The 57671-nt window shown below is 53.6% G+C and carries 55 protein-coding genes and 3 pseudogenes (1 of these 58 running past the window's edge); 19 read left to right on the forward strand and 39 right to left on the reverse strand.

The features are described from left to right. The 9 genes and pseudogenes from PTZ19_RS17750 to PTZ19_RS17790 all read right to left on the reverse strand — a co-directional run. Positions 1–204, reverse strand: a 204-nt coding sequence (locus PTZ19_RS17750) for an ATP-binding cassette domain-containing protein (RefSeq protein WP_276356427.1), incomplete at its 3' end; no start/stop codon positions are given. A 13-nt stretch (positions 205–217) separates the two neighbouring features. Beyond that, complete coding sequence (locus PTZ19_RS17755; RefSeq protein WP_276356428.1) at positions 218–895, reverse strand: pentapeptide repeat-containing protein; 678 nt, start codon at positions 893–895, stop codon at positions 218–220. Positions 896–1007: 112 nt separating this feature from the next. Then, entirely contained in the window at positions 1008–1673 is a 666-nt protein-coding gene (locus PTZ19_RS17760) for a TetR/AcrR family transcriptional regulator (protein ID WP_276356429.1), read from the reverse strand. A 109-nt stretch (positions 1674–1782) separates the two neighbouring features. Beyond that, positions 1783–2127 (reverse strand): TetR-like C-terminal domain-containing protein, encoded by a 345-nt coding sequence (locus tag PTZ19_RS17765; protein ID WP_276356430.1) that lies wholly within the window; start codon positions 2125–2127, stop codon positions 1783–1785. Between the two features lie 248 nt (positions 2128–2375). Then, a pseudogene (locus tag PTZ19_RS25455) lies at positions 2376–2531 on the reverse strand (MerR family transcriptional regulator); the annotation flags it as partial. 101 nt (positions 2532–2632) lie between these two features. Next, positions 2633–3364: an SDR family oxidoreductase gene (locus PTZ19_RS17775; RefSeq protein WP_276356431.1), complete on the reverse strand. Its 732-nt coding sequence runs from the start codon at positions 3362–3364 to the stop codon at positions 2633–2635. 77 nt (positions 3365–3441) lie between these two features. Further along, positions 3442–4341 carry an SDR family oxidoreductase gene (locus PTZ19_RS17780; protein ID WP_276356551.1) on the reverse strand — a complete coding sequence of 300 codons (900 nt, stop codon included), beginning with the start codon at positions 4339–4341 and terminating at the stop codon, positions 3442–3444. 225 nt (positions 4342–4566) lie between these two features. Beyond that, on the reverse strand, positions 4567–5505 hold the full coding sequence (locus PTZ19_RS17785; protein ID WP_276356432.1) for an AraC family transcriptional regulator: 939 nt from the start codon (positions 5503–5505) through the stop codon (positions 4567–4569). Between the two features lie 89 nt (positions 5506–5594). Beyond that, positions 5595–6563, reverse strand: coding sequence for a helix-turn-helix transcriptional regulator (locus PTZ19_RS17790; protein ID WP_276356433.1), 969 nt, complete (start codon positions 6561–6563; stop codon positions 5595–5597). Between the two features lie 135 nt (positions 6564–6698). On the opposite strand from PTZ19_RS17790, the gene PTZ19_RS17795 reads away from it, so the two are divergent. Continuing rightward, complete coding sequence (locus PTZ19_RS17795; RefSeq protein ID WP_276356434.1) at positions 6699–7175, forward strand: hypothetical protein; 477 nt, start codon at positions 6699–6701, stop codon at positions 7173–7175. Between the two features lie 23 nt (positions 7176–7198). Beyond that, positions 7199–7675, forward strand: a complete 477-nt coding sequence (locus PTZ19_RS17800) for a GyrI-like domain-containing protein (RefSeq protein WP_276356435.1) — start codon at positions 7199–7201, stop codon at positions 7673–7675. A gap of 62 nt (positions 7676–7737) precedes the next feature. Here the strand turns inward: PTZ19_RS17800 and PTZ19_RS17805 are convergent, their stop codons facing one another. Then, the gene (locus tag PTZ19_RS17805) at positions 7738–8604 is read right to left on the reverse strand and encodes an SDR family oxidoreductase (RefSeq protein WP_276356436.1); all 867 of its coding nucleotides are present in this window, start codon (positions 8602–8604) and stop codon (positions 7738–7740) included. Positions 8605–8787: 183 nt separating this feature from the next. Here PTZ19_RS17805 and PTZ19_RS17810 point away from each other — a divergent pair, with 183 nt between their 5' ends. Beyond that, complete coding sequence (locus PTZ19_RS17810) at positions 8788–9384, forward strand: TetR/AcrR family transcriptional regulator (RefSeq protein ID WP_276356437.1); 597 nt, start codon at positions 8788–8790, stop codon at positions 9382–9384. Positions 9385–9505: 121 nt separating this feature from the next. On the opposite strand, the gene PTZ19_RS17815 is transcribed toward PTZ19_RS17810, so the two are convergent. The 3 genes from PTZ19_RS17815 to PTZ19_RS17825 all read right to left on the reverse strand — a co-directional run bounded on the left by PTZ19_RS17815 (position 9506) and on the right by PTZ19_RS17825 (position 11923). Further along, a complete protein-coding gene (locus tag PTZ19_RS17815; protein WP_276356438.1) occupies positions 9506–10375 on the reverse strand; it encodes an SDR family oxidoreductase in 870 nt (289 codons plus the stop codon). Positions 10376–10406: 31 nt separating this feature from the next. Beyond that, the gene (locus tag PTZ19_RS17820) at positions 10407–11387 is read right to left on the reverse strand and encodes an aldo/keto reductase (RefSeq protein ID WP_276356439.1); all 981 of its coding nucleotides are present in this window, start codon (positions 11385–11387) and stop codon (positions 10407–10409) included. A gap of 77 nt (positions 11388–11464) precedes the next feature. After that, on the reverse strand, positions 11465–11923 hold the full coding sequence (locus PTZ19_RS17825) for a MarR family winged helix-turn-helix transcriptional regulator (RefSeq protein WP_276356440.1): 459 nt from the start codon (positions 11921–11923) through the stop codon (positions 11465–11467). A gap of 300 nt (positions 11924–12223) precedes the next feature. On the opposite strand from PTZ19_RS17825, the gene PTZ19_RS17830 reads away from it, so the two are divergent. Then, a complete protein-coding gene (locus PTZ19_RS17830; RefSeq protein WP_276356441.1) occupies positions 12224–13447 on the forward strand; it encodes a hypothetical protein in 1224 nt (407 codons plus the stop codon). A gap of 135 nt (positions 13448–13582) precedes the next feature. Further along, a pseudogene (locus PTZ19_RS17835) lies at positions 13583–13858 on the forward strand (SDR family oxidoreductase); the annotation flags it as partial. Between the two features lie 35 nt (positions 13859–13893). On the opposite strand, the gene PTZ19_RS17840 reads toward PTZ19_RS17835, so the two are convergent. The 4 genes from PTZ19_RS17840 to PTZ19_RS17855 form a co-directional block, all read right to left on the reverse strand. Beyond that, positions 13894–14298, reverse strand: coding sequence for a VOC family protein (locus tag PTZ19_RS17840; RefSeq protein ID WP_276356442.1), 405 nt, complete (start codon positions 14296–14298; stop codon positions 13894–13896). Between the two features lie 79 nt (positions 14299–14377). Beyond that, positions 14378–15325, reverse strand: a complete 948-nt coding sequence (locus PTZ19_RS17845; protein WP_276356443.1) for a helix-turn-helix transcriptional regulator — start codon at positions 15323–15325, stop codon at positions 14378–14380. A gap of 150 nt (positions 15326–15475) precedes the next feature. Next, positions 15476–16375, reverse strand: a complete 900-nt coding sequence (locus tag PTZ19_RS17850; RefSeq protein WP_276356444.1) for a DMT family transporter — start codon at positions 16373–16375, stop codon at positions 15476–15478. A gap of 86 nt (positions 16376–16461) precedes the next feature. Continuing rightward, a complete protein-coding gene (locus tag PTZ19_RS17855) occupies positions 16462–17253 on the reverse strand; it encodes an AraC family transcriptional regulator (RefSeq protein ID WP_276356445.1) in 792 nt (263 codons plus the stop codon). 191 nt (positions 17254–17444) lie between these two features. Between PTZ19_RS17855 and PTZ19_RS17860 the strand changes: the two genes are divergently transcribed. Further along, on the forward strand, positions 17445–17912 hold the full coding sequence (locus tag PTZ19_RS17860) for a VOC family protein (protein ID WP_276356446.1): 468 nt from the start codon (positions 17445–17447) through the stop codon (positions 17910–17912). A 246-nt stretch (positions 17913–18158) separates the two neighbouring features. Here PTZ19_RS17860 and PTZ19_RS17865 read toward each other — a convergent pair whose 3' ends face one another. Further along, entirely contained in the window at positions 18159–18800 is a 642-nt protein-coding gene (locus PTZ19_RS17865) for a TetR/AcrR family transcriptional regulator (protein WP_276356447.1), read from the reverse strand. 180 nt (positions 18801–18980) lie between these two features. Here PTZ19_RS17865 and PTZ19_RS17870 point away from each other — a divergent pair, with 180 nt between their 5' ends. Next, complete coding sequence (locus PTZ19_RS17870; protein ID WP_276356552.1) at positions 18981–19865, forward strand: SDR family oxidoreductase; 885 nt, start codon at positions 18981–18983, stop codon at positions 19863–19865. Positions 19866–20114: 249 nt separating this feature from the next. Here the strand turns inward: PTZ19_RS17870 and PTZ19_RS17875 are convergent, their stop codons facing one another. Beyond that, entirely contained in the window at positions 20115–23210 is a 3096-nt protein-coding gene (locus tag PTZ19_RS17875) for an S-layer homology domain-containing protein (protein WP_276356448.1), read from the reverse strand. Positions 23211–23342: 132 nt separating this feature from the next. Here PTZ19_RS17875 and PTZ19_RS17880 point away from each other — a divergent pair, with 132 nt between their 5' ends. Next, complete coding sequence (locus PTZ19_RS17880) at positions 23343–25448, forward strand: ArpU family phage packaging/lysis transcriptional regulator (protein ID WP_276356449.1); 2106 nt, start codon at positions 23343–23345, stop codon at positions 25446–25448. Between the two features lie 312 nt (positions 25449–25760). On the opposite strand, the gene PTZ19_RS17885 is transcribed toward PTZ19_RS17880, so the two are convergent. Further along, entirely contained in the window at positions 25761–26561 is an 801-nt protein-coding gene (locus PTZ19_RS17885; protein ID WP_276356450.1) for an SDR family NAD(P)-dependent oxidoreductase, read from the reverse strand. A gap of 248 nt (positions 26562–26809) precedes the next feature. Here PTZ19_RS17885 and PTZ19_RS17890 point away from each other — a divergent pair, with 248 nt between their 5' ends. Together PTZ19_RS17890 and PTZ19_RS17895 are read left to right on the forward strand one after the other, a co-directional pair. Continuing rightward, positions 26810–27664, forward strand: a complete 855-nt coding sequence (locus tag PTZ19_RS17890) for a helix-turn-helix transcriptional regulator (RefSeq protein ID WP_276356451.1) — start codon at positions 26810–26812, stop codon at positions 27662–27664. Positions 27665–27769: 105 nt separating this feature from the next. Beyond that, entirely contained in the window at positions 27770–28642 is an 873-nt protein-coding gene (locus tag PTZ19_RS17895) for an SDR family oxidoreductase (RefSeq protein WP_276356452.1), read from the forward strand. A 189-nt stretch (positions 28643–28831) separates the two neighbouring features. Here PTZ19_RS17895 and PTZ19_RS17900 read toward each other — a convergent pair whose 3' ends face one another. Next, the gene (locus PTZ19_RS17900) at positions 28832–29509 is read right to left on the reverse strand and encodes a hypothetical protein (RefSeq protein ID WP_276356453.1); all 678 of its coding nucleotides are present in this window, start codon (positions 29507–29509) and stop codon (positions 28832–28834) included. Positions 29510–30697: 1188 nt separating this feature from the next. Here PTZ19_RS17900 and PTZ19_RS17905 point away from each other — a divergent pair. The 4 genes and pseudogenes from PTZ19_RS17905 to PTZ19_RS17920 form a co-directional block, all read left to right on the forward strand. Beyond that, a pseudogene (locus tag PTZ19_RS17905) lies at positions 30698–31228 on the forward strand (recombinase family protein); the annotation flags it as partial. Then, positions 31213–32151: a recombinase family protein gene (locus PTZ19_RS17910; protein ID WP_276356555.1), complete on the forward strand. Its 939-nt coding sequence runs from the start codon at positions 31213–31215 to the stop codon at positions 32149–32151. The pseudogene PTZ19_RS17905 and the gene PTZ19_RS17910, both read left to right, overlap by 16 nt. A 16-nt stretch (positions 32152–32167) precedes the next feature. Then, positions 32168–33811: a recombinase family protein gene (locus PTZ19_RS17915; RefSeq protein WP_276356454.1), complete on the forward strand. Its 1644-nt coding sequence runs from the start codon at positions 32168–32170 to the stop codon at positions 33809–33811. 60 nt (positions 33812–33871) lie between these two features. After that, positions 33872–34564: a hypothetical protein gene (locus PTZ19_RS17920; RefSeq protein WP_276356455.1), complete on the forward strand. Its 693-nt coding sequence runs from the start codon at positions 33872–33874 to the stop codon at positions 34562–34564. A 298-nt stretch (positions 34565–34862) separates the two neighbouring features. Here the strand turns inward: PTZ19_RS17920 and PTZ19_RS17925 are convergent, their stop codons facing one another. The 7 genes from PTZ19_RS17925 to PTZ19_RS17955 form a co-directional block, all read right to left on the reverse strand. Beyond that, positions 34863–35804, reverse strand: coding sequence for a hypothetical protein (locus tag PTZ19_RS17925; protein ID WP_276356456.1), 942 nt, complete (start codon positions 35802–35804; stop codon positions 34863–34865). Between the two features lie 3 nt (positions 35805–35807). Then, positions 35808–36572 carry a hypothetical protein gene (locus PTZ19_RS17930; protein WP_276356457.1) on the reverse strand — a complete coding sequence of 255 codons (765 nt, stop codon included), beginning with the start codon at positions 36570–36572 and terminating at the stop codon, positions 35808–35810. Between the two features lie 244 nt (positions 36573–36816). Beyond that, positions 36817–37512 carry a hypothetical protein gene (locus PTZ19_RS17935; RefSeq protein ID WP_276356458.1) on the reverse strand — a complete coding sequence of 232 codons (696 nt, stop codon included), beginning with the start codon at positions 37510–37512 and terminating at the stop codon, positions 36817–36819. Positions 37513–37771: 259 nt separating this feature from the next. Further along, positions 37772–38251 carry a 23S rRNA (pseudouridine(1915)-N(3))-methyltransferase RlmH gene (gene rlmH / locus PTZ19_RS17940; RefSeq protein WP_276356459.1) on the reverse strand — a complete coding sequence of 160 codons (480 nt, stop codon included), beginning with the start codon at positions 38249–38251 and terminating at the stop codon, positions 37772–37774. Positions 38252–38361: 110 nt separating this feature from the next. Then, positions 38362–39357 (reverse strand): amidohydrolase family protein, encoded by a 996-nt coding sequence (locus tag PTZ19_RS17945; RefSeq protein WP_276356460.1) that lies wholly within the window; start codon positions 39355–39357, stop codon positions 38362–38364. A 394-nt stretch (positions 39358–39751) separates the two neighbouring features. Further along, positions 39752–39976, reverse strand: a complete 225-nt coding sequence (locus PTZ19_RS17950) for a YwbE family protein (protein ID WP_276356461.1) — start codon at positions 39974–39976, stop codon at positions 39752–39754. A gap of 116 nt (positions 39977–40092) precedes the next feature. Continuing rightward, positions 40093–41295: a YhgE/Pip domain-containing protein gene (locus tag PTZ19_RS17955; RefSeq protein ID WP_276356462.1), complete on the reverse strand. Its 1203-nt coding sequence runs from the start codon at positions 41293–41295 to the stop codon at positions 40093–40095. A gap of 191 nt (positions 41296–41486) precedes the next feature. On the opposite strand from PTZ19_RS17955, the gene PTZ19_RS17960 reads away from it, so the two are divergent. Beyond that, positions 41487–42107, forward strand: coding sequence for a TetR/AcrR family transcriptional regulator (locus PTZ19_RS17960; RefSeq protein ID WP_276356463.1), 621 nt, complete (start codon positions 41487–41489; stop codon positions 42105–42107). On the opposite strand, the gene PTZ19_RS17965 is transcribed toward PTZ19_RS17960, so the two are convergent. From PTZ19_RS17965 to PTZ19_RS18005, 9 genes are all read right to left on the reverse strand, one after another. Beyond that, entirely contained in the window at positions 42046–42585 is a 540-nt protein-coding gene (locus PTZ19_RS17965) for a hypothetical protein (RefSeq protein WP_276356464.1), read from the reverse strand. The two genes, PTZ19_RS17960 and PTZ19_RS17965, sit on opposite strands and share 62 nt — an antisense overlap. Further along, positions 42569–43063 carry a hypothetical protein gene (locus tag PTZ19_RS17970; protein WP_276356465.1) on the reverse strand — a complete coding sequence of 165 codons (495 nt, stop codon included), beginning with the start codon at positions 43061–43063 and terminating at the stop codon, positions 42569–42571. Before PTZ19_RS17970 ends, PTZ19_RS17965 begins: the two co-directional genes overlap by 17 nt. Before the next feature lie 117 nt (positions 43064–43180). After that, positions 43181–44098 carry an MBL fold metallo-hydrolase gene (locus PTZ19_RS17975; protein WP_276356466.1) on the reverse strand — a complete coding sequence of 306 codons (918 nt, stop codon included), beginning with the start codon at positions 44096–44098 and terminating at the stop codon, positions 43181–43183. A gap of 26 nt (positions 44099–44124) precedes the next feature. Then, complete coding sequence (locus tag PTZ19_RS17980; protein ID WP_276356467.1) at positions 44125–45165, reverse strand: ABC transporter substrate-binding protein; 1041 nt, start codon at positions 45163–45165, stop codon at positions 44125–44127. A 24-nt stretch (positions 45166–45189) separates the two neighbouring features. Then, positions 45190–45954 (reverse strand): ABC transporter permease, encoded by a 765-nt coding sequence (locus PTZ19_RS17985; RefSeq protein WP_276356468.1) that lies wholly within the window; start codon positions 45952–45954, stop codon positions 45190–45192. After that, a complete protein-coding gene (locus PTZ19_RS17990) occupies positions 45887–46726 on the reverse strand; it encodes an ABC transporter ATP-binding protein (RefSeq protein WP_276356469.1) in 840 nt (279 codons plus the stop codon). The genes PTZ19_RS17985 and PTZ19_RS17990 overlap by 68 nt, the downstream gene beginning before the upstream one ends. Positions 46727–46750: 24 nt before the next feature. After that, positions 46751–47431 (reverse strand): Crp/Fnr family transcriptional regulator, encoded by a 681-nt coding sequence (locus PTZ19_RS17995; protein ID WP_276356470.1) that lies wholly within the window; start codon positions 47429–47431, stop codon positions 46751–46753. 220 nt (positions 47432–47651) lie between these two features. Then, on the reverse strand, positions 47652–49016 hold the full coding sequence (locus PTZ19_RS18000; protein WP_276356471.1) for a DEAD/DEAH box helicase: 1365 nt from the start codon (positions 49014–49016) through the stop codon (positions 47652–47654). Positions 49017–49195: 179 nt separating this feature from the next. Beyond that, positions 49196–49867, reverse strand: a complete 672-nt coding sequence (locus PTZ19_RS18005) for a hypothetical protein (protein ID WP_276356472.1) — start codon at positions 49865–49867, stop codon at positions 49196–49198. A gap of 197 nt (positions 49868–50064) precedes the next feature. Here PTZ19_RS18005 and PTZ19_RS18010 point away from each other — a divergent pair, with 197 nt between their 5' ends. The 3 genes from PTZ19_RS18010 (at position 50065) to PTZ19_RS18020 (ending at position 53414) form a co-directional block, all read left to right on the forward strand. After that, the gene (locus PTZ19_RS18010; protein WP_276356556.1) at positions 50065–52224 is read left to right on the forward strand and encodes a sensor histidine kinase; all 2160 of its coding nucleotides are present in this window, start codon (positions 50065–50067) and stop codon (positions 52222–52224) included. Then, complete coding sequence (locus PTZ19_RS18015; protein WP_276356473.1) at positions 52221–52871, forward strand: response regulator; 651 nt, start codon at positions 52221–52223, stop codon at positions 52869–52871. Before PTZ19_RS18010 ends, PTZ19_RS18015 begins: the two co-directional genes overlap by 4 nt. Before the next feature lie 156 nt (positions 52872–53027). Then, positions 53028–53414 (forward strand): DnaJ family domain-containing protein, encoded by a 387-nt coding sequence (locus tag PTZ19_RS18020; protein WP_276356474.1) that lies wholly within the window; start codon positions 53028–53030, stop codon positions 53412–53414. 351 nt (positions 53415–53765) lie between these two features. Here PTZ19_RS18020 and PTZ19_RS18025 read toward each other — a convergent pair whose 3' ends face one another. Both PTZ19_RS18025 and metE read right to left on the reverse strand, forming a co-directional pair. Then, positions 53766–54107: an ArsR/SmtB family transcription factor gene (locus tag PTZ19_RS18025; protein ID WP_276356475.1), complete on the reverse strand. Its 342-nt coding sequence runs from the start codon at positions 54105–54107 to the stop codon at positions 53766–53768. A gap of 232 nt (positions 54108–54339) precedes the next feature. Beyond that, complete coding sequence (metE, locus tag PTZ19_RS18030; protein WP_276356476.1) at positions 54340–56637, reverse strand: 5-methyltetrahydropteroyltriglutamate--homocysteine S-methyltransferase; 2298 nt, start codon at positions 56635–56637, stop codon at positions 54340–54342. A gap of 255 nt (positions 56638–56892) precedes the next feature. On the opposite strand from metE, the gene PTZ19_RS18035 reads away from it, so the two are divergent. Continuing rightward, positions 56893–57671, forward strand: partial view of a sugar-binding transcriptional regulator gene (locus PTZ19_RS18035; protein WP_276356477.1) — the 5' portion only. 193 nt of this gene lie beyond the right edge of the window; only the first 779 of its 972 coding nucleotides appear in the window; the start codon lies at positions 56893–56895; its stop codon lies beyond the right edge, outside the window.

The following is a 57671-nucleotide window of genomic DNA, read 5'->3' on the forward strand; positions in this document are numbered from 1 at the left end:
GTTCACGGCGGCGACTCCGCCGTCATGCTTGAGCAGCGTGGAGAGAATTCGGACAGTCGTTGTCTTGCCCGCGCCGTTGGAGCCGAGGAGGGCGAAAATACTGCCCTTTTCCACCTCGAAATCTACGCCTTTTAGCACCTGAAGCTGCTTGTAGGTTTTTTGCAGTCCTTTTACTTGAATCATCTTGGTTTTCTCGCTCTGCATTTGATTCCCTCCCTTATATAACCGTAACTTTCGATAAATTGACTTCCATGCCTTTGAGTTGAGCGAATGTCAGTTTATCCATCGTTGCGCCGTCAAAACAGACCGTCTTGATCATGCGGTAGTACTTCTTGGTAAAGGTAAATCCCGGATGGAAAGAAACGTTTCTTAACGCAGCGCCCTTGAACGAAGCGTTGATTAATGCCGCTCTGTCAAACTTCACGCCGATAAACGTCTGTCCGTCGAAACGCTGCCCGCTCAGATCGGAGTACTTGAAGTCAACCCCGTCAAATAAACAGTCTTTAAATACCGTTGTTTTAAGATCGGTCGTCGTTAACGTGACGTCGGTCAGCCTTACGCCCGTGAATTGGGCTCCGTTAAGATTCGCGCTGCTGAAATCGGTACGTACAAGAATCGACTTATTGAAGCTTGCATTCGTCAGGTCAAGCGCGGACAGGTTGCAGTCCGTCAGATTCGCGCCGTCAAAATTGGCTTCGCGTACGTCGCTGTTCTTAAACGTACTGCCGGTCATATCCGCGCCCGAAAAGTCGGAACCGGAGAGCGCGCTGCCTTTAAACTGTCCTTTATGGGCCGTAACGCCTGCAAAGTCGCTTTTCACCAGGTTGCTTGCGCTAAAGTTTGTCACTACTTGCCGTTCCGACGAGCGGGTGGTCATGGTCAATTTCTGATTCATAACATTCACGTCTCCTTATCATCATGTTTCTATCACGCGTTCGAACCCTGATCACCTATTCATACCAACCGATGGTATGTATAGGCTTAAAAATAAGCTGCCTTTCGGCAGTTTAGTTTTCTTTGCTGACTTCTCTAGCTGACAATCGAAACAATTCCTCGAATCGTTGAAACATTTGTTCATCGAACAGGTCAAGCCCCAGGCCTTTCAATATTTCATCGAAAAACCTTAACTTGCGCAACATCATCTCGGGCGAAGCTTGGATGACCGCCGGGTTTAGCCATATGTTGGTGAGAATCATCAACACTTCGCTAAGCTCCCTTGGATAGTCGGTTCGGATCGATCCGTCTCGTATACCCTGTTCGACGATGGGCTGGATATAGACGGGCACGGCTTTATCGATGATGCTCTCGATCTGTGCCGCCAGCATCTTCGGATTGCGTAAGAGGTTCGGTGCCACCGATGCCAGTTCGTCTTGGGCAGGATTGTCGAGAGAGACGCGGGAAATCTTGCGAAGCTTTTCCAGTCCGTTCAGCTCATTGTCGTCCCGGACACCGGACAGCATTTCGTCAACGCCTTTGAACAAATGGTCGGTGACGGCCTGCAGGATTTCCTCCTTCGATTTGAAGTGATGGTAAATGGCCCCTTTTGTCAGCCCGCCCAGTTCGTTGATGATATCCTGAATGGAAGTCTGCTCGTATCCTTTTTGAATGAACAGGTTAATCGCCACGGTTAGGATTTGGTTGATCGTTTCTTCAGGATATTTATTCCTTGCCACTCGCCTCCTCCTTTCATACATTCGGTTGGTATGTAACCAATATATTCGATCATCCTTTTAATGTCAACACCCAAAAAACCAAAATCGTTTGGGGCGCCGGGCATATCCGTCAGTTGCGCAAAATACGAGCCGTAATGGCCTGTACGAACGGCTCGTCGAGCGGCGCGTGGCCGTTCAGCAGCCGGTACCAGATCGGCCCGTAGCAGAGGTCGGCGAGCAGTTCCAGGTCGGCGTCCTTCGGCAGCTCGCCTCTTGCGGCGCCGCGCTGCAGCAGAGCGATGAGCGTTTCCCTGCGGGAGGAGATGAACCTCTCGCGGAATATTCGCGCGAAGCCGTCGTCGAACTGGGCTTCCGCCATCAAGCTGCGCATGATCTTCCCGGCGCCCAGCGTCAAGATTGCGGCATCGCGAATACCGTCCGGGCTCTTTTCGCCTACGATGATTTGCGTCGGCACCAACGAATATGCCGGGCATGCCGATTCCCTTTAGAAAGGTCTTCATTGTTTCCGATCAACACGACCCGGCCCCACGTTGCATGATGAAATAACGGGCCACCCTTAGCGAGGTGGCCCATTCTTTGACATCCTTTCGCGCTTTTATGCAGCGATTCTATAGATGTCTTAATTTTTCCGGATTGGCGACATTATAGATCTTATCGATTTTATGATCTCGAAAAGCAAAAGAATAAACATATTGAATCCCTTCACCCAAATGAATGAGGATTCGTGTCTGGAGAGCGATGCTCAAGAATGGCCTGATACAGGGCCGTTTTTTCCTCCAAATGGGCAACGTGCCGTTTGGCTTCTTCCAGCTTAGCGAGCGCAGTTTCTTTATGCTCCATGATGAGTGCGCTGCGTTGCGTTGTTACTGCGGCTGTTAGAAAAACGTCCTGATTTCCGCAATGTACAGATCAGCCCATACAGCATCAGGATGGCTGCTTGTATTTTCGTTAATTAGAACCTACATGACCGGGCGGACGACCAATTCATTCACATCGACGTTGGCCGGCTGCTCAATGGCATAAGCGATTGCGCGGGCGATGGCCGAAGCGGGAAGCGCAATGCGCCGGAATTCTTTCATACGCTCTCTCGCTCCGTTGTCGGTTATGCTATCGGCCAGCTCGGACTCCGTGACGCCTGGCGAGACAAGGGTTACGCGGATGCCTTGTCCGGCAACCTCTTGCCGCAATCCGTCGGTAAGGGCCCGCACGGCGTACTTGGTCGCGCTATATACGGATGCCATCGGGGATACCGAGTAGGCTGCGATGGAGGCCACATTGACGAATTGCCCGAATCCCTGTTCTTTCATGACTGGAAGCCCGGCGGCAATGCCGTGAAGAACGCCGCGGATATTAACGTCGATCATCCGGTTCCATTCTTCGATCTTCAAAGCTGCCAATGGCGATAGCGGCATTACGCCGGCATTATTCACGATAGCGTCCAGACGCCCGAAACGGTTCATCGCCAATTCGACGATCGTCTGCATCTGAGGGAGTTCCGTCACGTCAAGTTGTTGAACGGCAACTGAACCGCCTTCCTTGCGGATGGCCGATGCCAGGGCATCAAGTTTCTCCACGCGCCTGGCCCCGATCACCACATTGGCCCCCCCGCGTGCAAGCTCACGGGCTGTTGCTTCGCCGATTCCGCTGCTTGCTCCTGTAATGATAACCGTTTTTCCATCTAGTGCAGTCATTAGACTTCGCTCCTCATCCCGTTAAAGTAACATTCAATAATGAGATTTACATGTTTCATAAAGCTGATCTGCCGAAATCATTTGGTTGCGAAATACTGTTCCCGGTCAAGGTCAGCAAGGAGAGATGGTTGCATAGGCCGCCATCCGAATCTTTCCCGTGTCAGAGCGCTTGATGCCGGAAGGTCCACCGAAACAAAGTGCTTCAACCAACCGAAGTGACCAGCTGCCTCCTCGGGCGCCATGCTCTTGGTCGGTACGCCCAGGCGGCGGCCGATAACGCCTGCGATATCGCGGAACGGCACGCCCTCGTCGCCGATCGCATGCAGCTTGGTACCCACTGGTGCCGCCTCAAGCGCCAGCCGGTAAAGACGCGCGGCATCAAGTCGGTGCACGGCAGGCCAGCGATTCGAGCCATCGCCCACATAGGCCGAGACACCCGTGCGGCGGGCGAGTTGGATCAAGGCCGGAACGAACCAGCGATCGCCATCACCATGCACCGAGTGCGGGAGCCGCACCACCGACACTCGCACACCATGCCGCGCCAACGAAAGCGCTGCCGCTTCCGAAGCGGCGCGGTGCGTCACTGCGGAGTTAGGATCGGGAGCATCTTCTTCGGTCCCAAGACGGCCTGGCGTGAGGTGTCCGATCACGGAGGTGACGACCAAGGGGCGGCCGGTTTCCGCAAGCTCGGTACCAAGCACCTCGACCGCGAGCTTGTCGGCCACGCCGGAGGGCGCAATGTTCGAGAAATCGTGAATAAAGGCGGTGTGAATGACGCCATCCGAGGCAGCGGCTCCGCGTCTAAGGCTGTCTAGATCATCTAGAGAGCCCCGGTGAACTGCGGCTCCCGCCGCGACTAGCATGGCTGCGGCCTCATCCGAACGTGCAAGGCCAAGTACTTCGTGCCCTGCTTCTTTCAGTTCTCGCACGATGGCGAAGCCGATGAAGCCGGACGCTCCTGTGACAAAAACGCGCAACATGAACTCCTCCTTAAGCCGTTAAATCGTACAACGATTGAACACCTGCGGTGCATGTCAATGATCATCACCACCGACCTCAAGGCTAGACTCATTGTATATTGCGCTCCATTCCAATGTTTGCCTGTTCCGATTCCCTTCTTGCCTGATTCACCGAAAGGTAAAAAAATATAACCCGCTAGCCTTATGGCAGCGGGTTGCAGTATGATCCAAACCTAAGTTTCTTCAACGTAATCTGGCGACGTCCCTCCTTGGCGGGCTTCCGAAAAAACGGCTGTAATCCCGGTTAAATTGAGAGGCGCTAACATACCCCACTAACCGGCATGCAGTAGTCGCATCCACTGAACCGGTGACCATCAGACGTCTCGCTTCATGAAGGCGCAGCGCTTTTTGGTATTGCAACGGGCTCATCGAAGTAACGGACTTGAAATGCTCGCGGAACGAAGACTCGCTCATGTGCACCAGCTCTGCCAATTCCGAGACCTTCATCTGATGGGAGTAGTTCTCGCGGAGCCAAGCAATCGCCTTCGCAACACGTTGCACGCCGGAATCCGTAATACCCATTTCAGCGACGTGAACGCCGATCGGGCTGCGCAGTACTCGTATTAAAATCTCATCCATCACGAGTGGGGCAAGCAATTCACCATCGCCGGGATTGGACAGACAATCCATCAGCCTCTTCGCCGCGTCAACGACGCCTAAGTCGGCGCAAGTAACGTAACCCGCACTCCGTTGGCGAACTGGAGGCAATCCTTTCGGAAACACTTTCAGGACCAACTCGGCAATCTTCTGTGGGCTCAGTTCCAGCCGAAAGCCGAGGAGGGGTTCGGAATCGCTCGCCTGCGTAGCCTTGATTGCGATAGGCAGGGCAACGGGAAACACGAACATTTGCGACCTGCCGAACGGAAAAACCTCCTGCCCCATCGAGATGCTCTTTGCCCCCTGTGCAACGATTGACAAAGAAGGCAAGTAGTAGGATTTCACGCTGTCCATGGTTATTTGCGAGAAGCGACTGAGATACAAACCGGAGATGCGCTGGCTAAAAACGCCGTCATGCGGTGTATGGGCATAGATCAAGCTTGCCAGCCGGGCTGTTGTTGCATCAAGCGATTCCTCAACGTTCTTGGTCGCCGATGAAACCGCATGTTCATTTAGCATTCTCATCGATTTTATGACAACTCCCGTGTATTCGGAATCTTGACAGTCTATTCCGTTCGAATATCGACCAACGGTTAGATACCTCGCTGATTTCGCTATAGCGTGAATTTTTTTAAAGCGTCGGCACTTCCCTTTAACCGCTCTTCCAAAATCAGGCGCAGCTCGTCGGGAATCCGTTCGAACTCGACCCCTTTGCCCAGAAACAAAAGCCAATCCGCATAATACTCCAGCGCCTCGACATCGGCCACGTCCAGTTGAACATTGAAAATCCCGCTCGACTGGAACATGCCTGTAAAGGACAAAACAATCCCTGGCGGGTGTAAGCGCTTAAAGCGCTGAATTCCAGTCGTATCGAGCTTTACGACCAGATTGGACTCACGTGCGACAAGCCGTTTTTTGCTTAAAATCTCTTGCTCGGTCCGCTTCAACTTCCGCTCGGAAATGGCCGAATCCCGCAGCATCTCAACGGGCAAATAACGAAACTGATCCATATCAAGATCATAAACCTCGACCAGCCAACGCGCGTTGGAGTTCAAAATATGAAGCAAATAAACGTCCATCAACTGCGGCCAGCCGGGACTCGGCTCATACGTCAAGCGCAAGTGCTTATCCCGCGCAGCAAGCGAAATCAACTGGTTCAACTCCGCGGGCGCCGCATCATCGAGTTCCAGAAGATTCGGATTCGCGGGATTCGTATTTTCAAAAAGCAAGAGATGATTCAGCTCGATCAGCTCGTCGTGCTGGGTTTGCGACGCGATGCCGATGAGTTTTTCCGTGATGGAGCGGCGATTTTGCAAATAAGGCAGCTGCGAATTTTTCGAGGCGATAAAGCTGATAAATATCGCCTTCAGCTCTTCCGGCGTGAAACGGACGGCGGACAAATACTGATTCTGCAGGACATTGTAGCCGCCCCCGCGCCCAAGCTCGGTCGTCAGCGGAAAACCCATCGCCTGAATCTCGTTAATGTCGCGGATCGCCGTCGCGCGGGAAATCTTGAACTCCCGCTGAATCTCCGCAATCGTAAAATGCGCGCGGTTATTGATGAAGCGCATGATCAGGTTCACTCGTTCCGTCTTCTTCATGATTTTATTGTATCAGAAATGTATCACCCGCACACGATAAAAGGTATCGCTTTTTGATACATTTAGCGAATAGGATCAATCTTGTAAAAACAAATCCTCTAAGGAGAGATGATCAAAATGTCTAACTACTCCATCCAAGCAATCCCGGAAAACTTCAAAATGACGGCTTTCGGTGTTACACTTGAAGACTACAACGACTGGGCAGGCAATGCAGCGAAAACCGCGGCGAAAAAAGCCGAAATCACCGAAAACGGCAAGCTTGCCGAACTTCTCGCGCTCGCAGACGGGCAAGAATATCAAATCAACTACGTGATCGACGGCAAGGCATGGCGCGGCTTCGGCGTAATGGGTGAGTTCGACGTGGAAGGCGCGGTCGTTCTCGACTTCCTCGCTGGGGACTACCTCGTGGTCCCTGGCACGGGCGCTGACAAAGACCGTCTTGCCGACGAAATCACGGGCAAAGTTTTCGGCGGCCTGCTGCAAGAAATCACGGACTACAAATACGTTGGGCCCGGTAACTCAACCTTCGTCAAAGCAACCGAAGACGGAAAATTCTACGGCGAAATGTGGCTTCGCGCAAAAAAAGTAGGCTAATCCCGGTCAAAGGAGCACTCCCCATGGCAAATTACACGGTTGAACATAAAAAATCATTTACATTGACCGCTTATGGTTTTTCGATTCAATCCAATTTCCAAGACGTGCCGGCTTTGCAAAAGGAGAAAGCGGCGTTTTGGGGAGGACTCAAGGCTGACGGGCGTTTCGATAAACTCAAAGCGGCGGCGAAAGACGATCGCGAGTGGTCCGTCAACGAGGTTTATCAAGGCAGACCGTGGAATTATTTCGCGGTAGAAGCCAGCAAATCGGTGGCCGACGCAACGCGCATCATCGAGTTTCCGGAGAGCGAGTACATTGTGGTCGCGGGAACCGGCGACAAGGAAGCATTGTTTGATCTGTTGACTTACCGCGCTTTCGGCGAAGTTTTGTCGCAAGTCACCGACTATGCTTACATCGGCGGTCCCAATGCGACTTATCGCAAAGACAGCGGTGACGGCACTTTCTACGGCGAATTTTGGGTTCCCGTGGTCAAAAAATAAATGGATCCGGAAACCGGCCAGCCGCCTGAACGGCTGGCCTCTTTGGTTGTAAGCCTCATATTTTATTTTGCCCTTAGAATCGAGTCTTTTAAAAAATCTTGGAAGCTGATCGGAGGGCGTCCGATTAGGTTTTGCAAAGCGGGATCGATTTGCGAGAAATCTCCCTGCCGGCTTGCTTGAAAGATACCCGTGAGCAAGTTGATGATCGCTTCCGGCATTCCATGAGCCGCCAAGCGTTTCCGATATTCTTCATCGGACACAACAATATGCCGAATCGGCTGGCCTAAGATTTCGGAAGCAATCGATGCGATCCCTTCCATGTCAATTGCTTCAGAGGCCGTAAGAGGAGGGGTAATCCCGTCGAGTTTCCCTTCAGTTAAGATAACCGCTGTAACTGCAGCCAGGTCCGAGTGAGTCGTCCAGGCAATCGGACCGCTTTCCGGGACGATGAATTTCCCTGTTTTCAAGGCATCGCCGATCATCAATAACGCCGAAGTGGCAAAAAAACCGCATCGCAGCGACGTGAAGGCCATCCCTGAAGATTTCAGAAGCTCTTCCGTAGCTGCATTGGTGAGCATGGGGGGAAAATAAGAGGTCGCAGATGAACCCATATGGCTCGTGTACAGCACTCGGCCCACCCCGGCTTTCTTTGCCATTTGAATGGCGGTTTGATGCTGGCGAACCGCCTCTTCTCCCTCCAAAGCGTTGGAAGAGACCATAAGCACTTGCGACGCTTGTTCAAAGGCGTGAAGGAGACTTTCGGAATCGTCGAAATTTCCTTGCCGAACGCGAACTCCGCGCTCTTGTAGATCCTGTGCCTTGCTCACGTCCCGGACACTCACGCCAATTTCCTCCGCGGGAATACGCCCGAGAAGTTCCTCAACGATCTTCCTTCCTAAATTTCCGTTGGCTCCGGTAACCACTATCATGACTGCATGCATCCTTTCGTTTGGTTTCTTGCCATACGATTGGGTTTGTGAAATCATAATCGTATAGGTAGAAGATAAAAGGATCGCGTTGTGCAAACAACCTGCAAAAAGCTCTTTTTGTTGTGTTACCTACATATAAGTTCTTTTGTCCGTTATTTGATTTCAAGGGAAAGAGGGGGCTCCATGCCAGTCAATCTTGATGACCCGCGGGTAATAAGAACACGTCAACAGCTCGTGCAGGCGTTCAACGAGTTGGTTGGGGAAAAGAGAAACTTTTATTCCATTTCCGTACATGATATCGCAACCCAGGCGGGCGTAAATCGAACAACGTTCTATGCGCATTTCCAGGATAAATATGATTTTCTTGAATATTGGAAGACAGAGAAGTTTAAAATTTTCGTAAATGGCAGACTACCGGAAGATGCAAGCTTCCATGCGGACAATTTGCGAATCCTTATTCATACGGTCTTCGATTTTCTGTTGCAGGCCCGACAGTACAGTACGCCAGGAGACAAGCAGTTCGAAGCCATATTCGAAAACGCCATTCATAAGGAGCTTCATCGCCTCCTGCTTAAATGGTTACAGGAAGCGAATACGCAGGGCTTTTCTCGCGATAAAGTGGAAACTAAGGCACTCGTCGTAAGTTGGGGGGTATTCGGGTCGGCTTTGCAGTGGAGCCGGAACCCTCAAAACCGCTCGGTGGAATGGATGGTGGAAGAAATCATCGAGGTTATTGGGACGGATCTAGACTGGTCAAACTTGCGATACGGTTCAGCTTAACGATCATTACGGCGAAAAATGCGAAAGGAGCTTGCCGCGGCAGCTCCTTTTTTGGTTGCTAATCCTCGCCATTTCCTTTCATTTGCCCGGGGGGAGGAAAAAATCGAAAATTGAAAATACATTAATGAGAAATCGACTCTCTCAGGACCTCCCTAAAACTTTTCGGAGGCCGGCCGATCAAATGAGCAAGGGCAGGATCGACTTGCGCGAAGTCTCCCTGACGGCTCGCCAGAAACATCCCCATCCGCATATTGATGCTCGCTTCCGGCACGCCCCGAGACATCATGCGGTCCCGAAACTCTTCATCCGACACAACGATCCGGCGGATGGTCCGCCCCAAAACCTCGGAAGCGATTGCCGCTATCCCTTCCATGTCAATGGCCTCGGATCCCGTAAGATTGGGGGTCGTGCCATGCAGTTGCCGCTCGCTTATGATCGCCGCCGCAGCCTCGGCCAAATCGATGTGGGCTGTCCAGGCAACCGGACCGTCCTCAGGCGCGATCAATTCCCCTGTTTTTAATGCTTCGCCGATCATCATGAGTGCCGATGCCGTGTAGTAACCATTACGGAGCGACGTGAAGGCCATACCCGAGGCTTCCAGCAGTTTTTCGGTAGCCGCATGGTGAATCATGGGGGCGAAGCGAGAGGTCGGGGAAGCGCCCATATGGCTGGTGTATAACACCTGGCTGACCCCTGCTTTCTTTGCCGTGTCAATCGCGGTTCGATGCCGCTGAATACCATGCGGAATATCAGCCTCGCCCATGATGCCGGACGAAACGATGAGAACCTGCGATGCCCCCTCAAAGGCATGGCGCAAACTCTCGGCATCGTCGAAGTCGCCCCGACGGACACGAACTCCGCGTTCCCGAAGCTCTCGTGCTGGATTCGGATCGCGGACGCTGACGCCGATCTGCTCGGCAGGTACGCGCTTCAGCAGCTGTTCTACCACGGCCCGCCCTAATTTCCCGTTGGCTCCGGTCACGATAATCATGGCAAACAACATCCTTTCATTTGTATCGTGTTTATACGCGAACAACCTTCCCGTTTCTAAATTGCATGTTGGGGAAAGAAGCGCCGGCGATCTCCCGTTCCGGTATCGCGTCTTCGATTTCTCTGACGTCATCTTCAGTCAGTTGAATATCAAGCGACTGTAAAGCTTCTTGAAGATGAGCCGGCGAGATGGTACCGATAAGCGGTATGATGTCTTCGCCTTTGGATAACATCCATGCAAACGCCAATTGGGATAACGTCATTTGTTTATTTGCGGCGATCTCGCCCAGCTTTTGAGACAAGGCAACGTTTTTTTCGATATTTTCTTCAAAAAACAACGGAACGTAGCCGCCTTTGCTCTTTTGGATTCGCTCGTCTGTCCACTGGCCTGCTAGAAGACCATGAGCCAGCGCCCCAAAAGCGACAACGCCGATACCCAATTCCCTCGCAGTCGGCACAATATTTTTCTCGATGCTTCGGTTAAAAAGCGAGTATTCGACTTCCACCCAGCTGATCGGATGCGTGGCATGCGCTCTTCTCAGCGTCTCCGCGTCGACCTGGCTGACTCCGATCTGCCTGACATAGCCGGCCTTAACCAGATCGGCAATGGCGCCGACCGTTTCTTCGACGGGGATACCCAGATCGATTCTTGCGGGCTGATAAAGATCGATGTAGTCAAGATTGAGGCGTTTGAGCGAATAGGCAAGATAGTTCTTAACATGATGGGGAGAGACATCCAGTCCGTATAAGGAGCCGTCCAGCGCATTCAATGCCCCGAACTTCAGCGATATAAAATAGTCATCCCTTTTGCGCCCCTTGAGAGCTTCGGCGATGACCATCTCGCTTCGGCCTGCACCGTAAAAGTCCCCCGTGTTGAGATGATGGATTCCACTCTCCAAAGCGGCATGAATGGTGGCAATGCCAGCACTTTTGACGGCTTCATCGACATTTGACATATGGCCGCAGCCGAGTCCGATTCTGGATAGCTCCAGTCCGTTTTGTTGATCGATCATCATGAAAACCTCCTGATTTTAGAATAAAAATTGTGTAGCCATCTACATATTTGTTTAAAAAAATATGCATGGCAAATTCATGACTTCGGCAGCTGTTTTTCGACGTTTTCGAAAGCACGGGTCAGCAAAGAAGCAAACATGGCTTTTTCGGCATCAGACATCCCTTGCGTGATCAATTCTTCGGATTTCGAGAAGGCATCACTCCTCTCGCTAAGGAATTGTTTGGCTTTGGGCGTTATATCGATACGGAGGTTGCGTCCGTCGTCAGGGTTGCTGCTGCGCGTGATAAATCCGGATTTCTCCAAACCGTTCAATAAGTTCGTCACAGACGGACCGCTTAGAGCCATCGTTTTTTCAAGAAACTTTCGGTTGATTTCTATATGCTCCTCTATGGATTGATGAATATGCGACAGGAGAATCGCTTGCGAGCTGTTCAAGCCATGATCCTTCAGAAGCTGGTCGATGATTTCCCGGACCCGCTGCGCGATAAGCTTAATGTATAGGCTATAGGGGTACTTGTCGAAAACGCTTGGCATAAATTTCTCCTTCTATTCGTGTAGATGTCTACACTATATAGGGGGTTTTTGGTTTTGTCAACATACGCCGTCGGCCGATTCGGCCAGCAGGAGGTCCGTAGAAGACAACAGCCACTTCATTGATGTAACATAACAAAAGAATAATTTAGGAGGGCTTACATGATAAGCAGATTCCATTGGGTTAGATGCATCGTCATTCTTATTGTCCTTACCGTTATCCCGTTTGGTTCTTTCGCAAGCGCTGCCGGTGGCGGAGCTCCGGAAAAAAGCAACTATTACTTCATATACAATAGCGGAAGGGTGGACAGCAAAGACCTCGCCGCGATCAAGCAGTACATCTACAAGTTCAAGAACACCCAGAACGTCATATTCGACTCCATCGCGTATAAGGACGCGACCAAGCTCTACGACGCCCTGAAAGCCGACCAGAAGAAACGCGGCGGAAGGGTCGCCGGGATCCAGATTTTCGGCTTGGCCAGCGATGTGCCTTCCTTCACCTACACCCACAAGATGAAGTTCTTCCCCGGCAAATCCGGCTGGGACGGAGTCGAGGAGAACAAGGAAGAGAAGTTCCTATCCGACTATCCCTATTCCAATTTCAATAACGACAGCAAGTACCTGAAGGACATCTCCGTCTACGGCATCGTTCAACGGAATCTTCCGATCAGCGTCATCCCGGAATGGCCCGTCTCCCGCCTGCCGCTAACGAAGGGCGAGATCGCCAAGTACATCGGCAATTACGACGCCTACCGCAAACAGATCGAGGGAAAATCCGTTCCGACCGTTGCCCTTTCGGCCCCTGTCGAGTTTCAAAAAGGACTGAACACAGCCCAGGACGACATCGCATTCTTCATGAAACGTCTGAAGGAGGATAAAGAATTCGATCTGTTCAAGAACACCGACCAGCGCATCTACTATAAGGATTTCGCCGCGAACTTGGCTAAGGAGAATAAGACCGGAATCGTGGACCTTGTGGTGGGCAGCCGGGGCGACAAGAACGGGGCTTCCCTGAAAAAAGACGATATGAAATATTTCTTCGACCGCAAGAGCGTCGTCGGCCTGAACGCGAACTACTATACGGCCTTCCTCTGGAACTTCGACGCCGCTGCGGGCCTGGCCGTGGATAACATCGTCCATGACGGCTTAGCGAAAGGAAAAATGATCAACCCCATTGCCCATACGATCCCGCAGTTCGGCAGGGGCGACATCAATTACCTGTGGCTTCCTGTCCCCGCGCCGGAAGGAGAGACGGGCGACGACTGGAATGACTTCGTTGCGGTGGACAAGGAGCATTTGAAGTGGGACAATCCGTACTTCTTCGTCTACAAGTACTACGAGGCGATCGGCAGCGGCAAGACCCGCCTGCAGAGCTTCTTCGAGGCGGACGCCGCCTACGCGGCCCTGACCGTGGCCAACAAGAATACTCCTCGGACTTTGTTCGGATTTGAAGGTATGTATTCCGCGAACGGCTTCGAAATCCTGTTTTCGCTGCATTACCTCGGGCTAGCCGACTACGAAAGCTGAGTCATTCCGGGGGCATGGTCGAAGGTCTCTTCCGGGAGTTTTTCCTTTGTTGGATCACTCCTATGAAAATCTTTTGCCGCTGCATCTTCTTCATCGTGCCGTCTTGACCCATTGGTCTCCTTTGACATAGCGGAAACGTACGCTGGCTCGAAGGGAGCCGTCGAACAATTCACGCGTCAATTGGCTAAGGAGCTTGGAAAGAGGAACATCACGATTAACGCCGTAGCGCTAGGCCCTAAGAATACCGAACTTTTCACGGTTGGCAAAACACCCGAACAAATCCAAGGGCTTGCCAACATGAACGCATTCGGACGACTCGGGGAAACCGAAGACATTGCAGGCGTGATCCTCTTTCTTGCGAGCGAAGAATCGCAGTGGGTTACGGGGCAAACCATCCGTGTTAATGGAGGTTTATTTAACCTTTTCTTTCTGCATCAAACAAACCGTCAAGGCCTATCTCTAAACCGTTTAATCGCATCTTCGGTCACCGGCTGGAAGAGGTTCAGAAGGTTGCCGTCGGGATCGCGGAACAGCATAGAACGGTTCCCCCACGGCATCATGGTCGGTTCCATTACCCAATGATCCACAAATGGCTTCAAGCGCACGTATTCGGCTTCGACATCGTCGACCCGGAACTCCATAATGACAGTGCGATTATTGGCGCCCACAACGGAACCGGCGCCGAATAGCTGCGCCGTCTGGGAGTGGCCGATTGCAAGGGTGCATGATGGCATGACGAGTTCGGCAAATACGGGCGCGGGTCGCTCCGCCGAAACCCCCATGACTTTCTCATAGAACTCGACGAGACGATCCACGTCATCCGTAATGATGCGTACGGAAGCGAAATTCACAAGAGATCATCCTTCCTAATAGCTATCTCTTTTTCGTTTACATGTCCGATTATAAAAAAACGCTGCTGACAACGTTATGTCAGTAGCGTTCTAGAATTTTGCGGGCTTCCTCACGAATCCGATTCCGGAACGATTCGGGTTCCAGCACGATCACATCCGCGCCCCAGCCAAGCACCCATTGCAGCAATTCATCCATCTGACGAACGCGCAAGACCGCATCCAATCCATCTTGATGCTCTTTCATATCCTCTACGTAATGATAGTTCGATTCCTTCACCCTATCCGCGATGTCACGGTTAAATCGAAGGCATACTCGCAAGCGGCGATCATCTAAAGGCGTATACTCCCTTAAGTCAAAATGCTCCGGAAGTTCGAATCGTTCGTCCAGTTCGATCAGTTCAGCCATTCGGGACAACCGGAAATGGCGGATTTCCTGACGCAGATCGCACCGGGCTACAAGCATCCAAGACGCTTCAACGAGTACGAGGCCATAGGGAGCGGCGGTGCGTTCGCTATGGCGGCTCCCCGTGGAATCCGTCAATTTTTTCGAATAATGAAAGCTGATCTTTCGCCCATCTGATATCGCTCGGCGGATCTTATCGAAATTTTCCCTTTCGTTTGACAGAGCTGCCGGCTTGCGAGGAGCGAGCAATCGCAGCGACTTGCGTATACGGGAGGTCTCGCTGCGGACGCTGTCTGATAGAGTGACCTCGATTTTCCTCCTGGCAACAATAGCTCTATCACGATAATCATCATCGAATCGTTGCTCGATAAATTCTGTTCCGATAAGCAAGGTCACGGCTTCCTCTATCGTAAAACGGATCGGCGGTAGAAAATATCCCTCCATTAAGGAATACCCTGTGCCTGCAATGCCTGTAATCGGAACGCCCGCTTCGCTGAGCGCCTGAATGTCTCGATAGATGGTCCTCACGCTGGTTTCGAATCGTGCCGCCAAATCTTCGGCACGTACCACTTGCCTGCCTTGCAGCTCCAGCACGATGGCCAACAAACGATCTGTTTTGTTCATGGACTGCCCCCTTGAAGCGTAATGCTGTACATGAGTGTTGCCTGTCTTGCTTTGACCAACTATCCTGCCAGCCTCTCGTCCAGACTAGCCTTTTGACGCAACAGATGTCTAGTATGCATGCCAGCTACCTTAAACCATTCACGCAGCTTATCAAGAAGTCGGCTTGCTCTTGCTTGCGTTAGGATTTACCGAATGCATCCATTCCCCCAAATAGGTAGATCCCAGGATCATCAAACCACCAATCAGCTGCGTCATAGCTAAGGTCTCTCCCAGCAAGAGGACACTGAACGCGATGCCAAACACCGGCTCCAAATAGCCGTAAGAGGCAATCTCGATGGATGACGCACGGTGAAAGGTTGAGAAATACAGGTTATAGGCCAGGCCAGTATGGACCACCCCAAGGATGCATGTCAACAGGATCCCCGTTCCATCCGCGGCCAGAACCTGCCTCCATTCCCCTTCAGCCAGCACGATCGGCAATAGCACCATGCTAGCCGCGCCCATTTGGAGGAATGTAGCGAGAGCATGATCCACTTGATTGGCCGCTCTGCGATTGATGATCACGATGGACGCGTACAACATGCCGGACACGCCGCTGAGAATCATGCCCCACATCCCCTGAGACGAAAATCCGGCAGGGCCGAACCCCCCCGTACCTACAACCAGGCATAATCCGATTAACGAGATTCCAACGATGCCCACCCGCAGTCGGGTCAGTCGTTCTTTAAGGACGAAGGGGGCCGCCAGCATGACATACACCGGGCACATGTTATAGATGATGACCGCTGTAGGGATATTCGTATTTTGAAACCCGTAGAAGAGGGCGGCCCAAGCTAATCCGAGCAGTGCGCCGGAAATCAGATAGGGCTTTGATTGGCGGAACGAGATCCGTTGGCCTGCCGGCCTCATTCTTATAAATATCAACAATACCGGCAGGGCGATCACCGCCCTTAAGAAAGCCAGCACAAAAGGGGACAGCTCAATATGCCGCGTAAAAACCCCAATGCTTCCCCATACGACCATGACAAGCGTCAGTCTCAACCGATCCATTCAAAAACCCCTTACTTCCAGAATACTCCCATCGTATCCGATCCATAAGAGGCCGTATTGTATGAAATTGACGAAACATGCCCTTTCTATAGGCTTTGCAGATAACCCATGGGCGTGACGCCGTTCATCTTCTTGAATTCCCTTATAAAATGGGCCTGGTCATAAAATCCGACCTGCTCCAGGATCTCGAATGGTTCAACTCCTTCAGCAAGCAGCTTTTTGGAGGTTGCGACTTTTAACTGCAGTTGGAACGCCCTTGGCGTGGTATGGAATCTCCGTTTAAACTGGCGGATGATGGTAAACCGGCTGAGACCGAAGGTATCCTCCAGCGTCTCCAGCGTCCAATTCTCTTGAAACCGATTAACCAGCCAATTCCGTATTTCCATGATCCGTTCCGCTTGATGGCCTTCATCGTTTGGATGGGTGTCCCCCGTTATGGGCTCCCCAAGCTCCAACAACAGTTCAATCAATCGACTTTCCAGAATATCTTTATCCTCTTCCGTTTCCAGCAGCCGAATGAAGTCCGTTACTTGCCGAAGGGGATCGCCGTATAGCTTCATGACTTGATCGAATCTCACGCTGCCCTCGTAATATCGGGGTTCAATATAGAGCATCACAAACTGCCACTGCCGAATGTCTGTCGGGGAGCAGCAATGACTCGTAAGCGGCGGGATGACAATCCCGTCGCCTTTCCTAAAAGGAATGGTTTCTCTCTCGAAATCCACATGCGTGGAGCCTTCCTCAATATAGCCGATGGACAATTCGTTGTGCACGTGCGGCTTGTAGCTTTGATAGGTTTGCCGGCACCGTTTGATTTCCACACCATCCAAGATACTTTTATGGTAAGTCAGCATGGAAGAGCTGACGTTCGGATTCATGAACGCATCCCCCTTCAAGGGACATTGTGTTTCGTTATCTGCTCGCTTCATGATAAATAGCATAGCAAAAATTAGCATATATGACTTCGATTATCAAATTCACTATGATAAACTGAATCTATTACTATCATTATTGTAGTAATTACCAATCTAACTAAGGAGGTTCGTATGAGAAAAATAGTCACTTTTCTTTGGTTAACGACCAGGCAAAGGAAGCGGTAGATCTTTATGTTTCGCTGTTTGAAAATGCAAAAATAATAAACACATCGTATCTCACAGAGTCAGTGGCCAAAGCAGCCGGAAAGAAACCCGGAGATGTATCAACAATAGACTTTGAACTGAATGGCCAAAACTTTACCGCGCTAAATGGCGGCCCGATGTATACTTTTAGTGAGGCTATCTCAATAGCGGTAAACTGCAAAACTCAGGAAGAAATTGATCTTCTTTGGGAAGCGCTATCCGAAGGCGGCGAAGTCTTGTCATGCGGCTGGCTCAAGGACAAATATGGATTGACATGGCAGATTATGCCGGAAAGCCTAGACATTATGATGCGGGATCCAGACCCTGTTAAAGCCGATCGGGTTAGCGCTGCTATGCTTAGTATGGAGGGTAAACTGAATATAAGCGAACTCGAAAAAGCTTACAAAGGCGAATCATAATTTAACTAGATCATAAATACGGGTGAAAATGAATTGGAGAAAGAGGGCGGCGGGAACACGACCGACAATGACGAACCATAGTGCCATCGTAAGCCGCCATAGGATGTGGGCGGCTTTTATATGTTCTCACCGGCTTTTAGCCTAGGGGGAGCATCTCACACACGGATGGCCTTTCGGATTATTTTTCTATGCTGGCAAGGTAGTGCAAAATCCAATTGAGGTTTCCCCGATTTTCTCCGCTTGCGGCTACGAAATTGTTAGTAAAATTTCCGCTACCTGACTCTCAAAATTGGAGTCGTCAATCGTATCCAGATGTTCCGGCCTAATCATTTGATATTGTTTCATCCTATAATATTCGATTATTGCTTGTTTCAACGTGAGATCATACCATTGAATACTGAAAGTCGGTTCCATGAAGCGCCGCAGTGTGGCGTCGTCTTGAATCAAGGGCAGCACAGGATTCATTCTGTTGAAAACCTTCCGGTCCATCCCGGTTTCAAAAAAAGCCTGTAAATTCTTATTTCGATTTTGTTGGGCCATGACGAGCTTATCATAAAGCGTCGGATAGAATTCCTTGAGATCTTGCAGGAACAGGTCGGATAAATAAACAACGCACAGCAGCGACTGCAGAAATGTTTTTTGGAAGCGATCTACATAAGAGAGGGAATCGTCATTTACAACGAGATCAGCCTGCTGCAAGTACTGAATTTCATATTCGACAACCTGTTCGATGATATCATCTTTGGATGAAAAATGTTTATATAGCGTCACTTTACTAATATCCATATATTTTGCGATATCGTCTATTCTCAATTGGCTGAACTTCGTTTTTCGAACGATCGGCTTAATTTTGTTCAAGTAGTGATTGGCGCTCATCGGTTTCCTCACGACTTAAGCCTCCTTTGCTGCTTACTCCACAATAGTATAGCAAGACCGATGTTTTCACAATTTTCATTAACGAATTTTATTAACTTTACTATTTCAGTTAAATTAGTTTACTTTGTTGATTGCCTGCTGTATAATCTCTCCTGTACCTAATCATGCCACTGAGGTGAAAGGATGGATACGATGCGTGTATTTGTAACTGGTGCAACGGGTTTCATCGGTTCTGCCGTCGTACGCGAACTTCTCGATGCTGGGCATCGGGTAGTTGGACTCGCACGCTCTGATAAGTCCGCCGCTGCGTTAGCGGAAGCCGGCGCCGACGTACACCACGGCGACCTCGATGACCTTGACAGCCTGCGAGAAGGCGCGGGGTTGGCGGACGGCGTCATTCACTTGGCCTTCAAACATGACTTCTCCAATTTTGAGGCAGCCGCAGCCGCCGACAGCCTGGCAATCGAGGCAATGGGAGCGGCGCTCAAGGGCACCGGGAAACCGTTCGTGGCCACCTCGGGCACGTTAATGCTCATGCCGGGAATCCTCGGGACGGAAGAGCAGGCGTCGACGCAGTCTACGCCTCGACGCTCCGAGGAGGCGGCGCTTGTACTGGCTGGCCACGGTGTGCGGTCATCGATCGTCCGTCTCGCACCGTCCGTCCATGGTGAGGGCGAGCAGGGCTTCGTACCGACCCTCATCGGGATCGCGCGCCAAAAAGGGTTTTCGGCATATGTGGGGGATGGACGCAACCGGTGGCCGGCAGTACATCGGTTGGATGCGGCACGTCTCTTCAGACTGGTGCTCGAGAAGGGCGACACGGGAGCCATCTATCACGGGGTCGCCGACGAAGGAGTGCCCTTCCGGGATATTGCCGGCGTCATCGGCCGTCAACTAAACCTGCCGGTGCGCAGCATAACCCGTGAAGAGGCAGACGCTCACTTCGGGTGGCTCTCCTTCGCCGCTTCCACCGATAATCCTACCTCGAGCGCACTGACTAAGGAACGTTTAGGATGGCAGCCGGTGTACCCTTCTCTGATCGCGGACCTTGAACAGGGCCACTACTTCAACAACTGAAATACCTTGTTATCTCTAGTGGCAATTTTGGGCCGTCCTATGTGGGACGGCCCTTCGCATTCGAACGAATTAATTCCTAATCCGGCCTTCTGTCTTCTTAAAACTTGCCGTTACTTGTGATACGGTTCACCGTGCTGTCTGTAACGGCAAGTTTTGAACACATAAAAAAAGTAGGAGACCTCTTTCTAGGAGACCTCCTGCTTAATCATTCACCTTGAATGTGACCACTCCCGGTACATGCATTTTGCGTCAATCGATGAACTTTACATACGTCAGCATCCGTTTCAATATCACGGCGCTTTGGGCGCGCGTGGAGAACGCCCTAGGGGCGAAATCCGCCGGAGACACGCCTGCAAGGATGTGCGCGGCTACGAGCCGGCTCGCCGAATCCCAGGCCCAGCCGGCCGTCGCGGAGCTGTCGGAAAAGCGCTCCAGCGCGGAAGCGTCCGCTTGCGGCAACGTCCCTCCGGCGAACCCGATCGCCCGGGCGATCATGGCCGCAATCTGCTCGCGCGTGACGGGCGCGTTCGGACGGAACGTACCGTCTTCATACCCGAAGATCAATTCCGCTTCGCGCGCCGCCCCCACCGACCCGGCATACCAATCGTCCGATCGGACATCCGAATATAGCGGTTCGCCGCGTTTGTCGGAAAGTCCGAGCGCGCGAACGAGCATCGCAGCGAATTCGGCGCGAGTGACCCGGCCGTCCGGATCGAAGACCTTCTCAGAGACTCCGCGGACGACGAGCTTGTTCGCGAGGGTCTCGATGTCGTCTCTCGCCCAGTGCCCCTTCAAATCCGCGAATGCGCTGCCGGTTTGAACCGCCGTGTACAGACTATTGTGCGGGGCGTAGAAGACGGCCCAGGCGGCTCCGTTCTCCGTCTTGAAGACTGCGGGAACGAAGTGCAGCCCGTTTTCGGAATCCACCCAAACGACGGTAGAGACGCCGGGACTAGCCGCTTCATCCAAGACGATGGTCCGCTCCGTGTAAAGAGTCCCGAAGTACGTCCACTCCTTACCGTCGACATATAGGGAGAAGTCCATCGGCACAGTCAGCATCCGATAGCCTTGATCCGTCAAATCGCCGTTCAGTTCGCCGATGAAGGCAGGCGACGCTTCCGAGATGGCGACGGTGGCCGTCGTACCGCTCGGAGCCGACTTCCACAAGCTCAGCGGAAGCGCGTAGCCAGCCCGGCTGACCCGTATCCGAACGACCGCGTCGGTCCGCGATTTGAATAATCCCTGCATCGCCGCAAGGGGCAGATCGACTTTGACGATCGGATCCGCCTCCGTATTCGGAATATCGATGACCGCTTCTTCGCTGTCCGAGTCGAAAATGGAACTTAGGATACCGGCGTCCAAGCGGAGCCGGATGACGGAACGGCCGTCGCTTTCCTTCTCTCTTACGATAGGAAACACGACGTCTTTGCCGTTGATGCGCACGGTCATCTTCGAAGACGGATCGGGCGCCGGGCTTGACGATTCATTACGGACAGGGTCGCGATCCGGCTCGGCGGCTTCCAGCCGGATACTGCCTGCGTCGACGCTGCCCCCCGCGATGACGTTAACGGTCGTGCTGAACGTTTTGTACCCTGGCGCCGAAGCCGTGAGGGTCCGAACGCCCGCCGCAATGTCCGTCAGGGTGAACGTCCCTTGGCTGTCGGTCGCGGCGGCGACGCCGTACACCGTCACCGTTACGCCCGGGAGACGGGAATTCCCGACGCCGTATACGGTTCCCGTGACCGTTCCGGCAGTGGGCGGAACCGCGGATCGGATGTGGGACGCCTCAAGCAGCACCGTGCTCCATGCTCGGATGAGGCCGTTCGCATCCGTTTCATATACGGAAAGATATTGACCTGCGTTCACATTCGGAATATCCGTGCCTAACGTATAGGGAACCGCATTGTCCGGAAGCTCGGCGGCCATCTGCGGCCGTAGGACTTCCGTTTCGGTCAGCGTATAGGCAAAGGAATGATCCGGACCGCCGGGTTCCGCCGTCGCTTTCGTGGACCCGAGCACACTGCCCGGGCTAACGCTCAAAACCGCCAAATCGGGCGCCGGTCCGTCCACGGTCAGCATCAGCGTCGTCATGGCGGTCGCCGAACCGGCATCCGCCGCCGTAATCTCCACGCTGAACGTGCCGGACTCGCCAGGCGTGCCCTGAAGCACGCCGGAGCTGCTGAGGCTTAGGCCGGCGGGAAGCCCGGAAGCGCTCCAAGTCAAGCCGCGCTCCGCCCCGTCAAACGCCGTAAGACGCACGGAATAAGGAACATCCTTGTCCGCGCGCGGAAGCTCGGTCGACAAGATTTCCGGACGCAAGTAAGGGTAGCCGCTATTTACGTTCGGATCGATCGTCCAAGTATCGGTGAAGTTCCAGTTCGAATAGGTCGACTGCTGTTTCATAAGATCGGAAGATCGGCCCGTAACTTCGGCCGTACGGTTGAAAGGATTGGAGGCGACGCCCGTTGATTGACCGGTCGTAACGTTGTCGAAGAAGGAAGCAAGAACGGCAGTGTCTGCGGCCATTTCGCCAATGAAACCGCTGCTCATCGAGTATGAGCCGTCTGCAGATAACGTGACTTCCCCGGTCGCATAGCTGTTTTCGATCGTTCCGTATATGATCCATGCCGCGAACGCCCCGGAACGGATATAGGAGCCGCTGGGGGGCGTTAGGTTGGTCACGCTCCCTGTTGCATAGGATTCGATGATCGTCCCCGCGCCTTGCGCTCCGATCAACCCCCCGGCATACACGTTGTAGGCGGAGCCGCCGGTCACGGATGCCGTCGAATAGGAGCGGGAAATCGTGGAATCGACCGCTTGTCCGACCAGTCCGCCAGTGGTGCCGGTGGTCAAGCCGTTGCCTCCCTTTACGCTTCCCGAAGAACGCGAACGCTCGACGTGCCCCCCGTCTAACACGCCGATCAATCCGCCCGTATCGGCGCCGCCTATCAAATCGACTTCCACGCCCAGATTTTCGACTGAACCGGAGACGGCCCCGAAAAAACCGACGTGGTCGGATTCGTTCCTGATCTTGACCCCGGTGACGGTGTAACCTTGTCCGTCGAATATGCCACTGAAGTTCGCATGGCCGTTGCCTCCGAGAGGGATCCATTCGTAATCGGACGGCAAGGCGATATCGTTCATCAGCCGGATCTTGCGGGCAACGTAGTCGTCTTGATGCGTATCCATATAAACCAATTGCTCCACGGTCGAAACTTCGACCCAATCGTTCACGACGGGAGGGGCCGGATCCGGAGCGGCCATGGCGGCGGGCAGCGCGAAGCCCGACGGTACAAGCAGGACTGCAATCAGTATCCGGGATAGAAAGGAAGAAAATCGTCTCATGGCGGAAGTCCTCTCTGCATTTTGGTTCGATAGATAGGGTGCCTCGGGTACGGTAGATATTATAAAATAAGGTTAAACCGTCCTATGTTTCATTTTTGTTTCAACTTCTTCAGCAGAAAGTAGAGTGCTTCCATGGACTCCACATTTGAAGCAGGCAGCAACGTTTTCCCTCGGCGCGTAATCGGCTTCGAGCGCGAGATGCAAGCTTTGGACGAATGGCTCGACGATCCGGACGCGGGAACGCTGCTTTATTCGATATCGGGCATCGGGGGCATCGGAAAAACGACGCTGCTTACCGAGATCGCCGATCGGTGCCGGCAATCCGGCGCGCTTACGCTGTGGTTGGACGGACAGGGGGAAATGGCGACGTCCGGCGCATTCCTGTCGAGTCTGGAAATGAGCTTGGAGAGCGAGTACGGCAGGATCAGAAAGCCGGAAACTCCTCTCCTGCCCTTCATCCTGTCGGAGGTGTCCGGGCAACGCTCGGTTCTCGTAATGGATAATTGCGAACGGCTGGACCGGATCGAAAGCTGGCTGCTGTCCCGTTTTCTGCCCCATCTTCCGGCTGCCGGCGTGCTGATCGCGATCGCCTCCCGAAGCGGGCTTCCCGTCAAATGGCGCACGAATCCTTATTGGAGCGGCCGCATTCTGTCGTTTCCGTTGAACCTTTTCACAAGAGAACAGGTGCATGAGTACTTGCGCGGAAGCGGTCTGGCGCCCGAGGTGCAAAGGGATATCGCCCGGAAAACGGACGGGCACCCTTTGCTGCTCGCCTTGACGGTGGATTTGCTTCGTTCGCGGCAAGACGTAGAGGACGAACGCAGTCTGCTGCACATTCCCGCCATGTTAAGCGCCGAAATTTTGAGAGAAGCGGCGTCTCCGATTTTATATGAAGCGCTGACGATCCTGTCGCTCCTCCCGGCGGCTGACCAATCGGTGCTGAACTTTTTTCTGGACACCCCAATCGACTCGTCAGGTTATCATGAACTCGGAAAATTATCGTTCGTTCGCGCGGTTTCGCAAGGTTTCGAATTGCATCACGTCGTGTCTCGCTTGCTGCGGGAAGATTTTGCCCGCCGGGACCCGGACAAGTTTCAGGCTCTCCGCCACCGCATTTTCCAACTGCTGGCCGAACGGTTTCATGCGGTCGACCGGCGGATGCAAATGCGGATTGCGGCTCACGTGCTGGAGATTTACCGGGAATTTCTGCCCGCCGCCCACGCGTATGCCGACTTCTCCTCCACTCTGAAGTCGGGTGAGCACAAGCCTTATCAGCCGGAGGATCTGCCGAGCCTTCATCGTTTTCTCTCGGTTTCGCTCGCCCAATCCGATTGGCAATCGGAGCTGGTACGGAGAGAGGACGATCATGATCTGCTGGAAGATATCGCCTGGAATTGTCCCGAAGGCATCTTCGTCGTCCGCGATGACGGCGGGACGCCGCTGGCATTCAACGCGGCATTGCCGCTGCACGCTTCGACCGTGCCATTGCTCGAGCGGTATGTGCCCGAATGGTTGGCCGTCTTGGGCGAAGAAGGGACACAGCTGCGCTCGGTGCCGCCAGAGGCGGCGGACACGTTTTTCATGCTGTTGGCCGCGGTGGACGTGAACCAAACTCTTTACCGGGCGGAAGAATTAGGCGCTTTGCTCCTGCAGCAGTGGCTGATCCATATGACGGGCGGACTGCGGGCGATAATGGCTTCGGCGGACCCGCAATTGAACGCTTTGCTGCTCGTGATGGGATTCCGGGAATGCGGGCGGGTCGCATCGGCGGATGCCGGAAAACGCGCCATCACGATTTGGGTATTGGATTTCCGGCAGATGAAGTTCGAAGAATGGGTGCAGAGCTTGATCCGAGAAACCGGACCGGGGGCGCGGGAAGGGAAGTTCGGGTTTGATCCGGGGCCTGCCGGGATTGCGATCGATGAAGAGCAGATGAAGCAAATTCTCCAACACCTGTACGACAACGCGAAATTGGCGCAAATTCCGGCGATTCGGAAGCTCAATATCGGCGGGGCTTCGGTGCGGGAGAAGGTGCGGGAGATGCTGACGGCCGAGGAACCGCCGCATCCTCTGACGCCGCTGGAGCAGAGCATTCTGCGGGACACGTATCTCCGAAAGGAACGGAACAAAAACCAGCTCGCCGACGATTACCACATGAGCAGGACGACGTTCTACCGGCATTCGCGGCTCGCCGTGATCCATCTCGCTCATGCATGGGCGCACTCTTCGTTCCACTAATCTTGAGCGGACCGCTTTCGGGGATTCTGCCACAACGATCCGTTTGCCAACAGTTTCATCAAGGACGGACCGCTTCGGCTATTGGATTGGAAGTTCGCGGGAATGGGCAGTGCGAGGATTATGTGGAATCTTTCTGGAATGCCATGTGGGCTGTAACGTTACGAGACTCTTCGTCACACCCGATCTGCCAACCGGCTGAGAAGCTGTTCCCGGTCTAAGCCACTTTCGCCGTCACTTATGGTACGGTTCACCGCGCTGTCTGTAACGGCAAGTTTTAGGGCCATCCTTTGCGGGATGGCCCTTTTAAACTAACTATAAGTGCCTTTTGGGCTTTGACATGCGTTCCATGATCAAGGCTACCCTGCGCCTGCTAAAAAATCGGATCATTTGAGCCATAAAGTAATTGTTTCGGCCATCGATGATATAGCTGCGTCCCTGGTCAATCCCACGAAATCCGGCCTGTACAACCTTCTCCGGGGTCGAGAGCTTTTGGCCCGCCCCCATTTCATCGCTGCCAACCGCATCGAAAAACCCCGTCTCGGTTGCACCCGGGCACAGTGCGAGCACGCGAACGCCTCGCCCGCGTGTTTCCGCCCATAGCGCCTCAGAGAAGGACAATACAAATGCTTTAGTAGCCCCGTAAACAGTAGAATAAGCACAAGGCATAAACGCGGCCATCGATGCCACGTTAACGATGACTCCGTCCTCTCGCCTTAGCATATCGGGCAGCAACCGATGCGTAAGATCGACTAACGCAGCCGTGTTCAGCATAATCTCTTCCTGCTCGCGCTCCGGGTCTATTTCCTCGAAGCGGCCATAAGTGCCGACGCCTGCATTGTTTATGAGAATATCGACCGACAAGCCCAGTTCGGAAATTTGTTCAGCCAGTTGACGCGGGGCGTTCGCTTTGGACAAATCGCAAGCCAATGCATAAGCCTGCACGCCGTACTGGCGGTTGATTTCCCCAGCTATTGCATCCAGTTTGTCCTTGGAGCGCGCTGCCAGTACCACATGACAACCTCGTGCCGCCAGTTCTTTGGCATACGCTTTCCCGATTCCGGATGAAGCGCCGGTCACTACAGCCAGCTTGTTTCTATATGCGTACTTGTTCAAGATACAAAACCTCCTATCGATAGCACTTCTCTGTCGTAAATTATCTTAATCGTACTGTCGGTAGGAGGGGGTTAACCACAGCATGTCTATTCTATTAACGGGAGTAACAGTATCGGTACTCGTTATAGTTCTCTTTTGTGGCAACGGACGTTTAACAGAGATTATAATGATCGTGTACGAAGCGCTTTTGATTCATTTGGTTAATTACGATATATATTCTTCCATATATGTAATTTGAGGTGAGTTACTTGAGAACAAATCGTTCCTCATCCGCATTGGGTGAATTCATTAAATCGCGCAGGGAACGGTTGCAACCTTCAGAGGCGGGGATCCAGCCGCTGCCCGGACGAAGACGCACTCCAGGGCTTCGAAGAGAAGAAGTCTCTTATCTTGCCCATATAAGCGTGACTTACTATACCTGGCTGGAGCAAGGCAAGGAGGTTAATCCTTCGCCGGAAGTGCTGCTAAGTATCGGCAAAGCGCTTCAGCTTGACGAAGATGAGCAGAAGCATCTGTTCGATCTTGCCAATGTAGACGCGGCGAGCGTCGTCACAGTGTCGAATAGCCGAGGGCCGGATACGGGAGTGTTGCAGAAAATCGTAGATCAACTGCATTATCCATCTTTTATCACGGACGAAGGTACGGATGTTATCGCCTGGAATCGGGCTGCAGAACTGATCGTAGCCGATTTCGGCAGTCTGCCGGACAACGAACGGAATATGATGAACATTATGTTTTTAAAGCCGGATTACCGCAACAGACTGGTGAATTGGGTAGGATTTGCCCGTTACTCCGTAGCGGTTCTGCGGGCAAGTTTCGACCTGTACAAGAACAACCCGTTATATATGGAACGGTTCGAACGCTTGAGACGGGAAAGCGAGGAATTCGTGCATTTCTGGGAGCTATATGAAATCAAGCAAAAGCGCGTAGCCACCGCTTTATTTCGTCTTCCTGACGCACAGGAGGTGGAGTTCGTGCTCCATTCCGCGGCTGTCATTGATAACGACCCTGGACTGCACTGGTGTTTCTTTGTTCCGGTTCCCGGTTCTGGCACGGAGGAGAGATTATTGCGTTTACTGGAGCTGGACAGGCAGGACAGGTAGCTCCCGTAGACTGTTACTCCCGTTAATAGAATAGACGTGCTGAGGCTAACTCCCTCCAGTTGCTTGTATGATTCAGTGGAAGACAACGATTGGAGGGTGTTTGGCATGCAAACATGGTTCATTACAGGAGCATCAGGAGGCTTGGCTTCACGTATAACTCGCCGGTTGCTGGATAGGGGGGACCGTGTAGCCGCAACGGTACGCAAGCCGGGTGTGCTTGATGATCTGCAGGTACAGTATGGCTCCCAACTATGGCAGGCTAATTTAGATCTGACAAACCCTCAGCAAATTGCTGATGTCGTGGAACGTGCATTTTCAGAACTAGGCACGATCGATGTGTTCGTCAATAATGCAGCCTATGGATTGTATGGCGCAGTGGAGGAAGCAAGCGATAGGCAAATTGAGCATCAGTTTATGACCAATGTGCTCGGTTCCCTGCGCGCAGCGCGTGCAGTCCTGCCCTTTTTCCGCAAGCAGGGTGGCGGTCACCTTGTACAGATATCGAGTATGGCAGGTCATTATTCTGTTCCGGGCATGGGGCTGTATTGTTCTTCGAAATGGGCGGTCGAAGGAGCCTTTGAAGCGCTGGCTAAGGAAGTGGCTCCGTTCAATATTAAGACCACTATGGTGGAGCCCGGCGGAATCCGAACGAATTTCATTACGAGCAACGCCGTATTCGGTGAGCGGATGGACGAATACCGGGATACGGAGGCGGGCCAATTCGTTAGCCTGATGAAGGGGGAACTGCCAGGTATAGATATGAGCATGTTCAACCAAATGGTTGTCGGCGATCCGGATAAAATGGCGCAGCAGATTATCCACCGTGTCGATCAGGGAGAGGGTGCTACGCGTATGGCGTTGGGCAGTGACGCCTATGAGCAAATCCGGGCAGCCCTACTGGAAAGACTGGCCGCTCTGGAAGCACAGAAAGAGCTGGCTTACTCCACTGATTCAGATGATGTGGTAAAACCATTTTAAAGGACACGAAAGGACTTCGGCATCCACGGTAACTGATATGCTCTTCTGCAAGTAGCCGGTTTATTTATTAAACCTGTCTACTTAAAGGGGAGCATATTTAAAACTTGCCCTTATTTGTGATACGGTTCACCTTAACGGGTCTATCGGCGAAAAGTGCGCCGCGACTGCATAGGAACACAATTGCAAGAATTATTCTTTGGTTGGTACTTTTGTGCTAGCCTGTTTCCCATACATCAATTGAAAATACCATGTGTTTAGCTCATCCTCAATAATACGGCTTGTACTACTACAAACATAACTCATTTGGGTTACACTGCCATCTTCATTATGGAATTCGCTATCATTTCTCATTACGAGGATTTTGTCGAGTTCCTTAATATAATATTGCATTACAGGAAGATTTGTTGTTTTCCCGGTTAAATACCATTGGAAATGCGCTACCTTGTCCGCTATTTCATTTTTAATTGTGACTATTTCCAAATAAACATTGTTATAAATACGATTCTTCAGCTTCTTCGAATTCCAAATGAAGTCTATATTTGCGTAGGAAGTATTTAAGGCACTATAATCATAATCTGCCATCTTTATAATTGTTCTCATAATTTGCTCTTCGTTTTCATCATGTTCATATAACCCAAGATTCCGTACTGCTTTGCAAGCCTGAGTATAAAATTCCTCTAATGTTCTTCGCCGTTCTACGTTGTATCCAACTACCGAGATTATTAATGCAAGCACTCCACTCGATAGTATTCCAACGGCTATATTGGACCAAAAGTTTACTCCTTTATAATCCAAAAATAAAGCTAATGAAAGTGCAGCGACGCAGACTATTATCATGTAAATAATTGTTAGTCTGTGAATCTTCACATTAATCGTCCTCCTAGTCTTGATTACCCTATGTTTGAGATAAGAATCTTCAAAGTAAAGCGCCCACCGATAGGAGCTTCGCTTATATGTAACTGATGATTTAGTCATGCTTAATGTAACCAATTGACGGGAGAAGCTTCACCTTACTTGGAGATAAATTATGATACAATCCACATCGACTACACCAAAATTTAGTTGATCCGAATGCCATATGCTCGTAATCATCTTCCCCATCCAAGAGAAAACCCATAGCAGGATTTTGTTTATACTCCTTGTATTTCTTTAACCCCTCTTCATAAGGAGTATCGTTTTCTGCAAGGATCAGCCAATTATGTTCACAATGTTCATGTTTTCTGATATTCCTGCTGCACGGATACGGTATTGTCGTTGGTCTTCTATCTCCTACCCTGTAATATTCAAAATGATGCGGTATGCCAATAGTAATGACAACGACATCTCCACAAATACAACTGCGATACAATTTGGTACCTTCGTCATAGTCGCTATTAATATACCATCCGCTGTGAGTTCTGTCGTTGTGCTGAGAAACACATTTGTAACAAGTATGATTATGTTGCGTATTGGCTAGACTCTTTTTGCACAAAACACACGTTTGACCTGCGACTAGGCGAGGATAGTCCAGCTTTGTTTCATGTTCTCTAACCTTTTTGGGATCAATAGAAAAGCACTCTTTGCAGAGTGTATACGTATGGGAGGGAGAGCCTATTTTCTCATGACATCTATCGCATCTTGTTTCATTTTTTAGTCCAAAAAAGCGCTTTATCTTCATTAATCCGCATCCCTTCTTATAGAATGGCTACAGTCCCATCCTTTTCTACACTTATTTCCTCTTCCTGATAACCTTTCAATGGAAGATAAAGGGTTCAATAGAATATCCCCCATTAATAATACCATATTATGGAATTAAGGGGACGCCCCCGCGATAAAGACTGTGCCGAGCGTAAAGCGTCGCCTGCCCAAGCAAAAGATTGATCGGCTGTAATCGCCTAAGAATCAATTGGCGAAAACTCACTCCCTTGGCGTTTGAACGGCTCAGAAACGGGGATTATGCTAGGTTTACCAATTTATTTCCATTTGGGGTGGTTTATACGAACCAAATTGCGATTTACGTCCGAGTATCTTCCGAGGAACAGGTAAAGAGTTATAGCATAACCCGGACAGCTTGAAGAACTGCGCGCCTACGCCGCTGAGCAAAATCTATCCATCTACCGGGAATACGTGGACGATGGTTATTCCGGCAAGTCCATAAATGGTAGACCTGCGATGCTGGAACTGTTGGGGGATGCGAAGCGAGGTCGCTTTCACACCGTCATCACATGGAAGTTGAATCGCTTGGCACGGAACCTGGCGGATCAACTCAAGATGCTTGAATTGTTCAAACAGCACAATATCGGTTACATGAGCCTGACTGAGCAATTCGATTCCAGCACTGCTCAAGGAGCCTTCACCTTGCAGATGCTCGGCGCTATTGCTCAAATGGAGCGGGAGCAGATTGCCCAGAACACACGCTTGGGGATGCAGAAACGAAGCGAGAAAGGTGTCTGGAATAGTGGAAATAACGTCATTGGCTACGAATGGGTAACCGGAGTAGACGTAGAACCACACCTTAAAATTGTTCCGCATGAGGCTAGGCTTGTGCAAAGATTTTCGAACATTATCGGAGCGGGAAAGGGTTTAAAGCCATTACAAGCCATTTAAACGGCGCTGGATACACGACGAAACGGAATAAGCCTTTCAGTATCTCTGCTGTACGCGGCATTCTGACCAACGTGAATTATATTGGTCAGATTCAGTACACCGTTCATGAGAAGTTTACTGGGGCAATTAGCGACCGTTCGAAGCGGATTGTTCAGGGCACACACGAACCCATCATTAGTATGGAGTTATGGAACGAGGTTCAAGAGTTTCTGAATAAACGTACCCGAACACCGACAAAAACCATAGAACGGCCTTATCCGCTAGCTGGCCTGTTAAAATGCCCCGTGTGCGGAAGCAGCATGGTTCCATGGCACACAAAAGCTATTCGGAAGAACGGAAGTATTCGCAAGTACCATTATTACGTATGTGGGAATAACAACAATAAAGGTTCGACCGCATGTAAGGCGAATGCAGTTCCTGCTTCACTTGTTGAAAATGAAACGCTGGCCCGGTTTCAGCACATTCTCACGAACAAACACTTGTTAAGTGAGATCGTCACCCGAATAAACCACAATAACAAGGAAGAAGGACCGCCATTGCGGCAACAGCTAGCTCAGATCGCGATGAGTTTAAAACAACTGGAAAAGCAGCAGCGGCGCTGTTACGAGCTATTCGAGGATGGGTTCATTGGACAAGTGGAGCTTGTTGAGAAACTTGAATCATTGAAACAAGCTATCGCAGCGCTAAACGAGAACAAAAATCAGTTGGAATCGAAGTTCGCTGAACTCGAGCGCAGCGCTGTATCACTGAAAGAAGTCCGCAGCGCATTGAAGAAGCTGTTCAAATCGTTCCATACCATCGAAGCAGGGAAACGAAATGCATTGCTCCGTGGATTTATCCAGAGCGTTCATGTACCACCTAACCGAGACGTGACCGAATTGCACATCCAAGGCACCGCCGCACTCAAACATCTAACCATTTGAAGGGAGATTTTTCTCAATGATCACGAATAAAACGAAAGTCGCCATATATGCGCGTGTGAGCACCGAAGACCAAGCCGAGCAAGGCTATAGCATCGATGCCCAACTCGATACCTTGCGTAAATACTGCGAATTATATGGAAAAGAGGTCTATAAAGAGTATGTGGATGCGGGGGTAAGCGGTAAAAGTATTGAAGGCCGTTACGAGTTGCAGCGGCTCTTGAAAGATGCTGGGAACAGGAAGTTTCACGAGGTTATCGTCTGGAAGTTTAACCGCATGGCTCGCAAAAACGTTGACCTGCTCAACATCGTCGAACAATTAGAAGCCTGCAACATCACCTTCCGTTCTTTCTCAGAAAACTTCGACACCAGCACATCTATGGGGAAGTTCGCTCTTCAAATGATGGGTGCGGTCGGTGAACTTGAACGAAATACGATTGTCGATAACGTGAAAATGGGTATGAAACAGAGAGCAAAGAAGGGCGAACATAACGGCAAGCTACCGCTGGGTTATCGAGCTGTTGCTGACCCCAGCAACCTTTCCAAGCGTTCCAAAGCTGTTGTTATTGTGCCGGAGGAAGCCATTATCGTTCGAAAGATATTCGAGCTTTACGCTTCTGGAAGTGGGTTGAAGAGCATCGCCAATGAGCTCAACCACAGCGGCTATATGACGAAGACCGGCAACACCTTCTCCACGACAGCCATAAAGGAAATCCTAAACAACCCGTTCTATAACGGTAAAGTCCGTTACAACCGCTATGAGAACTGGAGTAACAAACGTAGGCGGGGCAAGTGCGCAGACCCGATCATCGCCGACGGAAAACACGAAGCCATTATTTCCGATACATTATGGGAGAAAGTCCAGTTCCTGAGCCAGAAGAAATCCTTTACCCCGTCTCGTATTTTCGACGGTGAGTTCCTACTATCTGGGTTAATCCGCTGTCCGAAGTGTGGCGCGGCGATGGTTGCTAGCCGTACCCGTAGCAAGACGAAGACTGGAGAAATCGTGAATCGCCTGTATTACTCGTGTGGAGCCTTTCGGAGTAAGGGGAGCAGCGTGTGCTCTGCCAATAGCATTCGGAAGCAAGAAGCCGAAGATGAAGTGATGAATCGGTTAGCACGAATACTGTCCAAAGACCGCATTCTAAAGGCCATCGTGGACAAAATTAACCACAAACTCACGACCCGAACATTACCGCTCCAAGCGGAGCTAGAACACATTAGAAGCCAATTAGAACAGGCTGAGTCCAGAAAGCGGAAGTACCTCGATCTATTCGAGCATGGGAACGTGGACAAATCATTCTTCACCGGAAGAATGCAGGAGATTCAGGCCGATTTTATCAAGCTACAAGCGGAGAAGTCCCGGCTTGAAATGGAGCTATCCGAAGGCAATACATCACCTATCTCCTTCGAACAAGTGCGCGAGTTGATTCATGGGTTTAATCAGGTTCTGACCACCGCACCGTTCGAACAGCGGAAAACGTTGTTGCACCTGTTCATCAAGCGGATAACCATGAATACAAGCAAGAAGATCGAGACGATTGAACTATGCTTTGACGAAAACGTGGATTCCTACTTTTCATCGCCTCCTGTTGCGGTAACAGCGGAATCATTCCAACCGAGACAACCGGTAAAGCGGGAGAAAATCGAAATCGCCATCTAAATTTATAAAAACGTTTGCAAATACGATATTCTAAGTAACGGTTACAAGGAGATGATGAGTATGGCCGTAGTTGGCAAACAGAAACAACTTCTAATTTGGCCTAGACGGCCATTCTTGTTGGATAAGATGCTGGACGAAGGGGAAAGCCCAAATAAATGTGCGGCATGGTGTAAGGAGAATGGATTCGATATCTCTGTGCCGACGATGTTCGAATACGCAAGAAGGCGCAGAGCGGCGATTATCGGAGAGGTTCAGGCGGATAAACTGCGCTGTGGTAAGTCTAAAGGAAAACGTTTCGCCAACAATCCCAAAAGGGAAGAACGCAAAGCCTCACACATGACTGTGGACAAGGTAAAGCACGATTTAGAGCTTCTTGATGAAGTTATTCAAAAAGGCTTCGAGACACTTGCGAATATCGAGGAGATCAACCCTGCTACCGCCATCGCTGCTATCCAGTTGAAGCATAAGATCACAAATGGGACGCATGGTGGCTATACCGTTTACGGGATAGAGGAAATCAGGCTGCGCGAAGCCGCAAGGGAGAACGCCATATTAGCCGTTCTCCTTGAGTTTACCCCAGAGGACCAACATGCGGCAGTGATGGAGCGGATGGAGCAAGCAACTCAGGAATATTATGCGTCGATAGGCTTGGGTGAGGCTTACGCGCAGCAGATAGCAAGGAGTCAAAAGAGGAAAATGCGTGACGAAAGGGAGAACGCCCGTGATGGGCGTTCTCCATTGGGTCCCGCTTGAAACTTGAACTGACCAATGACAAACGCACAACCGGTCTCCATCCAACTCGTACGTAGCCTTATCCAACAATTCGACCAGTTTATGAATGCATCCACCTTTGAGCAACTGAAACATTGATGAATCTTATAATCAGCAAATCACGTCATCCATTGACTAAATCGAAGCCGTTGAGTTAAGTTTCGTCCTTAACCCTTCTGCTGTAGCAAAAATTGTTTTTTGCGCTTCGGAGGGTGTTGGAATCTCTGGGGGCATGGAGCGTGTAGTTGTAGTCTTATGATTAGCTATCTCCAAAAATTTATCATAATATTTGTGCTTTTGAGGTTACCCAACCATGAATGGATTTAATAAGTTGAATTACCAACAAGGCATTTGCAAGTGCGATCTCAGATGTTTTTATCCAAGGGTCACTTGTTAACTTATCTCTATCATGTGCAGAACTATTTCTGATACTTGAAATGGATTTAGCAATATCTCTATGCCTTGGATGTATTATTAATCTTCCTTTACCACTTAAGTAGTCAGCTATCTGTCCAATTCCATCACAACTTGTTAGGTCAACACCTTCCTTTACACCGATATACCGCAAATAATTCTCTAAAGACTGGCCAGAATGTTCACAAGACCTTTCAGGGTCACTCTTATAATGCAAGAAAGCCAGTGTTAATCTGTCTTTTTCAGGATTCTCTAAGGAATGAAATAACTCAGGGCTTAGCCTTTTGGACAAAAACAATCTAACAGCGATTTCTGAGTTTAATTGTACTTCATCGATTTCTAATTCATGAGGAGGATGCGCAATCGACTCACTTATTGAATAATTTGTACCATCAAATGTTATTAAATTAAGATCAACAGCCAACAGAAGTACGTTTTTTACGCTATCTGAATACTTATGATCTATTTTACAAAAGACTAACGTTTTTCTTATAGCGTCTACATGCACAGTTGAGCTTTGCAAAAATCCACATAACACCTGGAATAGTTTTAAGTTCTGAAGATGTTTAGTGATAATTACCTTTTTATCATTTAATGAAAGATTCTTATCGTATTCCTCAACTATTTTATATAAATTTTCTGATTCATTCACCAAATCAAGGGATATAGATATTTTCAAGGCATTATTAACTGTTGTTCTGCTAAACCCTGTAAAAGCTATGATGTCTTTAATGCTACAAGGCATATTCCATGTTATGGCTTCGAGCACTTCTATTAAAGAACTCAAGCTAACACGGCCAAAGTTCAAAAACTATTCCCCCTCAATCTGCAATTCCAGTAATTCAATTTGCTTACGAAGAATTTGTATATCTCTCGTTTTTAGCCCAGTAGGGACTATTACCTGAGCAAACTTCCCCTCGCTCAACGAGAAATTAAATGTCTGTTTCGAGTCCATGGAATAATTATTTATATAAGTTCCCGAGTTTGTCACTGCAATCATATCCACAATGTCCGGTTGTTGATATTTATTAGGAGTAGGGATGTATACTGTTTGATCTATCTCTTCTTCGTTTTGATGAATTTCAATTGTTTCGTTATGTAAAAAGACTCTGGCTTCATCAATTAGATTAGCGAATTGCGCTGACTGAATAAAGAGTTTTGCAGCATCCTGGCTAGCGTTTGCAGTTATTCCGAAATCACGATAAAGAATATTATCTAGTTGGTCGGGAAAGCGACCATCTCCTTGGTATCTCTGCACAAGCTCTGCATATAATTCAGGCTTCAAGAAGGCTTCTAGGATTGCTTCGTTTCGCTCTTCTTTACTTTTAGGATGTGTTATTTTTTCGCTTAGCTTACTTAAAGAATACCCATCATCTTTATCTAATAGACCAAACTGAACCATAGTAGAGATTCTTGTCCCTGCTAGACCATTTATTCTCTGGTATCCTAAAGCAATAGAAATTTGATCTCGATCCAATTTACCACTACCGAGCTTCGATTTAACAAGCTTTGTATCTTCGATTGCCTTCTCGAGACTAGCGCTGGGATAAGACCTACTTCGTTCCTTTTTGGCCATGCTTTACCTCCTCAGCTTTTTCCTAATTATAACACATTACTTTTAACCTAGTATTAGGCATCCCTTGCCAACAACCAAACTTCTCCGTCACTTATGGCACTGTTTACCCGATTAATTTAATTGCACTGTACACCGGCTCCAGAAGAAGCACGCACATCAGCTGTTGAGGGTAGGTCATGTAGTCGAAGGAGAGCTTCTTGTCGGCGTAAGGGAATTTCTCCTTCGCAAATGTGAAATGAATGCTTTAAAAGTTTTCTGGCAATTCTTCTTCACTAATACTTTGAGTAAATTTGTTACCTTTTGAAGTTGTAAATGTAATCTTATAAGTAGGTACTTTATAATCTTCTGCTTCCATCATGTAAGTATTATCCTTAAAAAAAGTTGCTTTTACCTTATTTCCATAAAGATCATATCCATTACTGAGTAAATATCTTTGTAAATCGCTAAATGGAATTTCTGTATTATAATTATATTTTTTCTGAATAAGATCATCAACAACTGGTTTCAATAAGATATTAATACTGAACACAAGTTTTATACTTCCTCCTGCCTCTATTGTTATGGGAAAGCCAACATTCTTGTTATTTATGGTCACCTTGTTTACGATATTGCTGTAGTAAAACATCTTGCCGTTAGTTATCTGAGTTAGTTTGTGATCAATAATTGAAATTGTTCTTTTTGAATTATTTGAAAGTAAAACACTATAATTTAAAGGAATAAGCGCTGATCCTGTGTCTCCGATGTTCAAATCTTTATAAAGTACAGTCTCATCATGAGATGATTCAATGAGTGCGATATCAATAATTTCCTGATTATCCTTTCGATCTCTCTGAATTGTATAATAAGTGGAGAATATGCCTGAGATGATTGAAAATAATAAAGCAATAAAAGATATCCAAAGTGTTAATTTTTCATTTCTCGACAAGTGATTTCTACCCATGTAATGGATAAACTCCTTAATAAGTGTATTGTGCATTCCGCCTAACGTTTATTTTGCGAAGTTCGCAAATAACCCTCATCCGAAAAAGAATTTACGAAATCCGATGTATTCACAATTATACCACGGGTATAGAAAACATTGTCGTATTGGTCATACAAAAGTCCCCCTAGAGCCTATCTCTAGAGGGATGTCTCTATAGCACCTTCCTCCAAGACTCTGCTGTCTTCTTTCCCCTTATTGACATTCGAATTTTTCGCCGTCACTTATGGTAAGGTTCCCCCCGATTGATCCTGAACGCCCGATAAATCTGCTCCAGCAAGATCACCCGCATAAGCTGATGCGGGTACGTCATGCGGCCAAACGATAGCTTCTTATCCGCGCGTGAGAGAACGGTCAACGACAGGCCAAGCGAGCCACCGATGACGAAGGCGACGGAACCGCCGCCGTAGACGGCCTGCTTGTCCATATAAGCGGCGAATTGCTCGCTGGACCAGGTCTCGCCGTCGATGGCGAGCGCGACGACATGCGCGTCCGGCTTCAAGGCGGCCAGGATGCGCTCGCCTTCGCGCGCGCGGACTTGCTCTTCTTCCGCCGGACTCATGGAGTCCGGCGTTTTCTCGTCGGGGAGTTCGCGAATGTCCAAGCGGGCGTAAGCCCCCAACCGTTTGGCATATTCCGCCACTCCGTCCGACCAATACTTCTCTTTCAGTTTGCCTACGCATACGACCTGAATGTGCATGGAATTCCGATCCTCCTGGATGACACCCTTATGCTTCTCAGCTTATCCGAATCCACACCCTTCAGACAACGAGCAAAAAACCGGCCCCGATTCGGAGCCGGCTTCGCCGCTTACCCACTACTCATATCCACGGAATGATCGATCAGAATCTTGCCCGCTTCGAACTTTGTCAGATGGCTCATGTCGGGTGCCTGATCGCCCGTCAAATTCAGCTTGCGGATGGCTTCCAGCTGCGTCTTCGAAGCGGGCTCGGCTTGAATGATCGCGTCGAAATTGTCGTGCGCGATGCGGCGGGCGACAACCGGATCGTCGATCAGGTCGATGACGCGGTACATCGACTCGACCGCCGCTTCTTCGCTCTGCAAGCCGTATCCCGAATCGGTGCTGAGGAGGAAGCGATCGGAGTACTTCTTCATCACCGGAATGAAATCCTTCAGCGTATTGCCGCTATCAGGGCTCAAGTCCGTAAACCCGGCGAAGAAGTCGGCGTATAGGTTCGGATGCGCGCCCATCAGCCTGTCTATGTTCTCAGGCGAATTGTAGGTATTGATGTGTCCGAAAATGAAAATCGTGTTCGGGTAAGCGTCCAGCGCTTGTTCCAGCTTGCTTACGGGTTCACCGTTCGGCGGATCGATATGGAGCAGGATCGGAACCTTGTATTCCGCGCACAGCTCGTAGATTTGAGGAAGATAACCGTCCATCGGGTCGTTGGCTTTCCAGGCCACCTTCGAGACCATCGGGGAATACGACGATGCGCCCGCGATCTCGCCTAATCCGAAATAGCCTCGTTCCAACATGCTCCGTACGTGCTCCAGGCTGGACTTATCGTGCAGATCGATACCGGAGAAGTAGGGTATGAACAAGTCCGGGTGCTGCACGTAAGCATTCCACGCGTTTTCGTCCGTATCCATCGCGCTTGGCTCCGAGACGTCCCCGAATAAGACGACGCGGCGAACGGCGTCCCGTTCCCATGTACCTATCATCCTCCAATAGGCATCGCCGCTCGCGTCGTGGTTGTGCGTGTCCGTCAAGCCGAAGTCGCGGTATTGGGCAACGAGCTCATCGAGCGTTTTCCGTTTGGGAATTTCGCCGCTCGGCGTCGGCACTGGGTGGGTCTCCATAACGGAGTCCGTCGCGGCTGCGGCCGGACTTAGGGTTGCTGACGGATCAGAACTCCCTGTCTTGGAGTCCGCCGCATCCCATTGACATCCGGATAACGCGCCCCATAAGAGCAGTGCCGTTACAATTCCATAGAATAACCGGTTTCTCTTCCCGAATGAGACTGGACGCAAGCGACGGCCTCCTTCACGGATCGGAACGAACCGAGCGACTCGTACCCGTTCGATGCCGTGATGATATGAAATTCCCATGCTAATCCGAATCCTATCATTCATGGAACGTCATGAATAGTTCCCAATCTCACAGTCTAGGGATATTCTCCGCTAATCGTCACGATCACAGACGACCTCCGCAGATATCCTGGAGGCGTACGGAACGGCATCAACCGTTGTCTCCCGCTCCCGTACCGCCTATAATCGCCTGCACCCGCCCGACTTGCCCGTCACACAATCGGACCTTAATGCCATGCGGATGAGTCGGCGAATTCGTCAAAATATCCTTTACGATCCCGCGCGTCAGCGCGCCGGTCCGCTGGTCTTTCTTCAGCACGATGTCGACTTCCAAACCCGGGCGAACGGCGCTCCGGACTTTCCCGCTTCCTGCCATAGCCTGCGCTCTCTCCGTTTCCGTCTCGCAATTTGCCCATATCGTACCATACTGCCCCGGAAAACCAAAAACCCGACCCCTATCAGGAGGTCGGGTATCGGTGGAGTGATGAATGCTTACCCCTGCTTCGCCGGAACCGTCGCTGCCGCCAGCTCGGCTGTCTTCGCGACTCGAGCCTTATCGGGCCGCAGCGCCGATGCCAGCAGCACGACGAGACTCACGCCCGCGATGCCCCACAGCACGCCGTACGGCAGACTCATGCCGGAATCGCCGCCGAAGTACATGAGGCTCCGCAGCCCGGAAGCGACGTAGCGGAACGGCGTCCAGGAATACAGCCAATCCTGCGTGACCTGCGGCAGAAACTCGGGCGCCAAACTCAGAATCGGCAGCGAGAAGAACAGCAGCAGCACCAGCAGCGCGACCGCCGGAATGCCGAGCCAGTTGAACAGCGCCGACTGCATCAGGAAGAACGCGGCGGCCGCCAGCCAGAGGAACAGCCACACCGCTCCGATGTCGGCCATCTCCATCCCGTACCAGGAATGCGCCATCCAGACGAGGAACCCGGAAACGCCCGCTGCCAGCGCCAAGCCGGCGATCGTCTGCCCTGCCGCCGCGCCCCAAGCGCCGCCGGCCCTTCTCGCCCCCTGGCCCGCCAGGAAGAGGAACACGCTCATGATGAGCGAACCCATCCACGCGATCTGGGTCAGCATCACCGGCGCGCTGCCGTTGCCGTTGCCGGATCCGACCGCATGCACCGAAGCCTCTTCCACCTGGAAAGGAGCCAGCAGCGCCTGCACCTTCCCGACCGGGATTTGCTCCGTTTGTTGACCGACCATCTGCAGCGCTTGCTTGCTTAATTCCGTGCCGACGTTCTGCGCGACCTGCTGCAGGATCGTCCTCACCGCCGATACGCCTTGCGCATTCATCCCTTCGTTCATATACAGCTTCACCTTCGCCGTCTTCGGTTCCGGACCGGCGAGGGACATTACGCCCGCGCTGAAGTCAGCCGGAATGACCAGCGCCCCGTACGCCTCCTGCCGATCCAACGCCGCAAGCGCCGCTTCTTCCGAGTCGGCCCGGATCCATTTCACCGGCAGCTGCGCCAGACCCTCGACTTTCTCCTGCACCATCTTCCCGACCGCCAGCTGCCCGCCCCCGGGCAGGTCCGCCGGTTGGTCGAGCACCGCCAGCACGACCGGCAGCGCCTTCGGTTTCGCCCCGAGCACCGATCCCATCATCGCGAGCCCGAAAATCATCAGCACCGCCAACGCCGCGCCAACCGCGATCCTGACGAACTTTTGCCTGAAAAATACCGACATCTCTCTCCCACCCTCTCATTTTATGAACAAGTTGTTGATTAATGATCACACTGTTCATTATAATGATGGGAGAAAAAGCTTCAATCATCAGTATGGCACAGACTGTTCATTAATGGACACCGCTAACCGGCAGTGTTCATAAACCCGCTCATTTTCCGCGCCAAACCGCCAAAGGAGTTGACCCGAGCGCCATGACGGACAAAACCGCCGACCGCCGCACCCAACGCACCAAGAAGCTGCTGCGCCAAGCGCTGCTCGAACTCATCGACGAGAAAGGGCTGGAGAGCATCACGGTCAGCGACTTGACCACCCGGGCGGAGATCAACCGGGGCACGTTCTACTTACATTATAAGGATGTCTACGATCTGCTTGAGCAGATGCAGTCGGAAATTTTGGACGGATTGGCGCGGCTGGCCATGGAAGTCGATTTCCTGGACATTATCGCGCATGCGAAGCGCAATGAACCGTATCCCGGGCTGTTGTCCATTTTCGAGTATTGGGATTTCCATGCGGATTTCTTCAAAGCCATGCTCGGCCCCAAAGGCGACCCCTCGTTCGCGCCGCGGGTGAAGCAGATGATGAAAGACAAAATCTACGGCAAAGTGGTCGGCGTACTCAACGCTTCGCGGGTGTCCGAGGCCGGCGTCCCCCTCGATTACATCCTGGCTTACATGACGTCCGCCAACCTAGGCGTCATCCAGCATTGGTACGACACCGGCAAGACGAAGACGGCCCGCGAAATGGCGACGATCATGACCCGCCTGGCGGGGCTTGGCCCGATCGTCGCATCGGGTATCCTTCCCGGTTCATGACGGTCTCCACCATATGGAACATGGCCATGAATAGAGCGTATATCACCACATAGGCAATCGGTGAATAAGCCAGTTTCCACCCCTTATAGTAGAACACGTGGCATCGATACGCCGCCCACTCCAGCCCCCAGGAGAGCAGGGACCAGGCCAGCACGTACCCGGCCCGGCGCCACCCTTTCGGGCTCCATTTATCGTAGAAATAGAGAAACAAATACGTCGTCGGCGGATACGAGAAATAGTAAATGAAAATATCCGACACATCGTATTTGACGGTGTCATTGACATCGTAGAGATCGTACGGTTTGACGGCGATGAGGGAATCCACGGTCTGGGCCATGAACACCGAGAATACCGTGAATACCGTCAGCGCGATGAGCGTAAAACGTCCCGGAAGCAAAAACGCGATCGTCAGCGGAAGCGCCGCGGAGAACAAGTCGAACCATTCGTTGAGGTCGAACCGCTCAGGCGCGTACAGCATCGGCCTCCCCCCTCTTTTCCAGCAGCTTACGATACCATGCAGCGAATATCATAACGGCCAGGAGCACGACCGTCCAAGTAAACACGGCGTATCCGACATTCCACCCCGTGTCTTCGATCACGCCGATCGCTTGGCTGAGCCCGACCGAGGCCGTCAATCCCGCCATCCAGGCCGTGCCGAGAGCCGCCTTAACCAGAAATCGATCCCGGATCCGGAAGATCGCGTAGAGCAGCCACATCGTAGCCAAGGGGAATAGGATGAGCTGATTCATTTTGAAGTAGGCGAATGCCGTACCCGTCGGCGTGATCCGAATCAGCTTCTGGCTGTCCAGAATCGCCGAGTGCGCTTGCTCGAACGCGGTGACGCAAACCAGGTACAGCACGATTTTCTCGATTCGGCGGAACGGACTTCCCATCCATTTCAGCGTCCACAGCGCGCCCGCGCAAACGAGACTCTGGGCAAGATTGGCGATTAGCATGAGGCAGCCCTCCCCTGCGGCAGGGATTCGTTTCCTCTATTGATACCCCGTTTCCGGAAAAAAGATGTCCTCCCGGCCCCTGAGGGCGGAAGGACATTCCGTTCCTGCGCAACGCGGCTATAGCCTGAATGCCATTAAATCTCGTCCGACCGTGATCGCTCCGGTAAAAATCTTCCTCATCCCCGCAATATACGCTTCCTCTGCCGTTTCATCCGCGGCTGGAGCGGGAATGTGATGCGTCAGCACGAGGTGTTTAACGCCCGCCCGGCGCGCGATTTCCGCCGCTTCCAACGTCGTCGTATGATATTTCGCCGGGTTGGACAACGCCTTCTCATGCTCGGGATATCGGGCGATCAGGGCATCCAGCCAGGGCTTGTTGTACGCTTCGTGAACAAGCAAATCCGCTCCGGCGGCGTGTTTCACCATGTTCTCCACCGGAATCGTATCGCCGGAGATGACGGCCGATTTGCCATTGTATTCGAATTTGTAAGCGACGGCCGGATAAACGGGACGGTGATCCACCTCGAAGGCGGTGATCCGAATGCCGTCCTTGTCGTAGACGACGCCCTCGTTGCATTCCGTGTACTCGATTCTCGATCCCGCCTCATCCGACAAGTTGTAGCTGATCCTAAGCCTCACGTCGAACTCGAAGGACTCTCTCATTTTTCCGATGATCTCTTTTGTCGTCTCAGGTCCGTACACCTGCATAGGCACGGAACGGCCGAGGTACACGCGTTCCGACGTAATATGCGTCCGCCAGCTCGTGATGAACACATCGAAAAATCCGGCGTTATGATCGTAATGGTGGTGGGTGAACAGCACGTCGGAAATCCGTTGGGGCATCACTCCCGCTTTGATCAGTTGGTCCACCGCCCCGCCTCCGCAATCGACGAGAAACGCTTTGTCTCCCGCCAGCACGACCGCGCCGGGCTTCGCCCGCCCATAGAAGGCCCGGGGCGAGCCCGTTCCGAGCAGAATGACCGTAAGATCGGGATGGAAGTCGGATCGCACATTCTCCTGAGGTTGAATAAACATGGGATCTCTCCTTGACGCCTTTTCGGCTATTGGCCTTTTTGAATTTCCTGCAGAAGCGACAAGTCATATAATCCGCTCAGATCCAAACCTTCCGACCCGACTTCTTTCACGTAACCGGCATCCACCGCCACCTGGGCCATCGTCTTCAGGGCGTCCTGGTCGATATCCGTCGTCAAGCTCAGGTGGGAGAGTGCGGCCTTGATCAATGCGGCTTCCAATCCCTTGCCCGTCAATTCCTTCAGCTCGTCGCTGACCAGCGCGTAAGCGTCGTCCGGGTTCTCTTCGATAAAAGCGATCGCATCCTCGTTAGCCAGAAGGACGGCCTTCGCCAAATCCCGATGGTTCTTCATGAAGCCGTCTCCGGCCACGATGATCGTTAACGGATAATTCCCGTCGTTCGGAGGAATCCGGTCCCAGTCGACCGTAATTTCTCCGATGCCTTCGTTCGCGATCTGAGTGCCCCACGGCTCGGGCAGCAGCGCCGCGTCTACTTGGTTTTGCTTCATCGCCGTCAGCGTGTCCGCCGGAGCCATCGCGATCATCTGCACGCCGCTTTTGTCCGTCGCGATCTTCAAACCATGCTCTTGAAGCAGCAGCCGTAACGAGATTTCGTTCGTGCTTCCTTTGGTTGGGACGGCGACCAGTTTGCCCGCCAGGTCCTTCACGGATTTCACGCCGGAGCCCTTCCGCGCCACCAGAACGGCGCCGCCGTTGTTGGCCCCGGACAGTATCTTCAGGTTCTTGCTCCTTACGTATTGGTTGATGACCGGACTCGGCCCTACGTAGCCGATATCGATCTGGCCGGTCGCCATGGCGGTCGAAAATTCCGAGCCGTTGTTAAAGCCCTGAACTTCGATTTTCACGTTGTCGCCGAGGCGCTTCTGAAGGTAGCCCTTCTTGATCGCCGCGAACGCCGGGGCATGCGTCACGTTCTTAAGCAATCCGATTTTGACCGTGACCGGGTCGGCCGTGTTCGATCCCCCTCCGTCGCCTGACGTGCCGCATCCGGACAGCAACATGAAAACGACCGCGAGTGCAGCAACCGGAAAAAACGCTTTTCTGAACATGGATTCCTCTCCTTCAGGCCAAGCTTATGTTTTGGCCGCTTTCAGGCCGTATTGCATCCAGACGCGATCTTCGATGCGCTTAAAGACGAGATGATCGGAGATCGTTCCGAGAATCGCGATTACGAGCACGATGCAGAGCATGAGGGAGGTGTCGCCGAGGCTTCTGCCCTCCTCCAGCATTTGGCCGAGCCCAATGCCGCGGGCGATCAATTCGCCGGATACGAGGGCCCGCCAGGCAAACGCCCATGCCATCCGCATCCCCGTAATCAGTTGAGGGATGGCTGCGGGAAGCATGACCTGGAAAAAGGTGCTGGGCCCGCGCCGCGTCCCGAACATCTGGGCTGACTTCAAATAGATCGGCGGTATGTTCTTGATCCCGCTCCGGCACGCGATCGTCATCGTCCACGTCGCACCGATCGTCGTGATGAAGATGACGGCGAAATCGTTCAACCCGAACCAGATGATCGCAAACGGGAGCCAGGCGATGCTCGGCACGGTCTGCAATGCGACCACGGCGAAGCCGATCGTTTCGTCCAACGTCCGGTGACGGGCGAACAGTACGCCCAAGGTCGTGCCGATCGCACAAGACACCGCAAAGGCGATCAGAATGCGCCGCAGGCTGCTGAACGTCGCTTCCAGCAGCTGCCCGTTCGCGATCCCGTCGTAGAAGGCGCGAACCGTCTGCAGCGCCGACGGAAATCGCCAACCCCAGTCCATCGTCCTATATGCCGTCTCCCAGATGAGCAGCAGCAGGATGAGAAAGAGCGCGGTTCTCCAGACCGTAGTCACTGCCGTATTCCTCCTTCGCCACTTTCTCCAATTCGGCCGCGAGCGACTCCATGATCCGGCTCTCGATATGGCGCAGAACGGAATCGTCCGGTTCTCTCGGCCTTGCGGCCTGTACGCGGTACTCTTTCTTGATTCTGCCCGGCCTTGTGGACATGACGAGCACCCTGTCGGAGAGCATGACGGCCTCCCGGATGTTATGGGTGATGAACAGAATCGTCTTCCGCGTATGCATCCAGATCTGTTCCAGTTCCTTATGCAACAGGAGCCTCGTCTGCTCGTCCAGGGCGGCGAACGGCTCATCCATCAGCAGAATCTCCGGATCCATGACGAGAGCCCTCGCAATAGCCACCCTTTGTTTCATCCCCCCCGACAATTCATGGGGATAGCGGTCCGCGAACTTGCTCAGATGGACGGTCCGAATCTGCTCCATGGCGCGCTCGCGGCGTTCCTTCTTCTTCATCCCCTTCTGTTTCAGACCGAAGGCGACGTTCTCCAGCACCGTGAGCCAGGGAAACAGCGCATGATCCTGGAACACCACGATCCGATCGGGCCCCGGAGCGGAGATTTCCTTGCCTCCGGCGACGACGCGGCCGCGATCCGTCCGCTCAAGCCCCGCTACCAAATTAAGCAGCGTGGACTTCCCGCAGCCGGATGGACCCAGGATGGATACGAACTCCCCCCGGCCGACTTCGAAGGAGATGTCCTCCAGCGCGGTATAGACGACTCCGTCCCGCTGCGCGAATGATTTGCCGACTCCCTCAACCCGGATCATCCAATCCCCTCCTGAAAGTCCAAGCTATAAATGACTCAGAAAATGCCCGGTATCATAAATCACGACCATCTTCTTCTCGTAGCGGATGCTTCCTTCGTCCCGCCAGCCGCCCAACGTTTCCGTAACCGTCTGCCGGCTGCAGCCGATGACGTAGGAGATCTCCTCGTGACTCAAAGGCAGCATGACGACTGTCTCTTTCCCTTTGCGGACGCCCAATTGAATCAAGAGCTGCGCCAATCTCCAGGCGACCGGCTTCGAGATAAGCGTCTCCACGTATCTCTGTGTCTGCAGAAGCCGACGAGCGTTGGACACCGTTAAAGCGTACAAGACATCGGGATGGCTCTTTAACAGACTCGTAAATTGAACGGACGGAATCGAGAGAATGCGGCTGTCCGCCATGCACCGGGCATACCGTTGCCGTTTTTGTCCGGTCAGCACCTCCGCCGCTCCGAACACCTCGCCCTTGTGCCGCAGAAACAAGGTGATGCTATGGCCTTCCTCCGCGAATTGCGAAATCTTGACCAAACCCTCCCGGACGAAATAAATCTCTTGGCTTTCCTCCTCTCCCCGGAAAATATATTCGTTCTTCTTCATCTTCCGGGAAGAGCCGTATTCTTCGAACAACTTGGCCAGCGCAAGCTGCTCCGCTTCATCCTGTTCCCGTGCGTTTTCTTCCGTATCAAGGAACCCTTCCGCTTCACGCATGCGCCGGTGCGCCTCCTCGGGTAAACGAATTAATCATAGTTTTCTTATCGGTATTTAGGATTATAATACAGGATCGAAAGGGAAAACAGTCGGCAAGCCGACAAAACGGAGGGCGAAAAAAAGAAGGCTGCCCCGAAGGCTCGATGAAGCCTTGCGGAACAACCTTTGGGTTGTGCGTTTCTCTGAGATGCCGCCGCACGTTCGCTGGGCTTGCTGCGCATCAGCGGGGCTTGTTGCGTTGAGAGCGGATGGGCGACTTCTTGCCCCGGGTGCCGGGACCGGCGGAATCCCGACCCTGCGGACGCGAGCCTCCTCCTCCGCCGCGGGGAGCGCCGCCCGGCCGGCGTCCTTCGCGGCCCTGCGGCGGCCGGCCGCCCGGCTTCGCCCCGCCTCCTGCGCCGAATCGGCCCCCCGGTTTTCCGCCGGACCGCTTACGCTCGGCTGTTCCTTCGGCCGGCCCGGCGCCGCCGTCTCCGCTATTCATCCGCACCCGCTCCAGCGCCATGCCGATGGCGTTCTCGATGGCGGCCAACTCCGGCCGGTCCCGCGGCGCGACGAACGTGATCGCCAGCCCCGACGCCCCCGCGCGGCCCGTCCGGCCGATCCGGTGGATGTAGCTCTCGACGTCCTGCGGAATATCGTAATTGTACACGTGGGTGACACCTTCCACATCGAGGCCGCGCGCCGCCACGTCCGTCGCCACCAGCAGCTGGAGCTTGGCTTGGCGGAACTTCGCCATCACCTGCTCCCGCTTCGCCTGCGACAAATCCCCGTGCAGCTCGTCCGAGGAGTAGCCGAGCGCCTGCAGCGCTTCGTTCAACGCGCTGGCCCTCCGCTTCGTCCGGCAGAAAATCATCGCCAAATACGGGCGCTGCTCGTCGATCAGCTTGCGCAGGGCCGCCTGCTTGCCGCGGTCCGTCGTCTCGACCGCCCACTGGCGGATGTCCTTTACCGTCACCTGCGGCCCCTTGACCGTTACTTCCTCCGGCTGCTTCAGGAATTGCGCGGCGAGCGCCCGCACGTTGGCCGGCATCGTGGCCGAGAACAGCAGCGTCTGCCGCCGGTAAGGCACGGCCCGCAAAATCTCCTCCACTTCGTTCAAGAAACCCATGTGGAGCATCTGATCCGCTTCGTCGAGCACCAGCATCTTCACCTGCGACAAGTCGATCGACCCGCGCCGCAGATGGTCGAGCAGCCGCCCCGGCGTGCAGACGATGATCTGCATGCTCCGCTGCAGCTTGTGCAGCTGCGCCTCGACGTCCTGCCCGCCGTAGACGGCCAGCACTTGGTAATCCGTGCCGGCGATCAGCTTCTTCACTTCCGCCGTGATTTGGATCGCCAGCTCCCGCGTCGGGCTGACGATCAAGCCTTGCACGTGCGAAGCCGCCGGATTCAGCCGCTCCAGCATCGGCAGCACGAACGCCAGCGTCTTGCCCGTCCCCGTCTGCGCCTGCCCGACCACGTCGCGTCCCGCCAGAATCGGCGGAATCGCCTTCTCCTGCACCGGCGTCGGACGGACGATGCCCATCCTTCGCAGCAACTCCGCCCGTTCCTCTCCGATGCCCAACTCCGTAAAGCTTGCCATATTTGCACCCCATCCGTTTTTTCGCCAATGAAGACACGCCTTTTCCTATCGTACCATATACAGGCAAGCCTCATCCGACTAACCGCCGCAGCCCAGCGCGTGCACGCAACGGCGAAAGCCCGCTCCCCCCTCTCGGGTTGCGGGCTCCGATCAACGCTATGGCCGCTCTGCGATCTGCGTTATGCCGCCGCGGTAACTTGTTCCCGCTCCGCCGCGCCGTTTTTCCCGAACGCCAGCATCGCTCCGAACAACGCGAACAACAGATGCACCGCCGGGAACACGTTAATGGTCTGGACCATGATTCCGGCGATCATGACCGCCAATACGACGACGGCCAATACGCCGAGCCAGCGGGGGTAAACCTTGGCCCGGATCGTCGCGATTCCGAGCAGCAGCAAGCCCAGCAAAATCGCCGGAACAAGCGGGATCAGCACCGCCAGGGACAGCGGGTATCGGTCGACCATCAGATTGTTCACCTGGTCGTTGACCGTCTGCAGCGTTGCCGCGTCCTTTACGTGGTCATAGATAATCGGGTAAGCCAGAATCTGAACGGGTCCGTGGAAAATTTCCAGCAGCATCCCCGCGAACAGCAGCGGAAACCCGATCCATCCCCACGCGCTCAGCCGCTCCGCCATCCGCAAGTAAATCGCCGGCATGCCCATCAGAATCAGGATCGACGCCCAAGCCAGCAGCACGTGCGTATTCACCGCTTTCTGCAGGAAACCCGGGATGTCCTCCAGCGAAGCCGGCGTGTCCCCGATATGCAGCAACTGGCCCAGGATCCCCATCGTCCCTCCGATCAGCAGCGTCCAGCCTCCGAATTTCAAATAACTTTTCGGCAAAACGTTCATTTCGTCCTCTCCTTCTCCTTCCGGCGCATTCCGCGCCGCCGTCCCCATCATAACCCGCACCGGTTTCCCGGCAGGAAGAGCGCGGCGTTCCCGAACGTCGGGAATCTCATTGGGAAATCCCGTCCCCGGCCGCATCTGTTGTTTACGGCTCGAAACGGCGGCTGTTATACTTTGGCCAGGAGGGGAAGCGTTTGAAAATGCTGCGGTGGATCGCGGGACTCGTCTGTCTATGCGGAATCGTCCTGTTCGTCTATTCGGTCCCGGTGTTTTTCGTTCAATTGCGGGACCACTGCGTCGGCCTGGCGGAGTGCGTCGCGTTTTACGATACGGCTCCTACTCCGGAGTGGCTGCGCGCGCACGGCATGTCCAGCGCGACGTTCGCGTCCGCCTACACGGGGCTGTACGCGCTGTTCGGATTGGTGTATATCGGCGTCGGCCTGCTCATTTTCCGCTATAAGTCGCTCGAATTCACCGGTTTGGTGGCTTCGGTCGCCTTGGTGACCCAGGGCTATATGTTCGCTTCGCTCCCTCTGTTCCTCACCCATGTCCACCCTTCCTTAACCGTCCTGAATCACGTGCTCGAAGTTTTCTCATTCTCTTCCTTGCTCACGTTGTACTTCGTCTTTCCCAACGGCCGATTCGAGCCGCGATGGACGAAATTCGGTCTGATCGCGCTGCTTGTTCCGGGCGTTCTGCGCACCTTATTTCCCGACACGGTCTTGGATTTACAATACTGGGGCCGGAATTTGTTCCTCGTCTGGACGCTGGCCTGGATGACGAGCCTGCTTGCCGTGCAAATCTATCGCTACCGCAAGGTGCTGGACCCTGTCGAGAGGCAGCAGGCCAAATGGGCGTTCTTCGGCATGTTCGGAGGCATGGCGTTCCTGCTCGGCATCACGCTCGTGTTCATCCTCCGGGCGGAAGCCTTGAACGGCAACCCCATGCTGCTTTTCGCGATGGAAGCGCTCCTCGACTTCGGGATGATGCTGATCCCCGTTACCTTGTTGCTCGCGCTGCTGAAGCGCAGGCTGTGGGACATCGACGCGCTGGTCGGCCGAACGCTGGTGTACGGGGCGCTCAGCGCGTTCGTCATCGCCGTCTACGTAATCGGCGTTTGGTATGTCGGCACGGTATTCAGGTCGGCATCGCACCTGATCTCTTCGCTTATCGCGACCGGACTCGTCGCCGTGTTGTTCGGACCGCTGAAAGAGCGGCTGCAGCGCCAGGTGAACCGGCTGATTTACGGACGCAGCGAAGACCCGCTGTCCGTGCTTGGGGTTCTCGGGCGGCAGCTGGAAAATCCGCTGTCCCCCCAAGAGTCGCTCCGGGTCGTGACGCAAACGGTGAAGGACGCGCTGAAGCTTCCTTACGCGGGGATCTCGCTGAACCGGGACGGAGAGACGATCGTGGTCGCGGAGGACGGGGACCCCGAAGGCGAACCGGCCCGCCTGCCGCTTGTCCATCGGGGCGAGGAGCTGGGGGAGCTGCTCGTGTCTCCCCGATCCGCCGGCGAGTCCTTCACCGTCTCGGACCGCCGGTTTCTGGACATGCTCGCCCGCCAGGCCGGCGCGGTCGTATCGGGAGCGACGGCCTCCCTGGATCTGATGCGGGCCGCCGAGGATTTGCGGGAGTCCCGGGAACGCCTGGTGCTTGCCCGCGAAGAGGAACGCCGCCGCCTGCGCGGCAACCTGCACGACGACCTGGCGCCCCGGCTGGCGGCGCTGGCTTTCACGGCCTCGGCCGCCGAGACGCTGATCGAGTCCGATCCGGCCCGCACCAAGTCGATCCTCGTCGAACTGCAGACCACCATCCGCTCGGCCGTTACGGATATTCGGCGGCTCGTGCACGATCTGCGCCCGCCTTCGCTGGACGAACTAGGGTTGATCGGCGCCATTCGGGAGCGAATCCACGACGTGACGCGTCCCATGCACCGCCAGGACGCAGCAGTGCCGGCCGACGGCATCGACTTCCGGCTGGACGCGCCGGAGGAGCTTCCTCCCTTGCCCGCGGCCGTGGAGGTCGCGGCCTTCCGCATCGTGACGGAGGCGCTCGTCAATGTCGTCCGCCATTCCGGCGCGAAGCGTTGCCGGGTCTCCCTGGCTTGCGTACGGGAACCGTCCCCGGCGCTGCTGCTCGAGATCTCCGACGACGGGCGGGGTTTCGGCGACGGCCGGCGCGCCTCCGCGGAGCCCGGCGGCATCGGGACCCAGTCCATGCGGGAGCGGGCCGAGGAGCTGGGCGGCTCCTGCCGTTTCGAGCAGGGGACGCCGCATGGAACGCGCGTGCGGGTTACGCTTCCTCTGTCCCATACGAACGGCGAAGCCACGGCCCCCGAAGGAAGGAGCGAGACGGCATGAAGCCTCTGAAAATCGTCATCGTGGACGACCATCCGATGTTTCGCCACGGCGTCCGGACGCTGCTGTCCACCACGCCCGACCTTCAGGTCGTCGGCGAGGCGGGGAACGGGGAAGAAGCCGTCGCTTTAGCCGAATCGCTCCAGCCCGACGTCATGCTCATGGACATCCGCATGCCGGGGATGAGCGGCATGGAAGTGACCCGCCGCATTGCCGCGAAGTCTCCGGCGATCCGGATTCTCGTGCTCACGATGTTCGAGGACGATGCCTCCGTCTTCACCGCGATGCGCAGCGGGGCCAAAGGTTACGTCTTGAAGGAAGCCGACAAAGACGAGCTGCTTCGCGCGATCCGGGCCGTCGGCAACGGCGAAGCGATCTTCAGCCCCGGCATCGCGGCCCGGATGATCGAGTATTTCGCCATATCGCGGCCCGCCGCCAGCGCGGAGTTGTTCCCCGAGCTCAGCGCGCGGGAACGGGAAGTGCTGTATTTGATGACCGAAGGCCTGTCCAACGCCGCCATCGCAAGCAAACTGGACATCAGCGGCAAAACGGTCGCGAATTATATCGCGAATATCCTGAACAAGCTGCAGGTGCAGGACCGTGAAGAGGCGATGCGGCTGGCACGGGAGACACGCAAAGAAGCCCCGTAAGCCGCCGCATGGTGCCTGATCCGGACGCCCCCCGCCGGACTCCCGTTTCTTGCCGCTTCCCCGCTCCGGTTACGGAGTGGTATAATGCGGGCATAAACGGCGGGAGCAAGCGATCGGAGACATCGCCGGCTTCCCGTGCCAAGGAGCGGATGCGACATGTGGTTCATCGCTTCGATCGCCGAAGAGAAGATCCAGGATTCGATTCGCCGCGGCGAATTCGACCGTCTGCCGGGCAAGGGCCAGCCCCTGCCGCCGGAGGATGACATGGCAGGCGTGCCGGAAGAGCTTCGCCTCGGCTTCAAAATGCTCAAAAACGCCGGCGTGCTGCCGGAGGAGATGCAGCTGCGCAAAGACATGCTCACGCTCGAGGATCTCATTGCCGCTTGCCGGGACGAGACGGAACGCGCGAAGCTCCGCAGCGAGCTCTCGGTGCGGAAGCTGCGCTACCAGTCGATGATGTCCGAGCGCGGCTGGCACGGATCGGCGGCCTTCGCCGAATACGAGGGGCAAATCCAGGAGAAGCTGGCGGGGCCATCGTCATAGAGCGAAAGTTCGACGATACCATCGTCCAAATAAACAAACTGCTCGCTGCCCTTATCCGTTGGCGATCATGCTAAGGGACATAGCGGACGCTATTGTGGAGAATGATCGACCTTTCGCGTTCTAATGGACACAGCAGCCCTTATTTGAAAAAAACACTGCTTGTCGGAGCGATTCTTTGTCGTTAAGGACAACTCTGTCCGTTACATTTCGAGGATGACCTTTTTTTGTTAAATAGCGGCCGTTATGTCCGTTAGGGTGAACGCCAGCCGATCCGCGATTCATCGCAGCGTATCGCGACATCAATAAAAACGGCAGTTCCGCGGATTTCCGTCCCGGACTGCCGTTTTCTCGTTATTTCCCGCCGTTGTCGGGCTTCTTCTCCATCCCTTGAAGCTCCCGCAAGTAATCGTCCAAGCGGTCGAACCGCTCCTCCCAAGCCCGGCGGAACGAATCGAGCCATTCGTCCATCTCCAGGAACGGCTGGGGACAAAGCTTATAGATGCGCTTGTTCGCCACCGGCTGCACTTCGACCAGGCCGGCGTCGCTGAGCACCCGCAGATGCTTGGAGGCCTGCGGTTGGTGAAGCTCGAGCCGGTCCGCGATTTCACCGACGGGCATCGGACCGTCGCGCAGAAGCTCGATGATATCCAGACGGTTCGGCTCGGCAAGCGCGCTGAATGTCGTAGCGTTCATACCCACATCTACTCCTTACAATGGATGTCGTCAAAGAACGGGGAACGACCCCCCGGAGCTCGGGAGGTTCGCCAGGCCGCTGGGTTCCCTGACGTCTAGGCTGGCGTTAAGGAATCTTCCCGGGCGGATCCGCGGCCGGGAGTTCGCGGTATGCTATTAGGATACACCTTTTCGAATATTCCTGTAAAGGAATATCCGCAAAACGCGGCGTTCGCCCTTGCCCCACCGTTCTTTATCGCTGCGACTCCTCGGAGGATTTCGCGCGTGCTTCCCCGGCGGCCTTCACCATGTTGCGCAACGCGGCGACCGTCTCCTCCCGCCCGCGGGTTTTCAGGCCGCAATCCGGATTGATCCAGAACAGCCCCGGGTCCAGCACCCGAAGGGCGCGGTCGATCATGTCGGCCATTTCCCGCACATCCGGAACCCTGGGGCTGTGGATATCGTAGACGCCCAAGCCGATGCCTTGCCGGTAGGCGAACGTTTCGAAGCTGCCGATCAATTCGCCGTGGCTGCGCGAAGCCTCGATCGAGATGACGTCCGCGTCCATCGCTTCGATGGCCGGCAACATGTCCCGGAATTCGCAGTAGCACATATGCGTATGGATTTGCGTCTCGTCCCGGACGGTGCCCGTCGCGATCCGGAACGCCCGGACCGCCCAATCCAGATACGCGCCGCGCTGCCGCTCCTTCAGCGGCAATCCTTCGCGGACGGCCGGCTCGTCGACCTGGATCATGCCGATGCCTGCCGCCTCCAGCGCCTCGACTTCCTGCCTGAGCGCATAAGCCAGTTGAAAGGCGATCTCCTCGCGGGACAGATCGTCCCGGACGAACGACCAGTTCAAAATCGTCACCGGCCCGGTCAGCATGCCTTTCACGGGGCGGTCCGTGCGCGACTGCGCATAGGCGGTCTCCCCGACCGTCATCGGATTCCGGAACGCCGCGTCTCCATAGATGATAGGCGGCTTGACGCATCGCGAACCGTACGACTGCACCCACCCGTTCGACGTAAACGCGAAACCCGCCAGCTTCTCTCCGAAAAATTCCACCATGTCGGTCCGCTCGAACTCGCCGTGCACAAGCACATCCAAGCCGATGTCCTCCTGCAGGCGGATCCACTCGTCGATTTGCCCGCGGATGAATTCCGAATACCGATCTTCGTCCCACTCGCCTTTCCGCCACAACCGGCGCGCCCTGCGCACCTCGTCGGTCTGCGGGAAGCTGCCGATCGTCGTCGTCGGCAGCAAGGGCAGCTTCCATTTCTCTTGCTGGATCCCGCGGCGCTCGGCGAACGGCCTGCGACTCCCTTGCTCCTGCCGGATGGCGTCCACCGCCTCCCGGACGTCGGCACGATAACGTTCCTCCAACCGGCCCAGCTCGCGAATCAGATGATCAGCCGCTTCCAATTCTTCTGCAACCTTATCCTCGCCCAGTGACAAGGCACGGGCCAGCAGCACGATCTCGTCCAGCTTCTCGTCCGCGAAAGCCAGCGCGTTCTTCAGTTCCTCCGGCAGCCTCGTCTCCAATGCCGCGGTCACCGGGACATGCAACAGGCTGCAGGACGATTGCACGATCAGGCGATCGCGGTCCGCCGCGTCCGCGAGTTCCTCCAGCAGCCGAAGCCGATCGCGAAGCGGCGCTTTCCAGATGCCCCTGCCGTCGATCACGCCCGCCCCGAGCACCTTGTCCTCGGGAAACCCGTACTCGCGAAGCGACGCCAAATTCCCTTCGAGTCCTTGCGCGAAATCCAGGCCGATCCCGCTGACCGGCAGCGCCGCGACGTCCCGGTAGCGCTCCACCGACTCGAAGTACGTTTGCAGCATGATTTTCAGCCCCGGAGCAGCCGACGCGAAAGCCCCGTATATCCGCCGCAGGCGGGAGACATCCTCTTCCTCGATGTCCGTGACGAGAATCGGTTCGTCGATTTGGATCCAGACCGCGCCTTCCCGCTCCAGCTCCTGAAGCACCTGAACGTAAAGCGGGAGCAGCCGGTCCAGCCAGACATCGGTCTCGGACCGCTCATAACCTTTCGACAGCTTCACGAACGTGAGCGGACCGACCAACACCGGCTTGCCTTCGATCCCCAGCGCTTCCTTCGCTTCCCGGTAGGCCGCCAACGGCTTGTTTTCGGTCAGCCTCGGTTCGATTCCGCGATCCAGCTCCGGAACGATGTAGTGGTAGTTCGTGTTGAACCATTTCGTCATTTCGCAGGCGACGGCTTCTTTCGTTCCCCGCGCCATCCCGTAATACGCCGACAATGGCACCGCACCCCGGCCCTCGTACCCGAAGCGTTTCGGAATCACGCCCAGCATGGCGGCCGTGTCCAGCATTTGGTCGTAGTAGCTGAAGTCGCCCACCGGAATCAGCCCCACGCCTATTTCCTGCAGTTTCCGCAAGTGGTCCAAACGGATTTGCCGCAGCACCCCATGCAGCTGCGATTCCTCCAGCCGGCCGGCCCAGTAGGCCTCAAGCGCCTTTTTCCATTCCCGGTCCGCGCCGATGCGCGGGTAACCGAGCACGCTGCCGATCGCCATCCCCATCTACCCCTTCATCTGGATTTGATAGGAAGAATAGCATGAGCGGCGCGTTATAAGGTAACTCATTATTTCTATATCTGGATATAGCCAAAGGCTATAGTTCTTCGATCATAAAGTTGTAGACCTGCTTAAGTTTCCATGAACCATTTCGCGAAAATTGTTATTGCAACCCCTTTCATTTCGTAGTAGGATAAATCCAGAACAAAAATTCATACTTGAACAAATGTTCAAAGGAGGGGGGAGCGGCGCGCTGTGAATGACGCCAGACAAGAGAAAAAGCGGTTGTTGGTGAAGGTCAGCACGATGTATTACATCGACGGGTTGAACCAGCAGGAAATATCGGAGCGTCTGGGCATCTCCCGGCCGCAGATCAGCCGAATGCTCGCGGCCGCCAAGTCGGAGGGCATCGTGCAGATCAACATCCGCAACCCGTATTCGGAGGAGCAGGCGTACGAGCGGGCCATCGCCGAGACGTTCGGCATCCACGACGTCATCGTCGTGCACGTGCCGGACGCCGACCGCCAATTAATCGACCTGCAGGTCGCTCGCGCCGCAGCGGCCCTGCTGGAGAGCGCGATCAAGGATCGCGATGTCGTCGGCATCATGGCCGGCCGCACGATCGCGTCCGTCGGCAAGGAAATGCAATACATCGGGCGCAAGGACGTCAAGTTCGTGCCCATGATCGGCGGATTCGGGTCGGACGGCGGCGCCTGGCATGCCAATTCGAATGCCCGCATGTTCGCGGACCATTTCAATGCCCGCCATCTGCTGCTGAACGCGCCGGCCGTCGTGGCGTCGCCTCAGGCGAGGGATTTGTTCCTGAACGAATCGGAGATCGCGGGCGTGCTGGAGGCTGCCCGGAAAGCGTCGCTGGCGCTGATCGGGATCGGTCAGGTGACCGAGCAGGCGACGATTGTCAGGTCCGGTTATTTCAGCGGCGCAGAAATGAAGGGCGTGCAGGGGAAAGGAGCCGTCTGCAACATTTCCACTTCGTTCCTCGACGAGGCGGGGAAAAGAGTCCATTACGACGG

It is taken from the genome of Cohnella caldifontis, assembly GCF_029360585.1.
Taxonomy (GTDB): domain Bacteria; phylum Bacillota; class Bacilli; order Paenibacillales; family Paenibacillaceae; genus Cohnella; species Cohnella caldifontis.

What these genes read in the sequence shown, in the direction of transcription:
- PTZ19_RS17815 (WP_276356438.1), bottom strand. Translation starts at nt 10,375, where the DNA reads ATGATTATCGTGACCGGAGCCAACGGGAAATTAGGGCGGGCCGTGGTA.
- PTZ19_RS18020 (WP_276356474.1), top strand. Translation starts at nt 53,028, where the DNA reads ATGTGGTTCATCGCTTCGATCGCCGAAGAGAAGATCCAGGATTCGATT.
- PTZ19_RS17850 (WP_276356444.1), bottom strand. Translation starts at nt 16,375, where the DNA reads ATGGATCGGTTGAGACTGACGCTTGTCATGGTCGTATGGGGAAGCATT.
- PTZ19_RS17880 (WP_276356449.1), top strand. Translation starts at nt 23,343, where the DNA reads ATGGACTCCACATTTGAAGCAGGCAGCAACGTTTTCCCTCGGCGCGTA.
- metE (WP_276356476.1), bottom strand. Translation starts at nt 56,637, where the DNA reads ATGGCGATCGGCAGCGTGCTCGGTTACCCGCGCATCGGCGCGGACCGG.
- PTZ19_RS17775 (WP_276356431.1), bottom strand. Translation starts at nt 3,364, where the DNA reads ATGACTGCACTAGATGGAAAAACGGTTATCATTACAGGAGCAAGCAGC.
- PTZ19_RS17920 (WP_276356455.1), top strand. Translation starts at nt 33,872, where the DNA reads ATGGCCGTAGTTGGCAAACAGAAACAACTTCTAATTTGGCCTAGACGG.
- PTZ19_RS17950 (WP_276356461.1), bottom strand. Translation starts at nt 39,976, where the DNA reads ATGGCAGGAAGCGGGAAAGTCCGGAGCGCCGTTCGCCCGGGTTTGGAA.
- PTZ19_RS17805 (WP_276356436.1), bottom strand. Translation starts at nt 8,604, where the DNA reads ATGATAGTGGTTACCGGAGCCAACGGAAATTTAGGAAGGAAGATCGTT.
- PTZ19_RS18005 (WP_276356472.1), bottom strand. Translation starts at nt 49,867, where the DNA reads ATGAACGTTTTGCCGAAAAGTTATTTGAAATTCGGAGGCTGGACGCTG.
- PTZ19_RS17935 (WP_276356458.1), bottom strand. Translation starts at nt 37,512, where the DNA reads ATGGGTAGAAATCACTTGTCGAGAAATGAAAAATTAACACTTTGGATA.
- PTZ19_RS17875 (WP_276356448.1), bottom strand. Translation starts at nt 23,210, where the DNA reads ATGAGACGATTTTCTTCCTTTCTATCCCGGATACTGATTGCAGTCCTG.
- PTZ19_RS17755 (WP_276356428.1), bottom strand. Translation starts at nt 895, where the DNA reads ATGAATCAGAAATTGACCATGACCACCCGCTCGTCGGAACGGCAAGTA.
- PTZ19_RS17970 (WP_276356465.1), bottom strand. Translation starts at nt 43,063, where the DNA reads ATGCTAATCGCCAATCTTGCCCAGAGTCTCGTTTGCGCGGGCGCGCTG.
- PTZ19_RS17785 (WP_276356432.1), bottom strand. Translation starts at nt 5,505, where the DNA reads ATGAGAATGCTAAATGAACATGCGGTTTCATCGGCGACCAAGAACGTT.
- PTZ19_RS18015 (WP_276356473.1), top strand. Translation starts at nt 52,221, where the DNA reads ATGAAGCCTCTGAAAATCGTCATCGTGGACGACCATCCGATGTTTCGC.
- PTZ19_RS17895 (WP_276356452.1), top strand. Translation starts at nt 27,770, where the DNA reads ATGCAAACATGGTTCATTACAGGAGCATCAGGAGGCTTGGCTTCACGT.
- PTZ19_RS17795 (WP_276356434.1), top strand. Translation starts at nt 6,699, where the DNA reads ATGTCTAACTACTCCATCCAAGCAATCCCGGAAAACTTCAAAATGACG.
- PTZ19_RS17995 (WP_276356470.1), bottom strand. Translation starts at nt 47,431, where the DNA reads ATGCGTGAAGCGGAAGGGTTCCTTGATACGGAAGAAAACGCACGGGAA.
- PTZ19_RS18000 (WP_276356471.1), bottom strand. Translation starts at nt 49,016, where the DNA reads ATGGCAAGCTTTACGGAGTTGGGCATCGGAGAGGAACGGGCGGAGTTG.
- PTZ19_RS18010 (WP_276356556.1), top strand. Translation starts at nt 50,065, where the DNA reads ATGCTGCGGTGGATCGCGGGACTCGTCTGTCTATGCGGAATCGTCCTG.
- rlmH (WP_276356459.1), bottom strand. Translation starts at nt 38,251, where the DNA reads ATGCACATTCAGGTCGTATGCGTAGGCAAACTGAAAGAGAAGTATTGG.
- PTZ19_RS17930 (WP_276356457.1), bottom strand. Translation starts at nt 36,572, where the DNA reads ATGGCCAAAAAGGAACGAAGTAGGTCTTATCCCAGCGCTAGTCTCGAG.
- PTZ19_RS17825 (WP_276356440.1), bottom strand. Translation starts at nt 11,923, where the DNA reads ATGCCAAGCGTTTTCGACAAGTACCCCTATAGCCTATACATTAAGCTT.
- PTZ19_RS17820 (WP_276356439.1), bottom strand. Translation starts at nt 11,387, where the DNA reads ATGATCGATCAACAAAACGGACTGGAGCTATCCAGAATCGGACTCGGC.
- PTZ19_RS17800 (WP_276356435.1), top strand. Translation starts at nt 7,199, where the DNA reads ATGGCAAATTACACGGTTGAACATAAAAAATCATTTACATTGACCGCT.
- PTZ19_RS17955 (WP_276356462.1), bottom strand. Translation starts at nt 41,295, where the DNA reads ATGTCGGTATTTTTCAGGCAAAAGTTCGTCAGGATCGCGGTTGGCGCG.
- PTZ19_RS17855 (WP_276356445.1), bottom strand. Translation starts at nt 17,253, where the DNA reads ATGAATCCGAACGTCAGCTCTTCCATGCTGACTTACCATAAAAGTATC.
- PTZ19_RS17870 (WP_276356552.1), top strand. Translation starts at nt 18,981, where the DNA reads ATGCGTGTATTTGTAACTGGTGCAACGGGTTTCATCGGTTCTGCCGTC.
- PTZ19_RS17810 (WP_276356437.1), top strand. Translation starts at nt 8,788, where the DNA reads ATGCCAGTCAATCTTGATGACCCGCGGGTAATAAGAACACGTCAACAG.
- PTZ19_RS17965 (WP_276356464.1), bottom strand. Translation starts at nt 42,585, where the DNA reads ATGCTGTACGCGCCTGAGCGGTTCGACCTCAACGAATGGTTCGACTTG.
- PTZ19_RS17960 (WP_276356463.1), top strand. Translation starts at nt 41,487, where the DNA reads ATGACGGACAAAACCGCCGACCGCCGCACCCAACGCACCAAGAAGCTG.
- PTZ19_RS17990 (WP_276356469.1), bottom strand. Translation starts at nt 46,726, where the DNA reads ATGATCCGGGTTGAGGGAGTCGGCAAATCATTCGCGCAGCGGGACGGA.
- PTZ19_RS17980 (WP_276356467.1), bottom strand. Translation starts at nt 45,165, where the DNA reads ATGTTCAGAAAAGCGTTTTTTCCGGTTGCTGCACTCGCGGTCGTTTTC.
- PTZ19_RS18025 (WP_276356475.1), bottom strand. Translation starts at nt 54,107, where the DNA reads ATGAACGCTACGACATTCAGCGCGCTTGCCGAGCCGAACCGTCTGGAT.
- PTZ19_RS17975 (WP_276356466.1), bottom strand. Translation starts at nt 44,098, where the DNA reads ATGTTTATTCAACCTCAGGAGAATGTGCGATCCGACTTCCATCCCGAT.
- PTZ19_RS17845 (WP_276356443.1), bottom strand. Translation starts at nt 15,325, where the DNA reads ATGAACAAAACAGATCGTTTGTTGGCCATCGTGCTGGAGCTGCAAGGC.
- PTZ19_RS17915 (WP_276356454.1), top strand. Translation starts at nt 32,168, where the DNA reads ATGATCACGAATAAAACGAAAGTCGCCATATATGCGCGTGTGAGCACC.